This window comes from Chryseobacterium lathyri (assembly GCF_030812195.1).
Lineage (GTDB): Bacteria > Bacteroidota > Bacteroidia > Flavobacteriales > Weeksellaceae > Chryseobacterium > Chryseobacterium lathyri_A.
Window position 1 is genome coordinate 346,030 of the sequence record NZ_JAUSSF010000003.1, and the last position, 57,671, is coordinate 403,700.

Annotated in this window: 50 protein-coding genes and 1 pseudogene (2 of these 51 only partly in view); 21 read left to right on the forward strand and 30 right to left on the reverse strand. The window is 37.7% G+C overall.

Annotated elements, in window-relative coordinates; translation table 11 throughout:
* The 3 genes from J2T03_RS16755 to dnaK form a co-directional block, all read right to left on the reverse strand.
* Positions 1 to 793 carry the 5' portion of a RagB/SusD family nutrient uptake outer membrane protein gene (locus J2T03_RS16755; protein WP_307212829.1) on the reverse strand. It extends 746 nt beyond the left edge of the window, so only the first 793 of its 1,539 coding nucleotides appear in the window; it begins with the start codon at positions 791 to 793; its stop codon lies off the left edge, out of view.
* 12 nt (positions 794 to 805) lie between these two features.
* Positions 806 to 3,727: a SusC/RagA family TonB-linked outer membrane protein gene (locus J2T03_RS16760; protein ID WP_306843485.1), complete on the reverse strand. Its 2,922-nt coding sequence runs from the start codon at positions 3,725 to 3,727 to the stop codon at positions 806 to 808.
* Positions 3,728 to 4,004: 277 nt separating this feature from the next.
* Positions 4,005 to 5,903: a molecular chaperone DnaK gene (dnaK, locus tag J2T03_RS16765; RefSeq protein ID WP_306843484.1), complete on the reverse strand. Its 1,899-nt coding sequence runs from the start codon at positions 5,901 to 5,903 to the stop codon at positions 4,005 to 4,007.
* A 256-nt stretch (positions 5,904 to 6,159) separates the two neighbouring features.
* Here dnaK and ppk1 point away from each other — a divergent pair, with 256 nt between their 5' ends.
* The 6 genes from ppk1 to J2T03_RS16795 all read left to right on the forward strand — a co-directional run bounded on the left by ppk1 (position 6,160) and on the right by J2T03_RS16795 (position 13,721).
* Entirely contained in the window at positions 6,160 to 8,232 is a 2,073-nt protein-coding gene (gene ppk1 / locus J2T03_RS16770; protein WP_306843483.1) for a polyphosphate kinase 1, read from the forward strand.
* A complete protein-coding gene (locus J2T03_RS16775) occupies positions 8,229 to 9,113 on the forward strand; it encodes a Ppx/GppA phosphatase family protein (RefSeq protein WP_307212832.1) in 885 nt (294 codons plus the stop codon). Before ppk1 ends, J2T03_RS16775 begins: the two co-directional genes overlap by 4 nt.
* A gap of 199 nt (positions 9,114 to 9,312) precedes the next feature.
* Entirely contained in the window at positions 9,313 to 9,966 is a 654-nt protein-coding gene (locus tag J2T03_RS16780) for an NAD-dependent epimerase/dehydratase family protein (RefSeq protein ID WP_306843479.1), read from the forward strand.
* Positions 9,967 to 9,971: 5 nt separating this feature from the next.
* Positions 9,972 to 10,118 (forward strand): hypothetical protein, encoded by a 147-nt coding sequence (locus J2T03_RS16785; protein WP_307212835.1) that lies wholly within the window; start codon positions 9,972 to 9,974, stop codon positions 10,116 to 10,118.
* 191 nt (positions 10,119 to 10,309) lie between these two features.
* Positions 10,310 to 13,348 (forward strand): choice-of-anchor I family protein, encoded by a 3,039-nt coding sequence (locus J2T03_RS16790; protein WP_307212837.1) that lies wholly within the window; start codon positions 10,310 to 10,312, stop codon positions 13,346 to 13,348.
* A gap of 55 nt (positions 13,349 to 13,403) precedes the next feature.
* The gene (locus tag J2T03_RS16795; RefSeq protein WP_307212840.1) at positions 13,404 to 13,721 is read left to right on the forward strand and encodes a barstar family protein; all 318 of its coding nucleotides are present in this window, start codon (positions 13,404 to 13,406) and stop codon (positions 13,719 to 13,721) included.
* A gap of 124 nt (positions 13,722 to 13,845) precedes the next feature.
* On the opposite strand, the gene J2T03_RS16800 is transcribed toward J2T03_RS16795, so the two are convergent.
* The 4 genes from J2T03_RS16800 to J2T03_RS16815 all read right to left on the reverse strand — a co-directional run bounded on the left by J2T03_RS16800 (position 13,846) and on the right by J2T03_RS16815 (position 17,614).
* Positions 13,846 to 15,414, reverse strand: coding sequence for a flotillin family protein (locus tag J2T03_RS16800; protein WP_306843473.1), 1,569 nt, complete (start codon positions 15,412 to 15,414; stop codon positions 13,846 to 13,848).
* 29 nt (positions 15,415 to 15,443) lie between these two features.
* The gene (locus J2T03_RS16805; protein WP_307212844.1) at positions 15,444 to 16,010 is read right to left on the reverse strand and encodes an NfeD family protein; all 567 of its coding nucleotides are present in this window, start codon (positions 16,008 to 16,010) and stop codon (positions 15,444 to 15,446) included.
* Positions 16,011 to 16,210: 200 nt separating this feature from the next.
* Complete coding sequence (locus J2T03_RS16810) at positions 16,211 to 16,459, reverse strand: NifU family protein (RefSeq protein WP_002977212.1); 249 nt, start codon at positions 16,457 to 16,459, stop codon at positions 16,211 to 16,213.
* Positions 16,460 to 16,504: 45 nt separating this feature from the next.
* Positions 16,505 to 17,614, reverse strand: coding sequence for an Mrp/NBP35 family ATP-binding protein (locus J2T03_RS16815; protein ID WP_307212847.1), 1,110 nt, complete (start codon positions 17,612 to 17,614; stop codon positions 16,505 to 16,507).
* Positions 17,615 to 17,771: 157 nt separating this feature from the next.
* On the opposite strand from J2T03_RS16815, the gene J2T03_RS16820 reads away from it, so the two are divergent.
* Positions 17,772 to 18,227, forward strand: coding sequence for a hypothetical protein (locus tag J2T03_RS16820; protein ID WP_307212850.1), 456 nt, complete (start codon positions 17,772 to 17,774; stop codon positions 18,225 to 18,227).
* Between the two features lie 157 nt (positions 18,228 to 18,384).
* Positions 18,385 to 21,186 (forward strand): GH92 family glycosyl hydrolase, encoded by a 2,802-nt coding sequence (locus J2T03_RS16825; RefSeq protein ID WP_307212852.1) that lies wholly within the window; start codon positions 18,385 to 18,387, stop codon positions 21,184 to 21,186.
* Between the two features lie 215 nt (positions 21,187 to 21,401).
* On the opposite strand, the gene J2T03_RS16830 is transcribed toward J2T03_RS16825, so the two are convergent.
* Both J2T03_RS16830 and J2T03_RS16835 read right to left on the reverse strand, forming a co-directional pair.
* Positions 21,402 to 22,124, reverse strand: coding sequence for a phytanoyl-CoA dioxygenase family protein (locus tag J2T03_RS16830; protein WP_306843446.1), 723 nt, complete (start codon positions 22,122 to 22,124; stop codon positions 21,402 to 21,404).
* A gap of 6 nt (positions 22,125 to 22,130) precedes the next feature.
* Positions 22,131 to 23,381, reverse strand: a complete 1,251-nt coding sequence (locus J2T03_RS16835; RefSeq protein WP_306843444.1) for a dicarboxylate/amino acid:cation symporter — start codon at positions 23,379 to 23,381, stop codon at positions 22,131 to 22,133.
* 222 nt (positions 23,382 to 23,603) lie between these two features.
* Here J2T03_RS16835 and J2T03_RS16840 point away from each other — a divergent pair, with 222 nt between their 5' ends.
* The 3 genes from J2T03_RS16840 to J2T03_RS16850 all read left to right on the forward strand — a co-directional run bounded on the left by J2T03_RS16840 (position 23,604) and on the right by J2T03_RS16850 (position 26,568).
* The gene (locus J2T03_RS16840) at positions 23,604 to 24,092 is read left to right on the forward strand and encodes a BON domain-containing protein (protein WP_306843442.1); all 489 of its coding nucleotides are present in this window, start codon (positions 23,604 to 23,606) and stop codon (positions 24,090 to 24,092) included.
* 7 nt (positions 24,093 to 24,099) lie between these two features.
* Complete coding sequence (locus J2T03_RS16845; RefSeq protein ID WP_306843440.1) at positions 24,100 to 24,519, forward strand: SH3 domain-containing protein; 420 nt, start codon at positions 24,100 to 24,102, stop codon at positions 24,517 to 24,519.
* A gap of 189 nt (positions 24,520 to 24,708) precedes the next feature.
* Positions 24,709 to 26,568, forward strand: coding sequence for a CocE/NonD family hydrolase (locus tag J2T03_RS16850; RefSeq protein WP_307212855.1), 1,860 nt, complete (start codon positions 24,709 to 24,711; stop codon positions 26,566 to 26,568).
* Between the two features lie 160 nt (positions 26,569 to 26,728).
* On the opposite strand, the gene J2T03_RS16855 is transcribed toward J2T03_RS16850, so the two are convergent.
* From J2T03_RS16855 to J2T03_RS16870, 4 genes are all read right to left on the reverse strand, one after another.
* Positions 26,729 to 27,340, reverse strand: coding sequence for an alpha-ketoglutarate-dependent dioxygenase AlkB family protein (locus tag J2T03_RS16855; protein ID WP_306843437.1), 612 nt, complete (start codon positions 27,338 to 27,340; stop codon positions 26,729 to 26,731).
* Positions 27,341 to 27,605: 265 nt separating this feature from the next.
* Entirely contained in the window at positions 27,606 to 28,454 is an 849-nt protein-coding gene (locus J2T03_RS16860) for a bifunctional helix-turn-helix domain-containing protein/methylated-DNA--[protein]-cysteine S-methyltransferase (RefSeq protein WP_307212857.1), read from the reverse strand.
* A gap of 69 nt (positions 28,455 to 28,523) precedes the next feature.
* Complete coding sequence (gene speB, locus J2T03_RS16865) at positions 28,524 to 29,381, reverse strand: agmatinase (RefSeq protein ID WP_307212860.1); 858 nt, start codon at positions 29,379 to 29,381, stop codon at positions 28,524 to 28,526.
* A 69-nt stretch (positions 29,382 to 29,450) separates the two neighbouring features.
* A complete protein-coding gene (locus tag J2T03_RS16870) occupies positions 29,451 to 31,139 on the reverse strand; it encodes a T9SS type A sorting domain-containing protein (protein ID WP_307212861.1) in 1,689 nt (562 codons plus the stop codon).
* 135 nt (positions 31,140 to 31,274) lie between these two features.
* Between J2T03_RS16870 and J2T03_RS16875 the strand changes: the two genes are divergently transcribed.
* Entirely contained in the window at positions 31,275 to 31,934 is a 660-nt protein-coding gene (locus tag J2T03_RS16875) for an HAD family hydrolase (protein WP_307212864.1), read from the forward strand.
* Between the two features lie 162 nt (positions 31,935 to 32,096).
* Here the strand turns inward: J2T03_RS16875 and J2T03_RS16880 are convergent, their stop codons facing one another.
* The 5 genes from J2T03_RS16880 to J2T03_RS16900 form a co-directional block, all read right to left on the reverse strand.
* Positions 32,097 to 33,488, reverse strand: coding sequence for a decarboxylase (locus J2T03_RS16880; protein WP_034704591.1), 1,392 nt, complete (start codon positions 33,486 to 33,488; stop codon positions 32,097 to 32,099).
* A gap of 110 nt (positions 33,489 to 33,598) precedes the next feature.
* Positions 33,599 to 34,441, reverse strand: a complete 843-nt coding sequence (locus tag J2T03_RS16885) for a tyrosine-protein phosphatase (protein WP_307212866.1) — start codon at positions 34,439 to 34,441, stop codon at positions 33,599 to 33,601.
* 29 nt (positions 34,442 to 34,470) lie between these two features.
* Positions 34,471 to 35,118, reverse strand: a complete 648-nt coding sequence (locus J2T03_RS16890; protein ID WP_307212868.1) for a thiamine diphosphokinase — start codon at positions 35,116 to 35,118, stop codon at positions 34,471 to 34,473.
* On the reverse strand, positions 35,108 to 35,677 hold the full coding sequence (locus tag J2T03_RS16895) for a cob(I)yrinic acid a,c-diamide adenosyltransferase (RefSeq protein ID WP_116010911.1): 570 nt from the start codon (positions 35,675 to 35,677) through the stop codon (positions 35,108 to 35,110). The genes J2T03_RS16890 and J2T03_RS16895 overlap by 11 nt, the downstream gene beginning before the upstream one ends.
* Before the next feature lie 215 nt (positions 35,678 to 35,892).
* Positions 35,893 to 36,477 carry a hypothetical protein gene (locus J2T03_RS16900; protein WP_307212870.1) on the reverse strand — a complete coding sequence of 195 codons (585 nt, stop codon included), beginning with the start codon at positions 36,475 to 36,477 and terminating at the stop codon, positions 35,893 to 35,895.
* A 183-nt stretch (positions 36,478 to 36,660) separates the two neighbouring features.
* Between J2T03_RS16900 and J2T03_RS16905 the strand changes: the two genes are divergently transcribed.
* Positions 36,661 to 37,152 (forward strand): DinB family protein, encoded by a 492-nt coding sequence (locus J2T03_RS16905; protein ID WP_306843423.1) that lies wholly within the window; start codon positions 36,661 to 36,663, stop codon positions 37,150 to 37,152.
* Between the two features lie 234 nt (positions 37,153 to 37,386).
* On the opposite strand, the gene J2T03_RS16910 is transcribed toward J2T03_RS16905, so the two are convergent.
* The 3 genes and pseudogenes from J2T03_RS16910 to lptB all read right to left on the reverse strand — a co-directional run.
* Entirely contained in the window at positions 37,387 to 38,340 is a 954-nt protein-coding gene (locus tag J2T03_RS16910; protein WP_307212873.1) for a helix-turn-helix transcriptional regulator, read from the reverse strand.
* 125 nt (positions 38,341 to 38,465) lie between these two features.
* A complete protein-coding gene (locus J2T03_RS16915; RefSeq protein WP_307221113.1) occupies positions 38,466 to 40,193 on the reverse strand; it encodes an ABC transporter ATP-binding protein in 1,728 nt (575 codons plus the stop codon).
* A 510-nt stretch (positions 40,194 to 40,703) separates the two neighbouring features.
* Positions 40,704 to 41,429, reverse strand: a pseudogene (lptB, locus tag J2T03_RS16920) (LPS export ABC transporter ATP-binding protein); the annotation flags it as partial.
* Between the two features lie 233 nt (positions 41,430 to 41,662).
* Here lptB and J2T03_RS16925 point away from each other — a divergent pair.
* Genes J2T03_RS16925 through J2T03_RS16935 form a run of 3 tightly spaced genes read left to right on the forward strand, consistent with a single transcriptional unit; the run spans position 41,663 to position 42,965 of the window.
* The gene (locus J2T03_RS16925) at positions 41,663 to 41,956 is read left to right on the forward strand and encodes a TM2 domain-containing protein (protein ID WP_306843421.1); all 294 of its coding nucleotides are present in this window, start codon (positions 41,663 to 41,665) and stop codon (positions 41,954 to 41,956) included.
* 52 nt (positions 41,957 to 42,008) lie between these two features.
* A complete protein-coding gene (locus J2T03_RS16930) occupies positions 42,009 to 42,737 on the forward strand; it encodes a hypothetical protein (RefSeq protein WP_306843420.1) in 729 nt (242 codons plus the stop codon).
* Positions 42,738 to 42,782: 45 nt separating this feature from the next.
* Positions 42,783 to 42,965 (forward strand): bacteriocin, encoded by a 183-nt coding sequence (locus J2T03_RS16935; RefSeq protein WP_306843418.1) that lies wholly within the window; start codon positions 42,783 to 42,785, stop codon positions 42,963 to 42,965.
* Between the two features lie 46 nt (positions 42,966 to 43,011).
* Here the strand turns inward: J2T03_RS16935 and hemB are convergent, their stop codons facing one another.
* Complete coding sequence (hemB, locus tag J2T03_RS16940; RefSeq protein WP_306843416.1) at positions 43,012 to 44,001, reverse strand: porphobilinogen synthase; 990 nt, start codon at positions 43,999 to 44,001, stop codon at positions 43,012 to 43,014.
* Positions 44,002 to 44,119: 118 nt separating this feature from the next.
* Here hemB and J2T03_RS16945 point away from each other — a divergent pair, with 118 nt between their 5' ends.
* The 3 genes from J2T03_RS16945 (at position 44,120) to J2T03_RS16955 (ending at position 46,801) form a co-directional block, all read left to right on the forward strand.
* Positions 44,120 to 44,470 carry a T9SS type A sorting domain-containing protein gene (locus J2T03_RS16945; RefSeq protein ID WP_306843414.1) on the forward strand — a complete coding sequence of 117 codons (351 nt, stop codon included), beginning with the start codon at positions 44,120 to 44,122 and terminating at the stop codon, positions 44,468 to 44,470.
* A 104-nt stretch (positions 44,471 to 44,574) separates the two neighbouring features.
* Positions 44,575 to 45,486 (forward strand): ABC transporter ATP-binding protein, encoded by a 912-nt coding sequence (locus J2T03_RS16950; protein ID WP_307212875.1) that lies wholly within the window; start codon positions 44,575 to 44,577, stop codon positions 45,484 to 45,486.
* 4 nt (positions 45,487 to 45,490) lie between these two features.
* Positions 45,491 to 46,801, forward strand: a complete 1,311-nt coding sequence (locus J2T03_RS16955; protein ID WP_307212878.1) for an ABC transporter permease — start codon at positions 45,491 to 45,493, stop codon at positions 46,799 to 46,801.
* A gap of 296 nt (positions 46,802 to 47,097) precedes the next feature.
* Here the strand turns inward: J2T03_RS16955 and J2T03_RS16960 are convergent, their stop codons facing one another.
* From J2T03_RS16960 to J2T03_RS16995, 8 genes are all read right to left on the reverse strand, one after another.
* Positions 47,098 to 47,766, reverse strand: coding sequence for a porin family protein (locus J2T03_RS16960; protein ID WP_306843410.1), 669 nt, complete (start codon positions 47,764 to 47,766; stop codon positions 47,098 to 47,100).
* Between the two features lie 20 nt (positions 47,767 to 47,786).
* Entirely contained in the window at positions 47,787 to 48,659 is an 873-nt protein-coding gene (gene sucD, locus J2T03_RS16965; protein ID WP_111956630.1) for a succinate--CoA ligase subunit alpha, read from the reverse strand.
* Positions 48,660 to 48,750: 91 nt separating this feature from the next.
* The gene (locus tag J2T03_RS16970; RefSeq protein WP_307212884.1) at positions 48,751 to 49,653 is read right to left on the reverse strand and encodes a UDP-3-O-(3-hydroxymyristoyl)glucosamine N-acyltransferase; all 903 of its coding nucleotides are present in this window, start codon (positions 49,651 to 49,653) and stop codon (positions 48,751 to 48,753) included.
* Between the two features lie 70 nt (positions 49,654 to 49,723).
* Positions 49,724 to 50,287: an elongation factor P gene (efp, locus tag J2T03_RS16975; protein ID WP_040997887.1), complete on the reverse strand. Its 564-nt coding sequence runs from the start codon at positions 50,285 to 50,287 to the stop codon at positions 49,724 to 49,726.
* A gap of 60 nt (positions 50,288 to 50,347) precedes the next feature.
* Positions 50,348 to 51,142: an acyl-ACP--UDP-N-acetylglucosamine O-acyltransferase gene (gene lpxA / locus J2T03_RS16980; protein WP_111956625.1), complete on the reverse strand. Its 795-nt coding sequence runs from the start codon at positions 51,140 to 51,142 to the stop codon at positions 50,348 to 50,350.
* Positions 51,143 to 52,540, reverse strand: coding sequence for a bifunctional UDP-3-O-[3-hydroxymyristoyl] N-acetylglucosamine deacetylase/3-hydroxyacyl-ACP dehydratase (locus J2T03_RS16985; RefSeq protein WP_306843401.1), 1,398 nt, complete (start codon positions 52,538 to 52,540; stop codon positions 51,143 to 51,145).
* Positions 52,533 to 53,564: a UDP-3-O-(3-hydroxymyristoyl)glucosamine N-acyltransferase gene (gene lpxD, locus J2T03_RS16990; protein WP_306843399.1), complete on the reverse strand. Its 1,032-nt coding sequence runs from the start codon at positions 53,562 to 53,564 to the stop codon at positions 52,533 to 52,535. The genes J2T03_RS16985 and lpxD overlap by 8 nt, the downstream gene beginning before the upstream one ends.
* A gap of 72 nt (positions 53,565 to 53,636) precedes the next feature.
* Positions 53,637 to 54,863, reverse strand: coding sequence for an HD domain-containing protein (locus J2T03_RS16995; RefSeq protein WP_307221114.1), 1,227 nt, complete (start codon positions 54,861 to 54,863; stop codon positions 53,637 to 53,639).
* A 236-nt stretch (positions 54,864 to 55,099) separates the two neighbouring features.
* On the opposite strand from J2T03_RS16995, the gene J2T03_RS17000 reads away from it, so the two are divergent.
* On the forward strand, positions 55,100 to 56,743 hold the full coding sequence (locus J2T03_RS17000) for a S41 family peptidase (RefSeq protein WP_307212885.1): 1,644 nt from the start codon (positions 55,100 to 55,102) through the stop codon (positions 56,741 to 56,743).
* A 133-nt stretch (positions 56,744 to 56,876) separates the two neighbouring features.
* Positions 56,877 to 57,671: the 5' portion of a T9SS response regulator signal transducer PorX gene (gene porX, locus J2T03_RS17005; protein ID WP_111956614.1), read on the forward strand. Its footprint extends 750 nt past the window's final position; the window shows 795 of its 1,545 coding nt (coding positions 1–795); it begins with the start codon at positions 56,877 to 56,879; its stop codon lies off the right edge, out of view.

A 57,671-nucleotide genomic window follows, 5' to 3' on the forward strand; every position in this document is an offset into this window, starting at 1 on the left:
CAGTATATAAATGGTCTTTTGCCTTTTGCAAATAAGAGCTATTGTTGAGAGGATAACCATTTCCTGTAAGGTATATTCTGCCTAACATCGCATGAGCAGCCGATTTTGTGATCCTACCTTTATTTTTTGCGTCATACGTATTTTTTAAACCATCTACAGATGCCTCAATTTCTGAAGTGATAAAATTATAAAGTGTCGGTAAATCTGTTCTTTTGATAGAAGCCGCTTCTTCAGGACTCACGGGACGGTCCACTAAAGGAACTTTTCCGAAATTACGCATCAGCTCGAAATAAGCGTAAGCTCTTAAAAAACGGGTTTCGGAACGGTATTGCTCTTTTACAGCAGGATCTGCAAAAGGAACGGCATCGATTCTGGCTAAAATATAATTCGCATAGGAAATCAATTGATAGGCATCTTCCCAAAGAATTTCCACTTCTTCCGTTGAAGAAGTATCCTGAAAACGGTTGATTGCGTAATAATCTCTGTTTCCGTTTTGTGAGATTGCATTAAAATTATTAGAACGAACCTCTGATGCCAATAAATAAAAATTGACATCAAAACCTCCTCTGGAAGATGAATTTATCATGGCAGAATACACTCCTGAGAGCGCCTGACTGATTTGGAGTTCTGTCGTATAAAAAGAAGTTTGGGTGATATTGTTTTCAGGTTCCAACATTAAATCTTTTTCACAGCTAATCATTCCTAATGTTAATATTCCTCCAATTAATATCTTTTTAAAAGTTTTATTATTTAATGGTAAAAGAGATGTATTTCTTGTGTAAGTTGTTTTCATTTTTTTAAAATTTTAAAAGTTAAAGTTTAAGCCCATCATATACACCTTTGCATTAGGATAAGCTCCGTAATCAGTTCCGTCTGATTGTACGGATTCCGGGTTGTACCCTCCGTAATAATGATCTTTTCGCCAGACATTTTCTAAACTAACATAAATTCTAAGATTTGAAATTTTAAGCTTACTCGCCAGATCTTGAGAAAAATTATATCCCAGTGTTACATTTTTCAATTGGATATACGTTGCATCATATAACCATCTCGTATCCAGCAGACTTCCTGTAGTACCGTCCAATCTTGGGGTTTTCCCATCTCCGGGATTTTCATCGGAACGCCAGCGATTTGCCCAATTTCCCATTACATTTGTTGTCGTTCCCATACTGGTACGATCGATTGCACGACCTAATAATGCATAGCTGTAACCTCCTTTTTGCCCTTGGAAGAACACAGAAAGATCAAACCCTTTAAAAGAAAATGTATTGGTGAATCCCCAATAATAATCAGGAGTCGGACCTCCGATGATATGACGGTCTTTTTCGTTGATAACACCATCTCCATTTACATCCCTGTATTTAACGTCTCCGGCAATTGCTCCATTTGTTTTTGCAACACTTGTATTGTTGATATCTGCCGTAGATAATACACCTATCGCTTCATAAAGATAGAATGCGTTCAGTTCCTGTCCTACCTGTATAATATTGGTGCTTTCGCTATAACCTGTGGGAATCGGTTTGTTATTACTTCCTAACTGTAATACTTTATTATTATTAAATGCAATATTAGCAGAAGTATTCCATTTGAATTCTCCGATTAAATTTTTTGTGCTTAATTCTAATTCCAATCCTTTGTTTTGAACCGAACCAACGTTTTTCCACATTGTTTTATATCCTGATATAGAAGGAATCGGTTCTTCCAGAAGAAGATCATTGGTTTTTTTGATATAATAATCTGCTGTAAAGTCGATTCTGTTAAATAATCCTAATTCGAAACCAAAATCAGAGGATTGCGTTTTTTCCCAGGTAAGATTAGGATTTGCAATTGTGTTGGGGATTAAGCCATTTGATAAGTTTCCTCCAAAAGAATAATTTCCTCCTGCAAGTGTTCCAAATGCCCTATAATCACCAATAGAATTGTTTCCGTTTTCTCCCCAGCTGTATCTTAGCTTAAGATTATTCAGCCATTTTACATCTTTTAAGAAATCTTCCTTGTCTACCTTCCAACCAGCTCCGAATGCTGCAAATGTTCCCCAAAGATTATTCCATCCGAATCTCGAAGACCCGTCTCTACGGATACTTGCCGATAACATATATTTCTTTTTATAATCATAATTCACACGACCAAACATAGAAATCAACATCCATTCTGAAGCGGTGTATTCTGAATTAAGCACCGATGCAGATTGTGTAAAGTTGAATGTTTTTAAATCATCATTCGGAAAACCTTTGTTTCGGTTATACTGAGTGGTTGTCCTATAATTTTCTGCACTGTAACCTGCAATCGCATTTACGCTGTGAGATTCTCCAAAGGTTGTTTTATAACTTAACAAACCTTCACCCAAATATCTATTATAATTAACTGTTCTTCGGCTCGCAATACTTACCTGCCCGGGAATATTCGTGATTAAATCAAAGGTTGGAGTGTAGCCATTATTTATATTAAAATTATTTGTTGCACCTCCCGAAATTTTAAAATTCAAATTTGGTAAAATGTCATAAGACACATACAAACTGGACAGTAAACGAAATTCATTTGTATCGTTGGTCGTATTTTCCATGAGTCCGATCGGACTTTGCGTAGAACCGGCCCATCTGTACCTTGTATTTTTCCAGAAATTAGTGTAAAGACCTGCACTTAATTCAGCTACAGGAACCATTGATAGCATTTTATGGGCAAGATTGTCTTTTCCATCTACTGTGGCTCCGTAACTCTGTGAGTAACTTGGTCGCAACGCAATTCCGGCTTTCCATTTGTCTGAAATATTGACATCGATAACCGCATTTAAATTAAATCTGTTAAACCCTGTATTAATTGCCAAACCTTCCTGATCAAAATAGGCTCCTGAGATCATGTATTTCACATTTTTATTTCCGCCACGCACTGCCAATTGATAACTTTGAATTGCAGCTGGACGATAAAATTCATCCTGCCAATCAATATTAGCAACCTGATTAGTACCCCATCTTGGATCGATCATAAAATTGATATTGGCAAGATTATAATCTGTGGTATTGGCTAAACCAAAATAATTTGCCCTTACTGCATAACTATCCGATGCTGAATTACCCGGAGCTAAAGCAACCCATTTTTTATTAATAGCTTCAGTTGCATAATCGATCCACTCTGCACTGGTCATAATATCCAGTTTTTTCTCAATCGTCTGAACTCCATAATATTGGGAAAAACTAAATGAAGGTTTTCCCGTTGTCCCTTTCTTTGTTGTTATGATAACCACACCGTTGGAACCTCGGGATCCATACATTGCTGTAGATGCCGCATCTTTCAACACTTCAATCGATTGCACATCATCCGGCGAAATGTTTGCCATATCGTCTACCACCATTCCGTCCACAACGTAAACAGGTGAATTGCTTGCGGAAATTGAAGCTGTTCCACGTACCCGGATTTCCAACGATTCGCCTGGTTTTCCGGATGTTGCACGGGTTTTTACACCGGCAATCTGACCAGTTAATGCCTGATCAACCCTTGCGATGGGGCGATCTTTAAAACTTTCGGCGCTTACTCTGCCTACAGATCCCGTAACTTCGCCTCTTTTTTGTGTACCGTAAGCTATGATTACGACTTCTTCTATATCCTTCGTTTTATTATTCGGATTTGGCTGTATCGTATCGTTTGCCTTCGCAGCCGTTTTTTTTTCCTGCGCAAAGATAAATCCTGCAGTACCGACTAAAAGCCCCAGTGTTAATATTGTATTTCTCATAGACCGGTTATTAATTATTAAAAAAAAATTACCATTACTTTGTATACTTTCAATTTGTTCGTTTTATAAAAGTATAGTTATCGAAAAATACAGCTATCCTGTAGTTACCTGCTAATACTCTCATTGAAGAGAAATAATGAATCGTTATTAATTTTTGATTTAATAGTTTTATGGAATATTTAATTCATAAGATGAAAGAACTTTCTGAAACAAAAAATCGCTATAAACTTCGTTTATAGCGATTCTGAAATTATTTAATTTACTGTTTATCCAGTAATTATTTTACTTCTTCGAAGTCTGCATCCTGCACATCATCAGCACCTCCCGCATTACCTCCAGGGTTTTGAGCTCCTGCGTCTGCACCCTGCGCCTGCTGTCCTGCTGCATACAATTCTTCTGAAGCTGCCATCCATGCTGCATCTAAAGCTTCTGTTTTAGCTTTCACGTCATCTGCATTTTTAGCTTCAAAAGCTGTCTTCAATTCTCCGTGAGCTGCTTCAATAGCAGCTTTCTTATCAGCAGACAATTTTTCACCGAATTCTTTTAACTGCTTTTCAGTCTGGAAGATCAATCCGTCAGCTTTGTTGAAAATCTCAACTTCTTCTTTTTTCTTAGCATCTGCTGCAGAGTTTTCCTGAGCTTCTTTCTTCATCCTTTCAATTTCTTCGTCAGAAAGACCTGAAGAAGCCTGGATCTTGATCGTTTGCTCTTTTCCAGTTCCTTTATCCTTAGCAGAAACGCTTAGAATACCGTTGGCATCAATATCGAAAGTTACTTCGATCTGAGGAACTCCTCTTGGTGCCGGTGGAATATCTGCAAGATCAAATCTTCCAATCTCTTTATTATCGTTGAACATTGGTCTCTCTCCCTGTCCTACTCTGATGCTTACAGCCGGCTGATTGTCAGAAGCTGTAGAGAATACCTCAGATTTTTTAGTTGGGATCGTAGTGTTTGCTTCAATTAATTTCGTGAATACAGAACCCATTGTTTCAATACCTAGAGAAAGCGGTGTAACGTCAAGAAGCAATACATCTTTAACATCTCCTGTCAGTACCCCACCCTGAATTGCTGCTCCAACAGCTACTACCTCATCCGGGTTAACTCCTTTTGACGGTTTTTTACCAAAGAATTTTTCTACTTCTTCCTGGATGATCGGGATTCTTGTAGAACCTCCTACCAAAATTACCTCATCAATATCAGAAGTTGATAAGCCTGCATCTTTCAATGCTTTTGCTACCGGCTCCATTGATCTTCTTACTAAATCTGAAGCCAATTGCTCGAATTTAGCTTTAGTTAAAGTCTTTACCAAGTGCTTAGGACCTGTAGCCGTAGCTGTAATATATGGTAAGTTGATCTCTGTCTGAGCAGAAGAAGATAACTCGATTTTTGCTTTTTCAGCTGCTTCTTTTAATCTCTGAAGTGCGATAGCATCAGTTTTAAGATCTACTCCTTCTTCAGATTTGAATTCATCTGCCATCCAGTTGATGATCACATCATCAAAATCATCACCTCCTAGGTGTGTATCACCGTTAGTGGATAATACCTCGAATACACCATCACCTAGGTCTAGGATAGAGATATCGAAAGTACCCCCTCCAAGGTCGTATACAGCAATCTTTTGATCTTTATGGTTTTTATCCAAACCGTAAGCCAATGCAGCAGCCGTAGGCTCGTTGATGATTCTTTCTACTTTAAGACCTGCGATTTCTCCAGCTTCTTTAGTAGCCTGTCTCTGTGCATCGTTAAAGTATGCAGGAACCGTGATTACCGCTCTTGTAACTTCCTGTCCAAGATAATCTTCAGCAGTCTTCTTCATTTTTTGAAGCGTCATTGCAGAAATTTCCTGTGGTGTATATTCTCTGTCGTCAATTTTTACTTTTACAGTATCATTTGGTCCTGCTACTACTTCATAAGGCACTCTTGAAATTTCTTTAGCATCTTCCTTAAAATGAGTACCGATAAATCTTTTGATAGAGTATACAGTTTTCTTTGGATTCGTTACAGCCTGTCTTTTTGCAGGATCCCCTACTTTCCTTTCACCATCTTCCGTGAATGCCACAATAGATGGAGTCGTTCTTTTACCTTCTGCGTTAGGGATAACAACAGGGTCTTTACCCTCCATTACAGCAACACATGAGTTGGTTGTTCCTAAATCAATTCCAATTATTTTACTCATAATATTTATATTTTTTCTAATTTTTATATTTTAATTTACACTCTCAATTTCTCAATATCTGTACCATATCCTTTTTTGTGACAAAATGACAGAATCAAAAATAAACAAAGTAAACAATACCCGCCAGATTATGTTAAATTGTACTATTCAAGACAGTTTGAACATTGGAAATTTTAAAAAATTAATCAAAGTTTAACCTTAGAAATATCAATTAAACTCTACGAATTGTTATTTTTGATAAAATATAAACTTTAGAATGTCAGTACACTTTAATCCGCGAGATATTACATGGCTTGCTTTCAATGAAAGGGTTTTACAGGAAGCTATGGACGAAAATGTCCCCTTACATTTAAGAATACGTTTCCTGGGGATCTTCTCCAACAATTTAGATGAATTTTTCAGGGTACGTGTGGCAGGATTAAAACGGGCAATGGATTTTAAGGAAAAAGTGATCGCTGAATCTTTTTATCAGCCTCCTTCAAAAATTCTTCAGCGGATCAATGAAATTGTGATGAAACAACAGCAGAATTTTGATAAAACCTGGAAACATATCCAGGCTGAAATGGCTGATCTTAAGGTTTCTATCAAGACATCTAAAAATCTGACCACCAAACAGAAGGAATTTGTAAGACAGTATTTTGATGAAGTAGTAGAATCTAATGTTATCCCTATCCTGCTTCATGAAAATACGCCGATGCCCTATTTACGGGATAAAAGTCTCTATCTGGGTGTGGCCATGAGAAAGAAAGACTGGCAGTATTCCAGCAATTATGCGATTATTGAAATTCCATCACGTTTTGTAGGAAGATTTGTCCTGCTGCCTACGGAAGATCCGGAAGAAAAAAACGTTATGCTGCTTGAGGATGTTATTACATTCAACCTTCCGCATATATTCTCTTATTTTGGCTATGACGAATTTTCTGCCAATGCTTTTAAGGTAACAAAAGATGCTGAACTGGACCTTGATAATGACATTCGTACCAATTTTGCAGAAAAAATAGAAAAGGGACTCAAAAACAGAAGGAAAGGAAAGCCTACCCGGTTTGTTTTTGATAAGGATATGGACAAGGCCCTGCTGGAGCTTCTTATCCGAAAATTAAATTTAACGAAAAAGGACAGCATTATTCCGGGAGGAAAAATTCATAATTTCAAGCATTTTATGGATTTTCCTGATGTTTTTGAAACGTATGAAAGACCTGTAGAAAGATCTTCTTTTACCCATCAGGCTTTTGAAAACGGAGAAAGGGTGACAGATGTTATCTTAAAGAAAGATGTTCTGCTTACTTTCCCTTACCACAAATACAATCCGGTAATCGATCTTTTACGCGAAGCTGCTATGGACCCGGATGTAAAATCTATACAGATCACTGCTTACCGCCTGGCCAGTAACTCAAAGATCAGTAATGCCCTGATTTACGCCGCCAGAAATGGCAAGGAAGTAACAGTCATGCTGGAGCTTCAGGCAAGGTTTGATGAAGAATCCAACCTTAAGTGGAAAGAAATGTTTGAACCCGAAGGTATTACTGTACTTGTGGGCCTTCCGAATAAAAAAGTACACGCCAAACTCTGCGTAATAAAAAAAAGATCGCATAATAAGACGCTGCAATACGGCTTTGTAAGTACTGGAAACTTTAATGAAAAAACAGCAAGAATTTACGGGGACCATTTATTGATGACGTCGGACAGAGGTATCATGGCAGATATCAATAAAGTATTTAATGTCCTGAAAAAACCAAAAGATGATTTTCTTCCTGTTTTAAAAACGTGCAAAAACTTGATGATTTGTCCACAGTTCATGCGGGAAAAGATCGTTCACCATATTGATAAGGAAATCGAAGAAGCTAAAGCAGGAAGAAGAGCAGAAATCATCGTCAAGGCCAATTCTATGAGTGACAGAGCCCTTATTGAAAAACTTTATGAAGCCGCAAAAGCAGGAGTCGTTACAAAAACGATCGTAAGAGGAATCTACTGCGCTGTTAACCAAAAGGAGTTTAAAGAAAAGATAAAAGCAATAAGCATTGTCGATGAATATCTGGAACATGCCAGGGTCATGTATTTCTATAATAAAGGTGCAGAAGACCTTTACATCTCATCTGCCGACTGGATGACCCGAAACCTGGACTACAGAATTGAAGCAGCGGCAAAGATCACAGACAAGGAACTGAAGAAGGAATTAAAAGATATTCTCGACATTCAGTTGAGAGATAACGTAAAAGCTCGTATTTTAGACAAAAAATTGAGCAACGAGTATGTGAGGAATGATAAAAAGGAATGCCGTTCTCAAATAGAAACCTACAAATATTTAAAAGCTAAAACAAGCAAAGAATGAAGATTGCAGCGATAGATATAGGAAGCAACGCCGCCAGACTTCTGATCAATGAAGTAAAGGTCAGTAACAGAAAACCTGAATTTATAAAACTTAATCTTTTAAGAATTCCTTTGAGGCTGGGCATGGATGTGTTCACCATGGGGATGATCGGAGAAGAAAGAGAGAAAATGGTCATCGACTCTATGAAAATTTTCAGCGATCTTATGAAGATTTATAAAGTAGAGCATTACCGTGCCTGTGCTACCAGTGCTATGCGCGATGCCTCCAATGGGAATGAAATCATCAAGCAGGTAAAAGATACTTCAGGAATCAATATAGAGATCATTTCCGGTGACGAGGAAGCCACCCTTATCTATGAAAATCATGTTGCAGAAGGACTTGACAAAGAGTTTGCCTATCTGTACATTGACGTGGGAGGAGGTTCCACAGAACTTACTTTTTACGAAAACGGAAAAATGGTTTATGAAAAATCCTTCAATATCGGGACTATCCGCCTTCTGAACAATCTGGTAACTCCAGAAAACTGGCAGGAGATGAAGGATGAAATTCAAAAGAATATTGTCAGTAAAAGACCTGTTGTAGCTATCGGTTCTGGAGGAAATATCAATAAGGTTTTCTCAATGAGCAAGACTAAAGACGGAAAACCCATGACACTTTCCCATCTTAAAAAAGTTTATAAAGAATTTAATGAGCTTTCTGTAGAGGAAAGGATGACTAAGCACAACCTCAGAGAAGACAGAGCCGATGTTCTGGTTCACGCCTTGAGGATCTTTAATAACGTCATGTCATGGTCGGATATCAGCAGGATATTTGTTCCTAAAATTTCCGTGGCCGATGGTCTTATCCACAATATCTACAGTCAGCTGCACGAAAAAAAATAAATTTTCACTCTATAATCATTTGAAAACCAGCTATCTATTTTGGCTGGTTTTGTTTTATGTCATTGCGAACGAAATGACAGAAAACTTCATATCTATAAAGCTACTCTTCAGTATTATATTTCAAAATGTAGAATTTTTGCTGTAAATTTAAAGTAAAACCAAACGGTAGTACGTCATACATAATAACAACAGAAAAAGAATGAATCCGATCAAAATAATTCTTACGGGAGCAACCGGCATGGTAGGTGAAGGTGTTTTAATGGAATGCCTTGAAAATCCTAATGTTTCCGAAATATTAAGCGTAAGCAGAAAGCCTTCCGGAAAAACACATGCCAAGCTTAAGGAGTATCTGGTTCCGGACTTTTTATCTATCGACATGAACGATGAAAAACTTAAAGGCTATGATGCCTGCTTCTTCTGTGCAGGGATCAGCAGCATAGGAATGAGCGAGGAAGATTATACGAAGGTCACCTATGATACTACAGTTCATTTTGCCAAAGCAGTGCTGAACCAAAATCCGGAAATGGTCTTCAACTATGTATCAGGAACATCTACGGACAGTACAGAAAGCGGAAAGATGATGTGGGCAAGAGTAAAAGGCAGGACAGAAAATACTTTGAAAAAACTAGGCTTCAGGAATGCCTTCAATTTCCGTCCGGGATTCATGAAACCCGTTGAAGGTCAAATCAATGTAAAATGGTTCTTTAAACCATTTATTTGGTTTTTTCCTGTTTTATTACCTTCAAAATCATTAACTTTACATGAAGTGGGTAGAGCAATGATCAATGCCGTACATAGAGGCTATCCCACATCTACTTTGGAAATTAGGGATATTAAAAATTTAGCAATATGAGGGATATGTTAAAAAGAATAGTTCTTGTTATTTTTATACTTCTGGTTCTGTTGGCTATTTCAGGATTTTTATACATGCAGAAACATCCTTTGGAAGGAAAAAAATCGGCAGATAAAACATCAGATAGTCTTCGAAATATGATGACCAGGTAAAATAAAGGAACAGAGAAGCCGGATATGCTTATTTGTAAATTTGTTTTTCATTCCGTTATTTTACAATATATTTTGCTATTTTCCCTTTTCTCAGTAACTGTTACCTTTTTATTAAACATTTCTTAAGATTCCATTAAAATACTTGCAGTCTATAAAGTTCATTTTTGCATAAAATCTAATGCAAGTAAAAAATGATCAACAATTACCTATTAAAAGGATCTGTCATTGCCGCATTTTTCCTTCAGGGCGGACTTTTTGGACAAACACTTATCCATTACTGGAATTTCAACAATAATACATCTGCAGCATCCCTTACAGCTCCATCTTCCACTTTGGTGGGCGGATCTCTTGTTGCTCTAGCCGGGGGAACAAGCGAAATAGATTTTGCTGGCGGCACAGGACAAAACTTCAGTACCGATAATTTAAATGCCCGGAACGGAGATGCATCCGGAACTCATTTAAGATTCAACAATCCTATTGGAGGAGCATTAGTGTTCAATCTTCCTACGACAGGTTATCAAAATGCCGTTGTAAAATTTACAACGAGAAGGTCCGGACAGGGTGCAGGAACCCAATCCTGGTCTTATTCAACGGATGGAACTACTTTTGTTCCGTATCAGACCATTAATCCTCAGGATGCGAACCCGCAACTGATTACTTTTGATTTTTCTAGTGTTTCAGGAGCTTCCAATAACCCGAATTTTAAATTAAAAGTAGAATTTTCTGCCACAGGAGGCGGAACCGGTGGAAATAACCGTTTTGACAATTTTACAGTAGATGCCGCCACTGCCGGAGGAATAGATACTACACCTCCAACGACTGCCTATTTTCCCGCTCACAACACAAATAATGCTTCCATTTCGGTAAATCCAACTATTTCTTTCAATGAAAATGTAAGACTTACTGATAATTCCGCGATCAACGATTCTAATGCACAAAGCCTTGTAGAATTCCGTATTGGAAACGCTTCAGGCACTCAGGTTCCCTTCACTACAACTTTTAACAGTAATAAGATTACAGTAATTCCCACAACAGCACTTACTCCCGGACAGACCTATTATCTGGCTTTAAAACCCAATATGGTTGAAGATGTAAGTGACAATGGAGTGATAGCAATCACTTCAAGTACCTTTGCTACAGCGGGAACAACAGTTTCCCTGGATAAAAACTTCATTAAGGTTAACGAAAATGCAGGAACTCTGGCGTTCAAGATCAATGTAATCAATCCTTCCGCAGCTACAGTTAATCTTGTGGTAAAGCCGGCACCGTTCAGTACGGCAAACAGCAATGACTTCACTTTAGCCAACCAGACAATTAATATTACACCATCTACGACAAGCTATACTATAAATATTCCTATTCTTGATGATACGCTGGAAGAACAGCAGGCTGAATATTTCGTGGCAAGCCTTGAAAATCCGGTGGGGGCCACTATTTCAGGAGATAATACAGCAACCGTTTATATTGTTGATAATGATAAGCCTGCTCCGGTTGCTTCCGGACAGATTCAGCTAAATTATATCGGAAGCTTTGACCCTTCTGGAAACAACAACAGTTCTACGGAAATTGTAGTCCATGATCCTGCCAGCCAGAAATTATTTACCATCAGTTCAATCACGGGTGTTTTTGACATTATTGATTTTACTAATCCAAATGCTCTTTCCGTGGTTAAAACAGTAAATATGGGTCCATACGGAGGAATCACGAGCATTGCGGTGAAAAACGGTATCATTGCAACTGCTTCACCCAATGCAGATCCACAACAGAACGGCTCTGTGGTCTTTTTTGATATTAACGGAAACTTCCTGAAACAGGTAACCGTAGGTGCGCTTCCTGACATGATCACTTTCACTCCGGATGGAACAAAAGTAATCACGGCTAATGAGGGTGAGCCCAATGACGCCTACACCATAGATCCTGAAGGAACCATTAGCATCATTGATATCTCTGGTGGTATTGGAAGTCTTACGCAAAGTAATGTCACAACTCTTAATTTTAACAGTTTCGATTCTCAGACAGCCGCTTTAATGGCAACGGGACTGAGAAAAGTGAGAACAAACAATACCCTATCCCAGGATCTGGAACCTGAATATGTTACGGTAAGTTCAGACAGCCAGCAAGCATGGATAACACTTCAGGAAAACAATGCCATCGCTGAAATTAATTTAGTCACAAAAACAATTTCCGGAATCTGGGGATTGGGTAAGAAAGATATGAATCTTCCTGGTAATGGTTTTGATGCTTCGGATAATAATGGTGAGGTACTGATCGCCAATTGGCCTGTAAAAGCCTATTATATTCCTGATGCAGTGCAGAACTACAAAATAGGAACTACCAATTATATTGTCACAGCCAACGAAGGGGATGAAAAAGATCTTTCCGGATACAGCGAAAGAACAACAGTAGGGGCCAATACTTATACATTGGATCCTGTGCTTTTTCCTCAGGCATCTGTTTTAAAAGCTTCTCATAATTTAGGAAGATTCAGGGTTTCCAGCGCGACGGGGAATACGGATCCAGACTCAGAATTTGAAGAAATTGCAGCTTTGGGGGCACGTTCATTCTCAATTTTCAATGCAGATACAAAACAGTTGGTGTATGACAGTGGTGACCGATTTGAAAGATACATTTTCGCAAAGCATCCACTTATCTTTAATGCTGATAATGAGAGCAATGGTTCCAAAAACCGAAGCCGTGCCAAAGGTCCTGAACCTGAAGGGGTTGTTTTGGGTACTATCAACGGGCAAACTTACGCTTTCATCACTTTAGAAAGAACCGGAGGGGTAATGGTTTATAATATTACGGATCCAAATAATCCTGTATTCACAGATTATAAGCATTCCCGTTCTACTTCAGCTTACGGCGGTGATAACGGGCCTGAAGGTATCACCTACATTGCTCCGGGGAATACAACAACCGCAAAAGGCTATATTATTATCGCCAACGAAATCAGCGGAACATTATCAATATATGAAGTTGCTTCTCCTCCAACGTTAGGAACCGGAGAAATAAAAACAGAGAAAATGACCTTCAATGTATTCCCTAATCCTGTAACAAAAGGAAATACATTATATTTCAACAGGGCACAGGATTATGAGCTGTACGATATGTCAGGAAAGATGCTCGGAAAGGAGAAAAATGCTTTAACTATAGATACTTCAAGGCTTACTGCAGGAGTTTATCTTGTGAAAACTTCTGAAGGACACATCAAGAGGGTTATTGTAAAATAGAATATTTGATTGAGTTGATTGAAGGCCCCGGAAATCCGGGGCTTTTTTTAGGTGTATGTATCTTAATCAGGAAATCAATGAAAAATATTTGTGGAAAAAGTTCAGACGAAAAGAATTGCATGGATGGCTTGGATTTGCATTTTTAACACAATCTGATGAAATGGACAGAGAAAATGTCAAAGTATTTCTTGATGGTAATTTGTTTGATTGTTTTGAAGGGTTTTATTGTACTCTTGGAGAAGAGGTAAACGGACCGGGAGGTTATTTCGGAAGAAATGGCAATGCTCTGGATGATTGTTTTTATAGAGGTTTTGGTGTAAAATCTATGTCTGAAGTGACATGGAAAAATCATGAAAGGAGTAAAAATTATTAAAAGATCACTTTGATATAATTCTTAAAACCTTTGCAGATCATCGTGTAAAAGTTATTTTAGAATAAAAAAGCCCCGGGCGGAAAGCTTCGCTTTCCGCCCGGGGCTTATCTCCAATATTTTAATATTATGCTTGCGGAGTTTCAGGTTCCGGACTCATATCATCAAAATTCTTTTTCTCTTTCTTTTCCGGAACGGTTACAATTTCTGTTTTAACCTCATCCGGTTTTCCTTTTAAATATTCAGGTAAATTAAGACCAGCCATATTAAACAGATCGTTCAGAGGTGGTACCGTTTTCATCATTCCTGAAACAAAATTAGCGGTAGAACCATTTCCGTCCTGTCCGTTTCCACTGTCCCAAACTGTAATTTTATCAATTTTAATATTCTTAACGGCTTCCACCTGGGTTTTAACCAATTCAGGAAGTTTCTCAATTAACAGCAACTGGAAGGCACTGTTGGTATCACCTCCCGCAGCCTGTACTATTTTATCATAACCCTGAGCCTGCTTGGTCAGGATCTCGTAAAGACCTTTTGCTTCTGCTTCCATCTTTGCGAAAATAGCATCAGCCTCTCCTTTTGCCTGTAGCCGGATTTTTTCTGCTTCGGCCTGCGCATCGATAATAGCTTTCTGTTTTGCAATTTCTGCGTGAACTACAATATTGGCCTGCTGGGTAGAACGTTCTCTTTCTGCTCTTGCGGCTTCCGCTTTCTGTTCAGCAAGGTAAGATTCTTCCAAAGACCGTGCAGCCTGCACTTTTTCGGCAGCAGTGGCAATTCTCAATGCTTCCGCTTCTTTTTCTCTTCTTTCAGCATCAGAGTTGGCGATCGTAATTTTTGCTTCGTTCTCCCCTTTTACAGCAATAGAATTTGCCAATGAAGTGGCAATCCTGGACTCTTTTTCCGCTTCTGCCTTACCGATAGACTCATCTTTTACGGCGGCTGCAATACTGATCTCTTTATCTTTTTGTGTGATTGCAATTTTTACATCTCTGTCTCTCTGTGTTTCTGCGATCTGCGTATCTTTTTCCCTGTCTGCAATTGCTTTTCCGGTTTCCCCGATCTTCGTTTGCTCAGCAACACTGATAATCGCTTCGTTAATAGCTTTTGCTGCAGCTTCTTTACCCAAAGCTTCAATATATCCGGATTCATCTCTGATATCCGTTACGTTCACGTTGATCAGTTTTAAACCGATTTTCTTTAATTCAGTATCTACGTTTTTAGAAATATTGTCTAAGAATTTATCCCTGTCTGAGTTGATTTCTTCAATTGTCATCGTAGCAATCACCAGACGAAGCTGACCGAACAGGATATCTTTGGAAAGTTCCTGAATCTGCTCCTGAGCCAATCCTAGTAATCTTTCCGCTGCATTTCCCATAGAATCCGGTTCTGTAGAAATAGCAATGGTAAATCTACACGGTACATCCACACGGATATTTTGCCTGGATAAGGCATTGGTAAGATTGGCCTCTATAGAAATCGGTTTCAGGTCAAGGTACGCAAAATCCTGAATGACAGGCCATACAAACGCACCACCTCCGTGGATACATTTTGCTGAGCTGCCTCCCGTTTTCCCGTAAATAACCAAAATTTTATCCGAAGGACATCTTTTGTACCTCGAAATAAGGGCTAAAAATGTGACGAATAGTACAAGTACAATAACTAATGTTAAAATAAGACTTCCTGGTATTGCCATAAATAGTTTTTATAATGGTTGATAATGAATTAAATTTTTGAAACAACAAGGATCTTGTCATAGATATAAGCGACCCTCACAGAATCACCGGACGGAATATTTTCTTTTTCTTCCGTCATCGCAGGAAGTTCGTGGCTGGTTCCGTTTACAGAAATTGTGATCTTGCCTTTTCCGCCCATATCTGCTGGAATGGTAAGATAAACTTCTCCTGCCCTTCCAATCAGGTTTTCCATTTTAAACGTATTGTCTTCTGTAAGTTTAAGGATCTGCATGATCAGGATAAAGAACAGAAATATAAATCCTGCTCCTACAAGCACGGCAACAAAAATCAACAGCGACTTGCTGCCTATTGAGTCGTAGAACGCTACACCACTCCATCCGAATCCTAAAAGGAAATTGATCAGGTTTCTGAAAGAAAATAACTGAAAAGGACTGTCAGCATGGCTGTCTCCACTAAAATCAGCATGAATTGTATCTCCATGACTGCCTCCGACAAAAGTAAGAACCGTTTGAATTAAAAAGATAAAGCTGGCTGCTATGGCTGTATACCAGAACCCTTGATGAAGCGGTTCTAAGTTTTGCAGAAATTCAAACATAAGATGCGTTTTTAACAAATATAATTAAAAAAAATCAATAAAGCCAATAAAAATAAGTATAAAAGACCGCTTTAAAGTGTAAATGGTAAGACTTTAAAATGATCTCTTCAAACATAATTCTCTCAGAATATGATCAAGAATTCAGCACAAAAAAAGACAGGCTGAAAAAACCTGTCTTTAAAAAATATTTCGTGTACTTTTTACTCTACATTGATTACTTTTTCAATCTCCGGGGCATGTTGCTTGATGGTATTTTCTACGCCCAGTTTCAGGGTTGAAAAATTCAGCGAACACCCGGAACAGTTACCCAAAAGTTTTACAAAAACCTGGTTATCCTTCACGTCAATAAGCTCGATATCACCTCCATCCTTATTCAGGAACGGCCTGATGCTTTCCAGAGCTTCCATTACTCTCGTTACTGTATCTTCGTGTGTTATATTTGTTTCCATATTTCTTTAGTTCAATTCGGCTTTTTCAAACTCAATTGAAAATAATTATTTTTTAGCTTTCGGTGAGCATCCTGCCATTGTTGTAATTTTTACAGCTTCCGTAGGCGGAAGGTTTTTATTTCTTTCTACAAGACTTTCTACCATATTTCTTGCCGTTTCTGTATAGATCTCTGCAATTTTAGACCCTTCCTGAAGCGCGGCCGGTCTTCCGACATCTCCTGCTTCTCTGATACTCTGGATCAATGGAATCTCTCCCAATACCGGAATCCCCAGATCTTCAGCAAGATACTGAGCTCCCTGCTGCCCAAAGATGTAATACTTATTATCAGGAAGTTCTGCCGGCGTAAAATACGCCATATTTTCGATTAATCCAAGAACCGGAATGTTAATACTTTCCATCTGGAACATTGCAATCCCCTTTCTTACGTCTGCCAATGCTACATGCTGAGGTGTGCTCACGATCACAGCACCCGTTACAGGTACTTCCTGGATGATAGATAAGTGGATATCTCCCGTTCCCGGAGGAAGGTCGATCAATAAAAAGTCAAGTTCTCCCCATGCAGCATCTCTGATCATCTGGTTCAAAGCTTTGGAAGCCATAGGACCTCTCCAAACTACAGCCTGGTTGGCTCCTGAAAAATATCCTATAGACAACATTTTCACCCCGTAATTTTCTACAGGCTTCATCATACTTTTCCCGTTAACTTCTACAGAAATCGGTTTTTCGCCCTCTGTATCGAACATCGTAGGAACAGACGGTCCATAGATATCGGCATCCAGTAATCCTACTTTGAAACCCATTTTAGCTAAAGTAACCGCCATATTTGCAGCCACTGTAGATTTTCCTACACCTCCTTTTCCAGAAGCAATAGCTATAATATTCTGGATTCCTGCAATCTGCTTACCTTTAATCTGGCTCTGCTGAATCTCGCTGGGCTCCGGAGAAACAATTTTCAATTTCAGATTAATATCTTCTCCGAACTCACTGGCAAAGGCCTGCTTCATAGCCGCCTCCAGCTTTTTCTTTTCGTGCATTGCCGGTGAATGGGCTGTCATGTCTATATAAACATCATTACCCATGATTTGAAAGTTACTTACCAAATCGTCTACTTCTATCTCTTTAAGGAAATCCTGAACCTTTTCTTTCGTCAACATACTAAATATAAATTGTTCACAAATTTACGGATTTTTTCGACAATTTAGAATCAATAAAATCTATAACCTGATGTGATAAATAAGATTATAAAAATTCTGACGTTATATTTATTATCCTCATTCTTACAATACAGTTTTATCACCCTATAAATAAACTATGAATACCAACAGCTATCCTTCTAAACACGCATCTTCCAAAGGTATTTTTGTACTAGGAAAGACCAGATTCAAATGGTATAATCTGGCTGAAGATCCCTCTACGGTTTCTGCTCAAGATATTATCAATGCTAAAACCTGTATAAAAAATGCTGAGGAAAGTTTTCAGAATAAAGATGACCTGGGCTTTGTCATTATGCACAGATGCGGTGAACATTATCTGTTATTGGTCTGCACCTGGAGAAGCGAAAACGAATTATGGGAAAGCGTTTACTATGACGGTTCAGGAAAATTTGAAGTCTGGGACAGGGACAAAATTCATCTTCCCACGTACTGTGTCTGGGAAATGGGAATTGTATACCACGAATCCATATCCTGGAAAAAATTTCTGGGAACCGACCGAACAGAAACTCAGCAGCAAAATTATTTAGATGATCTTTTTGAAGGAGAAGTTTAGAATTTTAAGGTTAAAGATTGAATAATCCGTATAAATTCAATGGGCAGACATCTGACCAGGTTTTATTTAGCTTGCCCTGCTTTCTCCCAATTCTGTCTTTTTTATTACATTCCGTTCTACTGTTTTTTTAATATATTCGTTGGTGTAAAATTATGATATGAAAAATAGACTGGCGGTTTTCTCATTATTTATTGTCCAGATTATATATTCCCAGAATTATTCCCAATATGTAAATCCTTTTATAGGAACGGGAGGTCATGGCCACACTTTTCCCGGAGCCACTGCTCCGTTTGGAATGGTACAGCTTTCACCTGATACAAGGATAGACGGGAGTTGGGACGGATGCAGCGGCTATCATTATTCGGATTCTGTGATCTATGGCTTTTCCCATACGCATCTCAATGGAACAGGAGTTTCGGATTACGGGGATATCATGCTGATGCCAACGATGGGAAATTCGAGCCTGAATTACAAAGATTATTCTTCTAAGTTTTCGCATAAAAATGAAAAAGCTTCTGCAGGATTTTATTCTGTCAAATTAGATAAAAACAATATTGATGTCCGTCTGACCACTACCAAAAGAGTCGGCTACCACGAATACACCTTTAACAATTCCGGAAAGGCCAATATCATTCTGGACCTCAACCACCGGGATAAGCTTCTGGAAGGTGAAGTAAAGATTATTGATGATAAAACCATTGAAGTTTTCAGAAGAAGTGAAGCCTGGGCAGCCAATCAGTATATCTACGCCAGAATTGAATTTTCAAAACCCATGAAAATCTCCAAAAAAGAGGTTAACGGAAAGCAGGAGGACAAACTTTTCACAGGAACAAAACTGGCTCTGGCATTTTCAGCAGATGTAAAGAAAGGAGAGAAGATCAATGTAAAAGTAGCCATTTCTCCGACAGGTTATGAAGGAACAGGAAAAAACATGCTGGCGGAAGGAAAATCCAATGATTTTGAAACCGTAAGAAAACAGGCCGAAACTGATTGGAACAACGAGCTTTCAAAAATTGAGGTTAAATCTGATGATAAGGATAAACTTTCAATCTTCTACACAGCTCTTTACCATGTTTTTACCCAACCGAATATCAATATGGATGTGGATGGAAAATACAGAGGCCGCGATAACAAACTCTACACTACTAATGGACCTGATTATTACTCCGTCTTCTCACTCTGGGATACATTCAGAGCTGCCCATCCGCTGATGACGCTGATCGACAGAAAGAGAACAGCAGATTTCATCAATACGTTCATCAAACAGTACGAGCAGGGCGGAAAGCTTCCCGTTTGGGAGTTGGCTTCCAATGAAACGGAATGTATGATCGGCTACCATTCTGTTTCTGTAATTGCAGATGCAATGGCGAAAGGTATCCAGGGATTTGATTATGAAAAAGCATTCCAAGCATCTAAAAATTCTGCCATGCTGGATATTTTCGGTTTAAATGCTTATAAACAGAACAATTACATCAGTATTGATGATGAGCATGAAAGTGTTTCGAAAACGGTAGAATACGCCTATGATGATTGGTGCATTGCCCAAATGGCTAAAATTTTAGGCAAAAAAGAAGATTATCAGCATTTCATGAAACGTTCGCAGAACTGGAAAAACCTTTACAATCCTAACAACGGTTTTATACAGCCCAGAAAGAATGGAAACTGGTATGAGCCTTTTGACCCAAGGGAAGTGAACAATAATTATACAGAAGGAAATTCATGGCATTACTCTTATTCTGTGCAGCAGGATATTCCGGGGCTGATTGCTGTACACGGCGGAAAAGAAAAATTTGAGCAGTTCATTGATGCTATTTTCGCAGCACCAGAAAAAACAACGGGAAGAGAGCAGGCAGACATCACAGGACTGATGGGACAATATGCTCAGGGGAATGAACCGAGCCATCATATTGCTTATTTATACAATTATGTAGGGAAACCGGAAAAGACAGATGCCAAGATCAAATATATCCTTGATCATTTTTATAAAAATACTCCGGACGGCCTTATCGGAAATGAAGACTGCGGCCAGATGAGTGCATGGTACATCTTAAGCTCACTGGGCATTTATTCTGTAACGCCGGGATTACCTGAATGGCAGACGACAACGCCGTATTTCGATGAGGTTAAAATTCATCTGGAAGACGGTACCACGAAAGTGATCACGAAGAATACCAGTAAATCCGAGCTTCAAAAATTAGGGTTTGAAAACAGTAAACCGTCAAAGGATTTTAAATATACACAGCTGACTCCGGCACCGGTTATTGCCTCCGACAGAATCTTCGATTTTTCTGCAAAAGTACAGATCACTCCTCTGAATCCGGCTGATAAAGTATATTATATGACCTTAAGTGATAGTGATGCCAATGTAAGAAAGACCTTCACTACCTATAAAGGGCCTTTCACTATCAGCAAGACCACTCAGGTCCTCGCCTATTCGGAAAGAAATGGTGAAAAAAGCTCAGTTACGGTAGCCAATTTCAACAGAAGGCCTAACTATTGGGATATTACCATCAATTCAAAAGTTAATCCACAATATACCGCCACTGGAAAACTGGCATTGATTGACGGTATCAACGGTGATGTGAACTGGAGAAAAGGTGAATGGCATGGCTATCAGGGACAGGATTTTGAAGCGGTAATTGATTTAAAGTCACCTCAGCAGATTACAAAATTATCATCCACTTATCTTCAGGACAGCAAAGCCTGGATCTTAATGCCTGAAAAAGTAGAATATTATGCTTCCATGAACGGGAAAGACTTTGTCCTTCTGAAAACTTTAGATAATACCATAGATCCTAAAGATGAAAAAGTACAGATCAAGGATTTCGGAACAGAAATTCTTCCGACGGAAACCCGATACATCAAAGTAAAAGCGTACTACTACGGAAAACTTCCGGAGTGGCACCAAGGGGCCGGCGGTGAGGCTTATATCTTTATTGATGAGATTTCTGTGAAATAGTTGGGAGGGAAGTCTGAGGATTTCTGAATCTTGGTTTTATTATCACCGGATTAAACATCTATACAATAACGATCAGAAGTAGATTAACAAACAGCAACTTCTATCTTCCTAAATAAAAAGAAAGCCCTTTGAAAAATTCAAAGGGCTTTCTTTTATAAAGATTCTTCACATTTGAGATCCTGAAATCTATATTCTGCCTCTGGCCGATGCATGTTTTAATTCATCCTCTCAGACCATTGCAATTCTTCAGGCAGTTCCATATCAGAAAATTCTATATGAATCACTCTTCTCCTCCTCCCATCTGTTGTTCTGTTCGAACCGTGAAGCGTAAGGGGTTTCATAATCATAATACCGCCCTTCTGTACATCACAGATTTTTTCCGTTTCCGTACTCCAGTCTATGGTTTCCGGTCTGTAGATTCCTTTGGTGTGAGATCCCGGGATGACTTTCAATGCTCCGTTATATTCATCCGTATCATCCAGGTGAATCCTGATGGTACATATATTTTCAAGAAACGGAAGAGGTGGCTGTACAGCAAACTGATCGTTCTTGGTTGTCCATGGCCCGAAGCCCTGCATTTCCAGCTTTTTATCCACAGAAATCGTCAGATCCTGATGATAGGCCACATACCAGTTTGAGGTTTCCGGTTTGTCAAAATAAATACTTTTTACGGCAAAATATTTTTCTCCGAAGAGTTTTCTTACAATGGTTTTAATGGTATCGTTAAATATGAGGTCTTTAACTTCCGGAACTTCCTTCAGGAACTGTCTTACAGCAAAAAGGTCATCAGATTTTCTAAAATTCTTTCTCGAGTTATCAGCATTCTGAATGCTCTTTGCGATCTTTTCAATCTCATCATCAGAAAAGACCGAATTGATTACGGTAAGGCCTTTTTCAAAGAAATATTGTTTATGATTCTCTATATATTGTTTTGTCATGTGCGATTATACTTCCTGAGGTGTATTTTCAAGCTGTCCTTCCCATTTGGAAACAGCAGAAGTTGCCAATGCATTTCCTAATACATTCGTCATACTTCTTCCCATATCACAGAAATGGTCGATTGGCAGGATCAAGGCGATACCTTCCGGCGGAATTCCAAACATAGAACAGGTTGCCACAATGATTACCAAAGAAGCTCTCGGAACTCCGGCAATTCCTTTTGAGGTAAGCATTAAAACTAAAAGCATTGTGATCTGCTGCCCAATTTCCATTTCAATGCCATAGATTTGGGCTATGAAGATGGAAGCAAAGGTCATATACATCATACTTCCGTCAAGGTTAAATGAATATCCTAAAGGCAGGATGAAGGATACTACTCTGTTATTACATCCGAATTTTTCCAGCTCTTCCACCAATTTAGGGAAAACAGCTTCTGAACTCGTTGTTGAAAAAGCAATCAGTAACGGAGCTTTTATTCTTTTGAGCAATTCGAAAAGACGGTTTCCTAAGATCAAATAGCCTACCAATAAAAGAACAAGCCAAAGTACCCCCAATGCAAAGAAAAAGTCTCTCAGGTAAATTGCATAAACTTTGAATATTTCGAACCCGTTCATGGCCACTACTGCAGCAATGGCTCCCAAAACCCCAAGTGGTGCAAACCACATGATATAACCTACCATTTTAAGGATGGCATGGGCAATAATATCAAAAAGCTTAACCACAGGCTTTGAATATTCTTCTCCCAGATTAGCAAGAGCTACCCCAAACATAATGGAAAAAACAACAATCTGCAGTACCTCATTGGTGGCAAAAGCTTCAAATAAACTTTTAGGGATCATATGTTTTACAAAGTCTTCCAATGAAAAACCTTTACTGCTTTTTAAAAGATCTTCTGCAGCTGCTGCATCCTGGATAGGCAGTTTTGTTACATGTCCCGGCTCAAGCCAGTTAACCAATATCAGCCCTATAAAAAGAGAAACCAATGAAGCACTAATAAACCACAACATTGCTTTCGTTCCTACCCTTCCAATCATTTTGATATCGCTCATTTTGGCAATTCCCACGACAAGCGTGGTAAAAACCAGCGGTGCGATAATCATCTGTACCAGCCTGATAAAAACAGTTCCCAGCAATTTGATATTTTTGGAAAAGGGTTCTGCACTTTCGGGATACTGTACATGTACAAGACCTCCGATTCCTACTCCCAGGATAAGTGCAATGATAATGGCAATAAAAAGTTTATTTTGTCCTTTCATATATGTAGTTCAATTCCCGCAAATATAATAGTTTTTCAATTGGTATAAGATTTTGTCTGAATTCAGTTAAGATTTAGTTAAATTTATAATACATTAAAATTAAATCGCTGATTCCTAAAATATTGTAAAAAATTTAAGAAACATTTATTGAGCTTTTATTATTTTGGTACAAATTTTATTATTACATTTGATTGTATTAACAACATTAATAAATATACAACTATGAAAAAAACTATCGCAATGGCTGCATTAGCTGTAGCTATATCTTTTGGAGCGGTGTCTTGCAAAAAGAAAATTTCTGACGCCGATCTTCAAACTCAGGCTACAACTGTGGTAACTTCTAATCCCAATGCTTCTGTAGAAGTAAAAGAAGGAGTGGCTCATTTAAGCGGAACTTTCGCAGACCAGCAGTCTAAGGATGCCATGATTGCAAAATTAAAAGCTATCACAGGAGTCAAAGAAGTGATGGATATGTCTACTATAGCTGCACCGGTTACAACTGCACCAGTGGAGACAGCATCTGCTGTAGATCCAGCAGTTCAGAAAAAAGTTCAGGATGCTGTGAAGGATTTCCCATCTGTGAAGGTAGAGGTTGTGAACGGACAACTTACACTTACAGGAAATGTTTCAGGCCTTCAGGCGAGAAAAATCAAAGAATCTGTAGATGCTTTGAAAATCGGAAAGTATAACAATAACCTAGTGGTAAAATAATTTTAAGATGAGCACATTACAAGATAAATATTCAAGCGTAGTTTCAGCAGCACAGTCTGCAGGAATTTCTAATCTTCAGGTTCAGGAACAGGATGGTATTCTTTATGTTACTGGGAATGCTTCCAATACAGCAGCAAAAGATGCAGTATGGAATGCTTTAGGAACTATTGATTCTACCTATTCAGCTTCAGATATCAATATTGATGTACAAGTGGCAGGATTAACTTCAGGTGCTTCTTTAACAGTAGCTACAGAGGATTCTAATCTTAACATCAGACAGGAGCCTTCTACTGAGGCTGCCGTAGTAGGAAAAGCTGCAAAAGGTTCATCGGTAACTTTGATCGAGCAGACTTCTGATGACTGGTGGAAAGTGAAAACTGATGACGGCCAAGAAGGTTATGCTTATTCAAGATATTTAAGAGCTTAATTTTTTCAAAATATCAAACTTTTGAAAAAAATCAATACAGACATCCCCAATTGGGGATGTTTTTTTATAATATCCCTCAGTCAGTCAGATCCAGCAGGTGTTTTTGCTTTGGTCTTATCCTCTTCTATTTTCCATTGAAAGATGTATATGGGAGCCATTTTATTTCTAAATTAGCAGTAAATTTTATTTATGAAGATCCATATTTCAATTTTATTTGTTTTCTTTTTTATCCTTGGAATTTCACAGAGTACAGACCAGAAGGATACTTTCGTAAAAGATAATTTCACCAAAAAGGAATTTTACATTCCGATGCGTGACGGTGTAAAGCTTTTCACAGCAGTATATGTTCCGAAAGATATTTCAAATAAGAACAAATATCCTTTCCTGATGCAGAGAACCTGCTACAGCATTGCTCCCTATGGTGAAAATGAATACAAAACCAAGCTGGGTCCTAACCAGTTCCTGATGAAGGATAAGTATATTTTTGTATTCCAGGATGTACGCGGAAGGTATATGAGTGAAGGAACTTTCACCAATATGACTCCTCAGATAGACCGCAAAACCAAAAAGGATGTGGATGAAAGTACAGATACATATGACACGATAGAATGGCTTTTGAAAAACATCAAGGATAATAACGGAAAGGCCGGTCAGTATGGAACTTCATATCCAGGATTTTATACTGCGGTAGGAATACTGGCACAGCATCCTGCTTTGGTAGCTTCGTCGCCTCAGGCTCCTATTTCGGATTTCTGGAATGATGATTTTCTTCATAACGGCAGATTTATGCTGGGGTATTTCAGAACTTTCCCGGTTTTCGGGATTCAGAAAACAAAACCAGAAAACAAAGCCTGGTATATGGATAGCTTCGTAAAGCAGACTTCTGAAGATGGCCTTAAGTTTTACAGGGATATGGGAACTTTAAAGGATGGTTATGAAAAATATTATAAAAACAATTTCTTCATGACGGAGATCATGAATCATCCTAATTATGATGAATACTGGCAGAAAAGAAATCTTCTTCCCCATTTAAAGAATGTAAACCATGCAGTAATGACCGTTGGGGGTTGGTTTGATGCAGAAGATCTTTCAGGACCGCTGAATATTTACAAAACCATAGAAAAAACAAGTCCGAAAGCTAAAAATACCATCGTAATGGGTCCTTTCTCTCACGGAGCATGGGCGCAGGAGCAGGGAAAACATTTCCACAACCAGATCTATTTCGGAGATAGCATTGCAACCTATTACCAGAAGAATATTGAAACTAAATTTTTTAATCATTATTTAAAGGGAAACACGAAAGAAGATGCCGGGCTTCCGGAAGCTCTGATGTATGATACAGGATCTAAAGAATGGAGAGAATTCTCCTCTTATCCTCCGAAGAATGCCCAGAAAATAAGTTTTTATTTAACTGACGGAGCATTGAAAAGAACAGCAGGACAGGGTTTTTCAGAATACTACAGCGACCCAAACAATCCTGTTTTAAGTTCCGACAATCTGAAAGATTTCAATGGTTTTACTCCTAAAAATTATATGTCAGAAGACCAGAGATTTGCAGTAGGCAGACCGGACGTTTTGACATTTACAACGGATATTTTGACGGAAGATATCAGTTTTGCAGGAGAGATCATGGCTAAGCTGAATATTGCTACCTCTTCTACAGATGCAGATTTTGCAGTAAAACTGATCGATGTTTATCCTGAAGACTTTAAACCTGCAGAAAAGAAAGATGGTGTGATCTATCCAAACTATCATCAAATGGTAAGAAGTGAAATTATGCCAGCCAGATTCAGAAATTCCAGAGAAAAAGGAGAAGCGCTGGTACCTAACGAGAAAACTGCAGTGAATTTCAGACTGCAGGATGTGATGCATACTTTCAAAAAAGGACATAAGATCCAGATTCAGATCAGCAGCACATGGTGGCCGCTTTTTGCAATAAATCCTCAGAAATTCATGGAGAATCCAAATTTCGCTACGAAAGAAGATTATACGAAAGCTTTTATCAAAGTGTATAATGACAGTTCTATCGAAGCTGAAGTTTTGAAATAAAAGCAAAATCCCGGTGACTTTGAGAACCTCAGTCATCAGGATTCATATTCATCTCTGCTTCTTAAAACGTAAAAGCCGATCGCTTCGAGAATCTTAGCGACCGACTTTTTTTATATTTTGTAAGCTTTGGTGGCCGAGTCCCTCAAAGTCACCAGAGTTTTTACTCTTCAATTGTCCTGAAAGTAAGATTTACCCTTGGTGTTTTTACTTTTGTTGTTGGAGGAAGCCTGTGCAGCCAGTTTTCCTGTGTTGTTCCTTTCATAATCAGCAAACTTCCGTTTTCCAAGAATATTTCCACTTTTTCCTTGGTCGTTTTATGTTTAAATAAAAACTTTCTTTCGGCGCCGAAAGTGAGGGAGGCAATTGCACCATGTTTTTTAAGATCGGTTTCGCCATCACTGTGGTAGGCCATTCCCTCACTTCCGTCGTGATATAGATTGAGAAGACAGGAATTGTAGGTTTCTCCGGAGACCTCTTCGCATTTTTTCTTTAATTCTAATAATTCCGGAGTCCATAATTTTGCCAATTTTGTCCGTTTTGAATAGGTATATTCAAAGGCTTTTTCTCCGAACCATGCCACTTTTCTTTTCGTTAAAATTAATTTTCCGAAGATCACTGCTTCATCACTCTCCCAAGGAATCTGATTCAGCAAATAATCATAAAAAAAGTCGGATTTATCTTTACTGAAAACCGTTCCGTAATAGTGGACCGTTCCGTCATGCGGAAGGATATTCAAAGGATATTCTGATATTTCTTCAAACAGGCTGTTCATGATTTTGATTTGTAAAAAATATAATGTATTGATGATTTTTAATAATTTTTCAACCACAAAAGTCGCAAAAGTCTTTAACACTTTAGTTTTTTAAATTATTATTAAAACATTGAATAAAATGCACTTAAGATTTTTATTCTGTAATAATATCTAAAATATGATTTGCAATATTTACATCAATAGGAACGGACTTCAGTCCGTTTTATAAATAAAAAACACAATCTGGCTTTAGCCAAAACTTAAATCAGATTAAGGTAAACAAAATCTAATTTCCAGCATAAACCTTTGAACTTTCCCAACCCACGATCAGCTGCTTTCTTCCGCTTCCCCATCGGTAACCCCCAATATTTCCGGTAGATTGAATCACACGGTGGCATGGAATAAGAAAAGCCACAGGATTGCTGCCAATCGCTGTTCCGACAGCTCTGGATGCCTTCGGATTTCCTATTTTTTCAGCGAGATTTCCGTAGGTGGAAAGTTTTCCCATTGGAATAGAAAGTAAACTTTCCCAGACTTTAAGCTGGAAATCGGTACCTTTTAAATGTAATTTAATCGTGTTGAGCTTCGTCCAGTCTTTATCAAATATGGACAGGGCATTTTTCTGCAGGGCATCCTGTGTTTCAAAAAAAGAAGCATTGGGGAATTTCAGTTTCAAATTTCCCAATGCTGTTTCTTTATCGTCTTCAAAAGCCATATAGCAGATCCCTTTTTCTGTAGATGCTGCCATTACATATCCAAAAGGGCTTTTGGAAAAACTGTAATTGATGTTCAGGCTTTTTCCGCCGTTTTTATATTCTGCCGGAGACATTCCTTCTATGTTCACAAAGAGGTCATGAAGCCTGCTTGTGCTGGATAGCCCCGTCTCATAGGCGGTATCAAATAAAGTCGCTTTCTCTTCCTTCAGTAAATTTTTAGCGTGTTCAAGGCTGATGAACTGCAAAAATTTCTTAGGACTTGTTCCTGCCCATTCTGTAAATATCTTCTGAAAATGAGCCGGACTCAAGTGAATATTCTCTGCCACTTCCTCCAAACTTGGCTGAAGCCTGAAATTGCTCTGGATATATTCTATCGCTTTGGCAATTCTGTTATAATCTATCTGATTTTGTGCGGACATATTATTTCTTTTTTACCTCACAAATTTCCAAAGAATATAGGGCAGAAAAAATCTGATTCTTGCGGAATTTTAGTTGTTGTTATAAATATGGTTATAAGCAAGCATTTTGTAATATAACTTAGCTGCAAGGAAAGCTGTTGGCTTAGCCATCGGAGAATCCATTAATTCTACAATATCGAAAGCTACCACATTACATTTTTCAAATACTTTTCTCAACAATTCCAAAGTTGGGTACCACTGAAGTCCACCTGGTTCCGGAGTTCCTGTAGAAGGAGCAATTGACGGATCAAAAGCATCAAGGTCGATGGTGATATATACGTTTCCTGAAACTTTTTCTAAAACATCATTGATCCAGTTATCGTTATTCGCAATTTCATGGGCAAAAAACACTCTTCCTTCCGGCAGATACTGGGCTTCTTCCACGTCCATAGAACGGATTCCCACCTGAACCAGATTATGCTTCTGATTGGCTTCAAAAACTGCACATGCATGGTTAGAAGTAGAACCGTGAAATTCCGGGCGTAAATCTGTATGGGCATCCAGCTGAAGAACGGTAAGGTTTTCAAACTTTTCTCCTACCGCACGGATAGAACCGATAGAAACCGAGTGCTCACCACCGAAAAGGGTAAATACTTTTCCTTCGTTATTCAAAAGCTCTTTGGTTTTTTGGTAAACGGCTTCTGTCATGGTTTCAGGCGTAGAATTTTCAGAAATTTCTCCAGCCAGATATACTCCGTCAAGATAAGGTTCAGTTCCTGTTTCAATGTCGTAAAGCTCCATGTTTTCGGAAGCATCAAGGAATAATTCAGGGCCTTTGTCAGCTCCTTTTCCCCATGTTGAAGTCCCATCATAAGGAACGGTTACCAGCATTACTTTAGAGTTCTCTAACGTTGCATTTTCTTCAGGAATTCCTGCGTATGTTCTCATGTTTTATTTAAAAAATTAAATGATATAAAGATTAATTTAGCAAAGATAAGAAGAATTTTTCTCTAGATTTTACTCTCTGGTAATTGTTTTATTAGAAACTGAATTGTCTGAAAATATTATTTGTAGTATATAGCCTCCCTTAGAAAGGTCTCTTAAATCAATTTTATTATTTTCCCACTTAAACTCAAGCAATTTTTTTCCGGAAAAATCAACAAGATTTACATTTTTTATTTTCTTTTTTGAATGTACATTAATAAAATCTTTTGTTGGATTCGGATAGATAAGTATATTATCATTATCCTTCTGTATTTCTGAAGTGCTTAACACCCCAGGGGTAGTAAAAAATACGCCGTAGCAATTATTAAATTGTTCAGTTTGATAATTATATCCGGATGCACTATAAAAATAATTTGTATCAGGCTCTAAAGAACTGGTTAATTGATAATTAGTTACATACCCAACATCCAGATTATCTAAAACATCACTTGTACTATTTGAACCAATATATTTTCCTAAACTCAATCTAAATCCCCCTGTTGGAGCAACAAAATCTTTAGTCCCCCAGCTTAATTTTGGGGTAAGTGATGATACTACGTTACCATTTGGTGAATGAAAAGCAAGTGGTGCACATGGTATTTGAGTCTTAAAACTTTTTGTAGCACATCCAAAAGATTCACCAGACGCATTGTATGTTTTAACAGTGAAATAATATTGAGTATTAAATAAAAGTGGAGCTGAAGGATGAAATGTAGTTACATTACCTACATCAACATTGTTTAAAATATCGTTACCTTGTGGTGTTGTACCTACAGTTATTTTATAACCTGCAGCATCTGAAACAGGATCCCATTTAAATCCATTGATTGTTGAAGCAATATTACCACTAGGTAGTAAATTTTCTGGACAAAGTAATTTATCAGTTATAAAATCAGAAGTTAATGTACAAGAAGCATTTCCAAAGGAGTTATACGGAGTGATTGTTACAAAATATTGTATGGAATGTTGTAAGGTAGATATAAAATGATGGGTCGTATTTCCGATATCTAAATTGTTTATGACATCAGTCCCTCCTGGAGTAGTTCCTAAACTAATATAATATCCTGTTGCACCTTTTGCTGGATACCATTGAATATCTGTTTTTAATGGATTTTTAGGATTAGTAAAATATACCTGTGTATTCAAGCATGATGGAATTCCTGTAGGGATTTGCTCAAGCTTAATATCATCAATACCAACCGTCTGATATGGATATGCAGGATTATTTGCTACAACAGTATTTTTTACCATGAATCTAAATTTAAATGTAGACCCCGTAGGAATATTACCTGCTGGTATTGTTCCTGAAACTAAAGTACAAGGTATGGCTGCCCCTGCGATTGGTACTAAAAATGTTATGGGACTTCCCAAATCAGTCCAGCTAGTTCCTCCATCTAAAGAGTAACTTGTAGTAATATTACCTCCTGAACTATAATTGGCCATTGATTCAACAAAATATTTAAATGAATATTTTAATTCAGCACCATTAGAATGATTTGTTGTGTATATTAAAGTAGTAGTTTGCCCTCCAAAAGTATTAAGAAAACTTTTATAGGCCCTTGTCCCCGTACAAGATGTAGAACCAATACGTAAAGGTGTCCATCCATATATGGATATAGCATCTCCTAGTAAACCTGGTCGTTCAAAATCTTCAAATATTGTAATCTGAGCTGAACAAAAAGCATGACACATTAGTATACAAGTAAATAGCATTTTTTTCATAGTTGTAAGTTTTTTTATTTTTCATATGCTATAAATTTAATTATTTTTCCATAGAAATGTATATTTATTGATTATAAAAATACAATATTATTAAATAGAACTATTTGTTAGTATCTTTGTTTAAATTTTAATTTTATGTCCTTAAAAGCTGTTCTTTTCGATATGGACGGGGTTATTGTAGATACGGAACCACTGCACAGAAAAGCTTATTTTGCCACCTTTGACGAACTGGAAATTGCCGTTTCCGAAGACCTGTACACCTCTTTTACAGGAGCCTCCACAAAAAGAGTCTGTGAGACACTGATCCAGAAATACAATTTAGCCCATACCCACGAAACCATTGCCGGTATTAAAAGATCATACTTCAAAGATTATTTTGATAATGACGAAGAATTTGATCTGATTCCGGGAGTAAGGGAGCTAATCAAGCATTACCATGAGAATGGTATCAAACTTATCCTTGCCTCTTCGGCTACAATGACGACCATCAATATGGTTTTTGAAAAATTCGGGCTTGAACAATATTTCAGCGGGAAAATAAGCGGCGCCGCGCTAAAGGAATCCAAACCTCATCCTGAGGTATTTCTTCTTGCAGCACAGATGGCAGAAGAATCAGCAGGGAACTGCATGGTGATTGAAGATTCGACTAACGGAATCCTTGCCGCCAACAGGGCGAAAATTTTCTGCGCTGCCTACAGAAGCCCGCATTCAAAAAATCAGGATTATACTCTAGCGGATATCGTAGTTACAGATTATGAAGAACTGGAGCTGGATAAGCTTACAAAATATTTTTAAAGGAAAAAGCTCTCAAATTTTGAGAGCTTTATTTTTTATGTTTTTCTAGGGAAGTGTAGATTCTTAATAAAAGCCTTAATGATTTAAAATTGAAACATTAATAATTAAGTTGTTAAGATTATTAAGATGAGATTGCTTCGTCACTTCCGTTCCTCGCAATGACTAGTAACCCAAAATTTTCAGAATATCTTCAGGTTCCTGTTTTTCACGGAAAATTTCATACTGAAGCTCACCGTTTTCATCTTTCTGGATCAGAACATGTCTTGGCTGAGGCATCAAACAGTGGTGAACACCGCCATATCCTCCAATTGTTTCCTGATACGCTCCTGTATGGAAAAACCCTATGTACAGAGGTTTTGTATCACTGAAAACAGGCAGGTAAATTGCGTTCGTATGCTGTTCAGAATTGTAATAATCATCCGAATCACAGGTTAATCCTCCCAGGAATACTCTTTCATAAGTATCTTCCCATCTGTTTAATGGAAGCATGATAAAGTGTCTTGAAATAGCCCATGTATCCGGAAGTGTGGTCATGAATGAAGAATCTATCATATTCCACTTCTCTCTGTCGTTCTGGCGTTTCTGAGAGATAATTTTATAGAGGTTTGCTCCGCTTTCCCCTACTGTAAAGCTTCCGAATTCCGTATAAATATTAGGTTCTTCCACGCCTTCCTCTTCACAGAACTTTTTGATCTGAGAAACGATTTCCTCTACCATATACTGATAGTCGTACTCGAAGTTTAAAGAAGTTTTGATCGGGAAACCGCCACCAATATTCAAGGAATCAACTTCCGGGGCAATCTTCTTCAAACGTGCATATACACGAAGGCATTTATATAATTCGTTCCAGTAATAAGCAGTGTCCTTGATCCCTGTATTAATGAAGAAGTGAAGCATTTTCAGCCTTGCATTCGGATGCTCGGCAATTTTCTGGCTGTAATAAGGAATAATATCCCTATATCCGATCCCCAGTCTTGAGGTATAAAATTCGAATTTCGGCTCTTCTTCTGAAGCAATTCTGATCCCGATGTCGAAAGTGGTATCAATACTTTCAGTAAGCTTATCCAGCTCACGGTAGTTATCCAGGATCGGGGTAATATTTTCAAAGCCACTGTTGATCATTTCTGAAATTTTCACCAGATAATCATCAGTTTTGAATCCATTACAAATGACTTCAATATTTTTATCTACTTTTCCCTTCTCATAAAGAGATTTTACAATGTCCATATCATATGCTGAAGAAGTTTCGATAGAGATATCGTTCTTAAGAGCTTCTTCAAGCACAAAATTGAAATGACTGGATTTTGTACAGTAGCAGTAGGTATAATTCTTTTTATATTCGGCTTTCTCAAAAGCTTCCCTGAACCAGCTTTTCGCCTTCTGGATGTTTTGAGAAATTCTTGGCAGGTAGCTAATTTTTAGCGGGGTGCCAAATTTTTCAACGACTTCCATTAAAGGAACATCGTGAAATAACAAATTGTTCTCAGAAACATTAAATTCTTCCGTAGGAAAATATAATGTCTGATCAATAAGTTCCGAGTACTTTATTTTCATTTCTTGACAAGTGAATTACGAAATGCAAAATTGCTAAAAAAGTTTGATTTTTAAGCGTTAAATTTATTATAAATTTCAAAACAGGATCAGGCAAAAACCGAAACAGATTATTAATTTGTAAACTTCTTAATATATTCTTCTCTCTTATCCGTTGAAATTCCCAATACCTTTTGAATATAAGTGTCGGTGGAGCCATATTTCTTATTGATTTCATCAAAAGCTGCATCGAGATAAGCGATTTCCACCCAACTCAGCTTTTCAAGAACCTTTACATCCATTTTGGGATATAGAAAATGTAAGTTGTCAGCCAGACTTAGCCTTTTCATGACTAATTTTTTCCTGTAATTATTGGATAAGAGATAATCATTGTAAATTGTTTCCTTATCAAACTTTAGAATAGCCAGAATTAAAGCAGTTATTATTCCTGTCCTGTCTTTCCCTGCGGTACAGTGATAGAGGACCGGCTGTTCGGATTCCAGAATTTCAGTGATGATTTTTCTGATCACTTCCGGATTTTCTGTTACATATTCTCTGTAGAAATCAATCATTCTTTTATCAGCATCGGAACTGTTAACCTTTCCTTTCAGAACCAGTTTTCTGGCCTGAGTCAACTGGTCTCCTTCATCTGCAAAGGCTGAATATTTTTTATAAATGATGCCATCGGGAAGTTGGTCCGGTTTATCAGAAATTTCTTTTGAATTCCTAAGATCAATGACTTCTTTTATTCCCAGGCTTTGAATTTCTTTGAATGATCTTTTCTTCAGTTTGTGAAGATGACCGCTTCTGTAAAGTTTTCCTGCTTTTAAAGTTCTGCCTTCAGTATTTTTAATGTCCCCGACCGTCCTGAAATTGTATACTTTTTTAACTTCAATAAGATGATCCGTTTCATTTTTACCATATTCGGGCCGGGCAAAATTCTGTGTTTTACAGGATAAAACACAAAATATCACCATGAACAGGATTGATATTTTTATGAATGATTTCAATACATTCCGGGGTTTTCTATTTCATTAACTCCTACAAAAAACAGAAGGTCACCAGATTGATACTGAATGGTAACCTCATCTTCAACCGCAAAATTTCTTGTCCCTATTCTTGAAGTGATGTTTAGCTTTCCATTGGTCAATGGCCAGTTTAATCCTGTTGTTGTTATATTTTCAACTGAAGGAAAAGGATACAATGAGATCATTCTATTCTTAACCCCTCTCATTTTAAAATTTTTCGGGACAAAATAATATTCAGAAAAATCATCATAAAACTTTATTTTCAACTGGTCTTTAAATGCATAAGCGACGGTAAGGTTTCCTAAAAAATGGTCCTGCTCGCCACCGCTTCCTCCAAAGACATCTACAGAAATGCATCCTCTTTCTAAAACAATTTCCAAAGCTTTATGAAAATCTGTTTTATCCTGATCCAGGGTAAGGATAAATTTTTCTTGATAAACGTCCTCGTCTGCCCCTGAATGGGAATCGAAATCACCGGAAATAAAGTCCAACTTCCCTAAGGGAAAACCTAACTGCTTTAAATAATGAAATGCACCGTCTGTACAGGCAATTAAGCCATACTGATCCGGATCTGGAAAGTTTTTCGGATGGTCTCCGTTAATGAAAAGTAATGCTTTATCTTTCATTCGGATTCCAATATTCTTCCGGTTCGTTATTGATTTTTGAAATATATCTTGCCAGAACAAAAAGATAATCAGAAAGTCTGTTCAGATACTTGATCAGCTCAGGACGTACTTCTTCAGATTCATTCAGGAAAACCAGAGAACGTTCTGCTCTTCTGCAGATGGTTCTTGCAGCATGTAAAAATGTTGCCGATTTTCCGCCACCGGGAAGAATAAAGTATTGCAGAGGCTCCAGCTTTTCTTCAAAAGCATCCATCCACTGTTCCAGCTCTTCAATTTCAGTGTCTGAAATGATTAATGGCAGACGTGATTTTCCATTGGCCAACATTAATTTATCAACCGGCGTCGCAGCTTCCGAACCAACAGTAAAGAGATCAAACTGAATTTTTTTCAACTGCTTCAAAACTTCTTCATCCTCAATATGACTTTTGGAAATACCAATGAATGAATTAAGCTCGTCTATATTTCCGTAGCTGTCCACTCTTGCACTGGCTTTGGAAACTCTTGTGCCGCCATATAAAGCGGTCTGTCCTTTATCTCCTGTTTTCGTATAAATTTTCATAGCACTAAATTACTTTATTTTGTACAATGTAAAAAGCAAAATGTATTCATGATCCTGGAACATGGAAATGCAATATTCCCGCAGAGATAAATATGAATGTAGGTTTGGCTAAAGCCGGATTAATGGTGAATAATCGTTTAAATGGGCTTTAGCCCATTCCTATTGAATATATTCGGTGTAATAAAAATGACCGGACAAATCCGGTCACTTACAAATTATTTATTTACCTCTACATATTGTATGATGGTCTGGTTTTTGGGGTTATAGATTATTGTACTGTTGTGGGGAAACCTTTTCAGCTTATAATATTCTATATTCTTATCATTTTTAATATCTTCTAAGAAACTGGTGTCAAAAGTATTCTCGGGAAGAAATTTTGAAACAAAACTTATTTTGTCGATGATGCTTTGGCCGTCTATTTTACGGGCTGTTTTATCTGATTTGTTTTCATCGGAAGAAGGCTGCTTTTCCAGAAAAGGAAGCAGTATTGTGATATCTGATTTATATTTGAAAATATAGCCTTCGGAACCGTTAGGAAATTTAAATTTCTTTCCGGTGTCCTCTGAAACTATATGTTTTCCTCCATCAGGAAATACCTGGTTGAACTTTATATCCTGAGAATTCGTTAAAGAATTAATTGATTCACTGACTGTTTTCTTCACTGTTTCTTCAACCGCCTGCTGGGTTTTCTGCTGTACCGCTTCAGTAGTCTTCTGAACGGTCTGGTCTATCTTTTCTTCAATTTTATTACATGATATTAATAAAAGAGCGGGAATAACAGGCAAAATATACTTCTTCATTTTAAAATTCTAATAAGGATCCAATTCTTTTTTATCCATACACTTCCCTTCTAACGGAAAACAGCTACAGATATTTCAGTAAAGAAATAAAATATTTTTTAATATCAAAAATCCTACTGACAAACTGTTGTCATAACTCTGCCATACCTTTGTATCAACAATAACAAACTAAACAATACAATTATGACAACTACAGCAACAGCCACAAAACAATTCATGACTTCTGACCAATTATTAGAGCACTGGCAGGGACACAGAAATCTGACAAGAAGAGTAATAGAAGCTTTTCCTGAGAAAGAATTATTTGAATTTTCTGTAGGAGGAATGAGACCTTTCGCAAAACTGGCGACAGAACTGATCAGCATCGGAGGGCCTGCTTTGAAAGGAATTGTTGGTAAAAACATGGAAGCTTACAATGAGGAAGGATTCAATCCGAAAACAAAAGAAGATCTTCTGAAAAAATGGGATGAAGAAACGGATGTTATTAACCAGTACTTCGGCCAGATTACAGAAGAACGTTTCCAGGAAACTTTTAATCTATTCGGTCAGTATGAATTTCCGGTGTACCAGAATATTCTTTACTTCGTAGATAATGAAATTCACCACAGAGGCCAGGGATATGTCTATCTGAGAGCTTTAGGAATTGAGCCCCCTTTTTTTTGGGAGAGATTCTAGGATCATTAATGCCTTTGCTTAGACTGAAAATGATGATTCAACTCAGACAAAAAGAGGAAACTTCAGAATCACAAAACAAATCATACAGATTCTCCATTCATTAAATATAGACACTACAGATTTTGTTGTTTTTGATTTTTTGTCTTTTAGTTTAAGTAAAAGTTTTTCCTTATTCAGATGATATAAATTTCTAAAAATCCGGCTTCACGAATGTGAAGCCGGATTTTATATTCTCTATTCCATTTTTTTTGAAATATCCGAAGCCAGATTTCTGAGCTTTATTTTTAAAGATTCCGGCTCCAAAATGGTCGCATAATCTGCAAATGTAATCAGCCACCTGGGAAAACCTTCGTTTATCCATTCCGTATCAAAGATCATTTCAATTCCATGTTCTGTTTCCGTTTCTTCGATAAATCCATAATATCTTCTGGAATTAACGATATGTCCTATTATTTTTTTCTCAACTAAAAGTCTTACTCTGGTTTTTTCCCCTTTCGAATACCTTCTGTAATCATTGATCTGTCCGTATTCCTGTGAAAAGGGATTTTGGGTTTTGAGAATCTGCAGAATCCTGTCGACACGGAACTGTCTGAAATCTTTTCTCATGGTACAGAAGGCCATAATATACCAGTAATTGAACTCAAAGAAAATACCGACCGCTTCAATAGTTCTTTTCGTTATCCGGGAATCAACTGTTTTGTATTCAATGAACAGCTGTGTTTTATCTGCAATACTTTCCAGAATGGTAGGTATCACATTTTTGATCGTGTCATCTGCCTGTGGATGATGATTATAAACATCAATCTGCTTTTCAATATTCAGGATCAGGTTTTTATCTGAATTCCGAAGCACAGAGCGAACTTTTTCCATGGCCATCTGGTAATGATTCCCAAGGCTTTGGTGAGAAAATTTCTGCATCAGTTTTTCCGCGGTGATAAAACTCAATACCTCTTCTTTTGTAAACATGATGGGCGGAAGCTTATAGCCATCCATCAGGGAATAGCCGTTTCCTGCCTCTCCTATAATAGGAATCCCGGCATTTTCCAACGTTTTGACATCCCGGTAGATCGTGCGGATACTGACATCAAATTTTGCTGCAAGGTCCTGTGCCCTTACGGTCGGTTTTGACTGTAATTGTGTCAGAATAGCCGTTACTCTGTCGAGTTTTTTAAGATAATGGTCGTTCATATTGATACAGCAAATCTATCAATCTTTTTTGGTCCGGAAAATATAAATCAGGATTCTCTCTCGGATTAAGCAGGTCCATAATGCATAAAAATCTGTGAAATCAGTATGATCTGCGGGAAAAAAGATCAATTATCCTTAAAAGAATTCACCAGTTTATCCAGATTCAAACTTCTGGCAGATGCATCAAAGATCTCCCGGTAAGTTCCGTTAAGCTGAACCAGCTCGTCATGAGCTCCACTTTCCACTACCCTTCCTTTTTTCATCACATAAATGGTATCCGCGTCCAGAATCTGTGACAGTGAATGGGAAATAATGACCACAGTACGGCCTTCTTTGATGGCATCCAGTGAGTTTTTTATCTGCTCGGTGGCAATAGCGTCCAGACTGGCAGTAGGTTCATCCAGGAAAATAATAGGTGGATCTTTCAGGAATAGCCTCGCAATGGCAATTCTCTGCTGCTGACCACCGGAAAGCTGGGTTGCATCGTGATTGTAACCATCAGGAAGATCAAGGATCTGATCATGAAGATATGCTTTTTTTGAAGCTTCCTGAATTTCATCAAAACTGGCATTCATATCGCCATACCGGATATTGTCTTCAATGCTTCCTTGAAAAATATGGTTTTTCTGCAATACCAGGCCAAGCTCGTCCCTCAGAAAGGTATTATCATAATTATTTAGATCCACTCCGTCCAATAAAATCTCTCCGGAATTCGGAAGGTAAAACTTACAGAGAAGATTGATCACTGTTGATTTTCCAGCTCCACTCAATCCTACTAATGCTGTTGTTTTCCCATTCTCTATCTTCATGGAAACATTGTGCAGGGCTTTTGTTCCGTTGGGATAGCTGAAATCTACATTTTTCAGTTCAAAATTACCTTTGATCTCCTTTTCTATAAAACTTCCGTTCGGTTCTTTTTCATCTTCTGCATTAAGGATTTCAAAATAACCTTCAGCGTAGATCATAGCATCATTCATATCGTCATAAATCCTGTGCAGCTGGCGTATAGGCGCTGATATATTATTGAACAGCATAATATGAAGCATAATAGCCCCAATAGTCATCTGCTGATCCAGCACCAGATAAACGGTCAGAAGAATAATTAAAACCACTCCGAACTGTTCAATAAAGGTTTTTAAACCGTCATAAATAAAGTTGGTTTTTCTGGTGAACATCTGGCTTTCCATCAGCTCCATCTGCAGATCATACTGCTTTTTGCCTTCAAATTTTTCCCGGACAAAGCTTTTGATCACCATAATAGAGTTGATCAGGTTCAAAAGTCCTGACGTTTTTCTCTCCCTTTGGTTTCTGAGCTGACGGCGCACTCCCCCAAGCTTTTTTGCCTGTAATGAGCTTATATAAAAATAGATTGGAATAATGATCGTAGAAACCATCCCTACATACACATTCTGCATATACATAATGATCAGGGCAATAATAGCATTGGAAAAAAGTGGCAGTATATCGATGAAAAAATTCTGTACCAGCCTTGTTAAACTTTCGATTCCACGGTCTATCCTGATCTGCAGTTTTCCGGATTCATGATTCTCATCATTGAAATACGCCACCCGGTACATCAGTATTTTATCAATGGCAGACTGTGCCAGAACAGAGCTTACATTGATCCTTATTTTTTCGCCGTAAAATTTCTGTCCGAAGTTGATAAAAATATTAAGCAGTTCTTTTCCCAGTAAAATAATGGAGATCACTACCAGGATGTGAATCCCTTCAGACATCGGATGCGGAAGATGGGTAAGCTTTGTCACCTCATCTACCGTATATTTTAATACAATAGGATTGACCTGCGCTGCCAGAGCTCCTAAAAAAGTAAGAAAGAGCGTCCCGTAAATCATTAAACGGTAAGGCTTTATAAATGGAACGAGCTGTTTGTAGATCCCGAATAAAGTAACTGTTCTGTTAAAGGGTTTTGCCATAGAATTATTTTAACTAAAAAACGTACCGTTTCCGAAAGAAAAGGTACGTTTTATTCTATTTTTCAGCAAATACTTTTACAATATATCCAGTTTTTATCCTTCGTAGAAATAGGTTGTAAGATAATGCAGCTCTGGCTTGCTGGCCGCTTTGGATTCAGCCTGTGCCTGTTCCAGAGGATATTGTGAAGTCAGTTCTTTCTTTTGGAAAACGAATGAATTATTAGCATTTTTATCTACTACATCATTGAAAATATGTTCAATCTCAGAATTGGCAAGGGATGCAAAGCTGATATCTTCAAAGCCATACATCAGTCTCAGATCATCATATTGTCCAAAGTTTTCATCTACAAATCCCTGCAGCTGGGTTTTTGAATCAAAGTTACCTGCCCAGATATTGTAAATGTACTTTTTCTTTTTCGGTTTGTCTAAAATACTCTGATACACAAAGTTTTCCCCAAGATAAGCTTCTCTTACCTGCGGATCGTTGGCAAGATCTTCCGGAAGTCCTTCTTTCAGGATTTTCCCTTCAAACATGATGTATGTTTTGTTGGTGATGGCTAAAGTCTGCTGTACATTGTGGTCCGTGATCAGGATTCCGATATTTTTATCTACCAGGCTTCTTACAATTTTCTGGATATCTTCTACTGCAATCGGGTCTACTCCGGCAAAGGGCTCATCAAGAAGAATAAAGTTCGGGCTTGTGGCAAGGCAACGTGCAATCTCTGTTCTACGTCTTTCCCCCCCCGAAAGAAGGTCACCTCTGTTTTTACGTACGTGCTGCAGTGAAAACTCTTCTATCAGCTCATCACATTTAATCTGCTGCTCACGTCTTGAAAGCTTGGTAAGCTGCAGGACACCCATAATATTTTCTTCTACGGACAGCTTTCTAAAAACTGAAGCTTCCTGTGCCAGATAACCGATGCCCTTTTGAGCACGGCGATACATAGCATCGGTGGTAATCTCCTGTTTATCCAGGAAAATTTTTCCTGAAGTAGGCTTAACCAGTCCTACGATCATGTAAAACGAAGTGGTTTTTCCTGCTCCGTTGGGACCAAGCAAACCAACAATTTCTCCCTGTTGAACCTGTACAGAAACGCCTTTTACTACTTTTTTAGGACCGTATTCTTTGATTAAGTTTTCTCCTCGTAAAATCATAGGAGCAAAGATAAAGTTTTTTTGAATTCAAATTTTAGATTATGAAATGTACCTGCAGTTTTTTAAGCGGCAGACTTTTTTTGTATTTTTTTAGATAGGTTCTGATAAAGATTCAACTTCGTCCAGTATAAACGTGCTACAGAAAGTCATTATTTAAACTGCTATCCTGTAACTCTTAGGGATTTTATTCGACATATTGAAAAATCATTTTACTCATCACAAAGAAATTAACAATGGAAAATTACGGTTATACAAAAACAGAAGGCACCCAAAATCAGCAGAATAATGTTCCTTACCGTTCGGAAAAGAAAATTCCTGCAGCAATATTAGGAATTCTTGTAGGCTGGCTGGCTTTAAATAAATTCTATCTTGGCTATACGAAAGAAGGTGTGATTCAGCTTGTCCTTAATATTGTCACTTTAGGAGCAGCTTCTATCATTCCTTTTATTGAAGGGATTTTATACCTGTTCATGAGCGATAAGCAGTTTGATGACACTTATGTTTACGGAAGAAAAGGTTGGTTGTAAGAATTATTTTATTTCCATAATTTTATACCACCAAATCAAGAATTAAAATAATATGGAAAATAATCAAGACCTGACAGATCTTCTTGCCTTGGATCTGGGTATTAATATTGTTGACAGAAGGCCTTATGCCAAGGAAGTTTTCAAATGGCAGGATATGGACCTTCTTCCCCATTCGTCCGTAGATACGCTGCTTTGCGAGATTTTCGAATGGAATGGAAGAAACTGGAGAACTACCGGAAATAATCTTATAGGATTCCTGTTTTCAGGAGATGTTCTTAATACGGTAAAGGAGCAGCTAATCAATACACCTAAACATCCTGCACTGATCCCTGATTTTGAATTCACAAAAGAGAGCATGGTTGAATATGGCCTGTCGCTCCCTTCTTTATTCAATATCGGAGTAAACGGCAACATTAAAAATGCCAAAAGCTTTTCAGTGAGGGTAAACGGCGTAACCAAATCCAGGGTAACAAACATTGATTCTCCAGGAATTGAAATTCTTAAAAATTATTCTCTGTTTACACAAAGTAAATCTAAGACCTACAGAAAGAACATTAAGTTCAATTATTTGAGCACTTCCCTCTTTTATGCTGAAAGTGTAGAGATTTTTCTTGAAAAAGAGTCGGGAGTTGGATTAGACGTGAGCTTTCAGACACAGAATGTAGATGTGGATGCTAAAATAGATACGGATACCAAGAAGCATTTTGTCTTAAAATACTCCGGAAACCAAGCTCCTTTTGCAGCAAAATTCACTAAAGGAAAAGATTTCAATATTATGTGACAAATTTTTATTATCTTAGTTTTACTAACCTATAAAATATTTGTCATGAAAAAATTAACGAAAAAACAACTCAAGAACATCAACGGTGGAAATATCAGATTTCCTGATGCAAACGGTAATTGTCCCTCAGGATGGTACCTTTGCCCAACCAATGTCTGTGTCAATGACAACGGTGGAGAAAATCCCATAACACCTTCAAGTCCTTATTATACAGCTTGTTTCGGATAAAAAATAAAAACACCTCAAATTGAGGTGTTTTATTTTTAACAATTTTCTATTTATTTAAAATCATTGCAGCTTCTTTCGCAAAATACGTAAAGATCATATCTGCTCCAGCTCTCTTGAAGCAGGTAAGGCTTTCAATAATTGTTTTATCATTATCCAGCCATCCATTCTGTGCAGCTGCTTTTACCATGGCATATTCTCCACTCACATTGTAAACTGCTATCGGAAGATCAATAGCTTCACGAACTTTAGAAACGATGTCCAGATAAGGAAGGCCTGGTTTGATCATAATGATATCAGCTCCTTCATCAATATCTTTGAATACCTCATTCAAAGCTTCACGGGAATTGTGAAAATCCATCTGATAGGTCTTTTTATCTTTCGGAATTTCCATATTGTCTTTCGGTGCACTGTCCAGAGCACTTCTGAAAGGTCCATAGAAAGAACTTGCATATTTTGCAGAATAACTCAGGATTCCTACATCGGCAAATCCGCTTTCCTCTAAAGCTTCACGAATTGCCAGTACTCTTCCGTCCATCATGTCGCTTGGCGCCACAATATCTGCTCCGGCTTCAGCATGGGATACAGACATTCTTGCCAGTGCATCATTGGTAGCATCGTTCACGATCTTTCCGTTTTCAATGATCCCGTCATGACCGTAGATCGAATAAGGGTCTAAAGCTACATCAGGCATCACAATCATTTCCGGAACTGCATCTTTGATCGCTTTGATCGTCTGCTGCATCAGTCCGTCTTTGTTCCATGCTTCTTTTCCTGTATTGTCTTTCAAATGTTCTGATACTTTCATATACAGATTGACAGATTTTACACCCAAAGAAAATAACTCCTTACATTCCTTTACCGTTAAATCTATACTCCTCCTGAAAATCCCAGGCATCGACGGTATCGCTTCTTGTTGATTTCCGCCCTCCATTACGAAAATCGGCATTACAAAATCATCAGTTGTAAGGGTATTTTCTCTTACTAAACTTCTGATAGATTCATTAACTCTAAGTCTTCTATTTCTTGAATGTATCATTTTGGAATACTTTTTGAATAAGTTTCTACAAATTTACTACAACTTATATAAAAAACTATTGTATAGAATTGTAGAATTGTTTATTTTTGTTTTAATACATTCGAGAAATTATAATTTGATGAAAAAACTTTTACTTTTATTTTTATTTATAGGCGCTTTCGTTGGGTTTTCCAATAATATACAGGCACAGTTGCGAGAGCCGGGTTCCATCACACAGAAGTCTGATGACGGCGTATTGGTTGCCTACCCAAATCCTGCAAAAGATTTCCTTCTGATCAAAGCAAAAGATTCTGCCTTAAAGATCAAAAGTGTAACCTTTTATTCAATTTTAGGAACACAGGTAGCTAACTATTCTGTCAACATGAATTCCGGAGAAATCAATATTGAAAAACTGAAACCCGGGAAATATCTGATCCGCTATATTTTAAGCGATAATACCCAAAAGGTTACTCAAATTGTAAAACAATAAAATTAAATCCTGATAATCATCAGGATTTTTTCTTTTGCATCAGTTCTGCCTTAATATTTCCGTAACTTTAAGGACTTTTTATACTCATTGTTAAAAACAATTTAATGCTTAAAGCTGAACATATCAGAAAGACCTATAGTGCCGGGAAGAAAGTAGCATTGGATGATTTCAGCATCCATGTACCACAGGGCAGTATTTACGGTCTTCTAGGCCCGAACGGAGCCGGAAAAACTTCCTTTATCCGTATCATCAACCAAATTACCCAGGCGGATTCCGGAGATGTATTCATTAATGGAAACAAGCTTAATCCCAGCCATATCAGAGACATCGGTTATATGCCCGAAGAAAGAGGGTTATATAAAAACATGAGCGTGGGTGATCAGATCCTTTATTTCGGGGAACTGAAAGGGATGAGCAAAAGTGATGCTCTGAACGAAGCCAAGAAGTGGTTTGAAAAACTGAATATCGATCAGTGGTGGAAAAAGAAACTTTCAGAACTTTCAAAAGGGATGGCACAGAAGATCCAGTTTGTGGTAACAGTTCTTCACCGTCCGCATCTTCTGATTCTTGATGAACCCTTTTCAGGTTTTGATCCGGTAAATGCCAATTTAATTAAAGATCAGATCATTGATCTCAAAAATAACGGAACGACGATCATTCTTTCTACACACAGAATGGAAAGTGTTGAGGAAATGTGTGATTATGTGGCGCTGATCAACAATTCTAAAAAAATTATCGATGGAAGGGTCTTTGATGTAAGAGAAAAATTTAAAAAAAATATTTTCGGAGTCACTCTTTCTGAAGTAGATGAAACCAAGTTTGAGAATTTTAAAAACAGCCATAATATTTTTAATTTTTCTAATGAAAATAACCTGGTTTCTTTTGATCTGAAAAATGAAAGCGGGCAGAACGATATCCTTCTGGATCTTGTGAATGTAGGAAAAGTAAGGTCATTCGACGAAAGAATTCCAAGCATGAATGAAGTGTTTATTAATGCCGTAAGTAATCATTCTTAATTTTATGAACAATATTTTTTTAATTACAAAAAGAGAGTTTCTTACACAGGTTAAGAAAAGGTCCTTCATTATATTAACGCTACTCGCACCTATTTTACTGATTGGCTTTGGAGCAGTGATCGGATTAATGTTTAAAGCCAACGAATCTCACAGCATTATTGAAGTTGTGGATAGAAGCGGACTTTTTAAAGATCAACTGAAATCTAATGATAAACTGAATTACATATTTGTTTCTGCAGCGGATGAGAAAGCGAAGATCAATAACCTGAAAGACAATGAATCCCTGGATGGTATTCTGATCCTTCCTGAGCTGAAAGATCATGACTATACCGGACTTGAAAACGGTACAAGACTTATCGTAAATGCCAAAATGGGCTTTGATACGAAACAAAAGATCGTTTCTGATATTACAGATGTGATCAAAAAGGAAAAAATCAAGCAGCTTGGTATTGAAGAAAGCCAGCTGAACAGTCTTGACAAAGGCTTTACTTTAAAAACCATTAATGTTTCTGATAACAATAAGGAAGATTCTGATCTTGCTTTCGGTGTAAAAAGTGGCTTAAGCATCCTTTTGATGTATGTCACTTTTATGTTCATCATTATTTACGGTGTAAGAGTTATGAGAAGCGTTCTTGAAGAGAAAAACAACCGTGTGGTTGAGATTATTATTTCATCTGTCAAGCCGTTTGAACTGATGATGGGTAAGATATTAGGAGTAACTCTGGTCGCTTTGACACAGTTTCTGATCTGGATCTCTATGTCTGTTATAGGTGCATTGGTTTTAAATACAGGATTTTCTTCTTTCCAAAAGAACATTCCGGGAGGCAATGAAGAGATTGCCAACAAGCTGGATATTGCCCAGATTGCAACACAGGTTTCACACAGTTTACTGGAATTAAATTTTCCGTTGATTATTTTTGTATTTATCGTATTTTTCCTTTTGGGATATATTTTCTACAGTTCAATCTATGCAGCCATCGGTTCTGCAGTAGATAATGAAACGGAGACTCAGCAGTTCACTTTATTTGCTATTTTACCGCTTACGTTGGGAATGTATGGAAGCTTCTCCCTGATGAACAATCCTGACGGTCCATTAGGCTTTTGGCTGTCTATTATCCCGTTTACTTCGCCAGTTGCGATGATCGCAAGAATACCGTTCGGGGTTCCTGCATGGCAGATTGCTTTGTCTATTGTATTATTGCTGGGAACTACCATCCTTATGATATTCCTTGCTGGAAAAATCTACCGTGTAGGGATTTTGATGTATGGAAACAAAGCAACTTTAAAGGAGATCTGGAAGTGGATCAGAGGATAAGCCTAAAAAGTTTCTTTTGTCTTGAAATGAACCAAAAATTCAAAGCTGGAATCTTCCACTAAAAATTAAAACTTGCTTCTAAAATTCCCAAAACCCGTGTGGACCTACTGCTGCTTTGTCTCAGTATTTTACCCGCAATCAAACAGTGGAAATTTTTAACAGATCTGGATTTAATTTTTTTAATGCTACAGCTTCCCAGGTCATAATGAGTTCAGCGACAACTTTTAGTGATAAAAAACAAAAATCCCGGAAATTTAAATTTTCGGGATTTTTTTATCATTGAATAACTCGTTATTCTATTTGAAAATATAGCTTAAGCTTAAGCTGATCACTTGCTCAGACTTGCCTTTAGTAGTACCTCCTTTTTCTTTTGCAAGATCAGGATAAGTATCTGAAAGACCAAGGTCATATTTAAGAGCCAGTTCCAGCTGTCTCTTATAACTGTATCCTACACCTAATCCCAAAGCAAAGTTAAAGCTTGATGCTTTTCCGCTTACTGACGGATATAAAGGATCGGTAACATCCGGGTCATAATATGGTCTGCTTACCGGAGGATTTTTAACATTCTGGCTCATCAAAAAGTTAAATCTTGGCCCTATCATTCCAAAGAATTCAGATTCTGCTTCAGAAAAATATCCTTTAAAATAAACAGGTACGCTCAGATAATTGTTACCATATACTGCATCATAACCATCTTTTCCTTTAGACTCTTTATCTTTACCGGTTTCTCCTGCACCGTAATACACGACTTCCGGCTGTAAAAAGAACTGGTTTGCCTTCCCGATCGGGATAAGAGCCAAAGCTCCACCTTGGAATGCGAATCTCGGACCAGAAGGGTTATGGGCATTTCTTACTCTGGAGTAGTTACCTCCTGCCGTGACACCAAATCTTGTATTTGCAAAGTCGATCTGGGCAAACGACAGAGTTGAAAGGGTCAATGCTGAGGTTAATAAAAATTTTTTCATATGTTTTGTTTTTGTATGTTTTATCCTAGAACTTTTGCAACAGTAACACCAATATCTGCAGGAGAGTCTACAACGTTGATTCCGTTTTCTCTCATGATCTGCATTTTTGCCTGAGCAGTATCTTCATCACCTCCTACGATAGCACCAGCGTGTCCCATAGTTCTTCCTTTAGGAGCAGTCTGTCCGGCAATAAATCCTACAACCGGTTTAGTAGATCCGCTTGCTTTATACCATCTTGCAGCTTCAGCTTCTAATCCACCACCGATCTCACCAATCATTACTACCGCTTCAGTTTCAGGGTCGTTGATGAATAATTCCAAAGCTTCTCTTGTCGTAGTTCCAATGATTGGGTCACCACCAATACCGATTGCTGTAGAAACACCGTAACCAGCTTTTACAACCTGATCAGCAGCTTCATAAGTAAGAGTTCCTGATTTTGAAACGATACCTACTTTACCTTTTTTGAAAACGAATCCTGGCATGATACCAATTTTAGCTTCTTCAGAAGTAATGATTCCCGGACAGTTTGGACCGATTAATCTGCAATCTCTGTCAGCGATGTAAGATTTTACTTTCACCATATCTGCTACAGGAATACCTTCAGTAATACATACGATAACTTTGATCCCTGCCTCAGCAGCCTCCATAATCGCATCAGCAGCGAATGCAGGTGGTACGAAAATAATACTTACATTGGCGCCAGCTTTTTGAACGGCATCAGCTACTGTATTGAACACAGGCTTTCCTAAGTGCTCAGATCCTCCTTTTCCTGGAGTAACCCCTCCTACTACGTTGGTTCCGTATTCAATCATCTGGCCCGCGTGGAAAGTACCTTCGTTCCCTGTAAATCCTTGTACAATTACTTTAGAATCTTTGTTTACTAAAATTGACATTTTATTGATGTTTTAATTTATTTAAATATTTTATTAATGCTCACAAATTTACTTATTTTTCTTTGATTTTGGACAAAACCAAGTGAATAGTTTATTTGAGATTTCTCAGCTTTACTTCTTTTTTCAAATAGCCTTTGAAATCTTCTGCAAACATCCCAATGTACGTTCCTTTTTTAAGATCTCTGTTCACTCCTGTTTTACCAAGAATAACGGATCCGCTTTCAATTTTATTACCGGAAGCGATACCAACCTGTCCCCAAAGTGTCACTTCATCTCCTATGACACAACATCCGGCAATTCCAACCTGTGATGCAATAAGGCATTTTTTCCCGATAACGGTATCATGACCTATTTGAATCTGGTTATCCAAAACTGAACCCTCCCCAATTACGGTAGAATCTGTAACACCTCTGTCGATCGTACAGTTATTTCCGATCTCTACATTGTTTTCAATAATGACATTTCCTACGGAGATCAAACGGTCAAAATTTCCGTTCAGTTTTCTGTAATAGAAAGCATCCCCGCCCAATACGGTTCCGGATTGGATAATAACATTATCCCCAATCTCGATTCTGTCTCCGATCACCACGTTAGGGAAGATAAGGCTGTTTTTCCCAATCTTTACATTGTTTCCAATGACTGCTGAAGAGTGAATTCTGGTTCCTTCTCCTATTTCAACATCGTGAAGCTCTTCGGTGAAGTTGTATATTCTTGTAAAATGAGTATTAATCTTATTGAAGTCTCTGAAAGGATCATCAGAAACCAGAAGTGCTTTTCCTTCCGGACATTCTACCTTTTTGTCGATCAGAATAATTGTCGCTGCAGAATTCAGTGCTTTATCGTAATATTTCGGGTGGTTGACAAAAACAATGTCACCCGGTTTAACCATGTGGATCTCATTGGTTCCCAGAATTTCAAAGTCTTCAGGACCAACAAATTCTGAGCCTATTAAATCGGCAATAGTTTTGAGCTTTTGTGGAGAATGGAATCTCATAACAATTGATTTTCTTATAAAAACAAAATTCGGACTGCTAATGCAAACCGAATTTATGTAAATTTAATGATTATTTTACTCTTTCTAAGTAGCTGCCGTCTTCTGTACTTACTTTAATTTTGTCTCCCGGCTCGATGAATAAAGGAACCATTACTCTAGCTCCCGTTTCAACAATTGCATTCTTAAGAGCATTGGTTGCTGTATTCCCTTTTACTCCCGGATCAGCTTCCACTACTTCAAGATAAACAGATTGAGGAAGTTCGGCAGAAAGCGGCGTTTCATCAGCTTCTTTTAAAATGATCGTCACTTCTTCTCCTGCTTTCATGAACTGTGAGTTTTCAATCATTTCTTTGTTCAGATATAATTGAGAGAAATCATCGTTATTCATAAAGTGGAATCCGTTCTCATCATCATAAAGATACTGGAACTTTCTTGTGATCACTTTAACTTCGTCAATTTTATGTCCTGCAGAAAAAGTATTATCAATCACTTTCCCATTAGTTACTGACTTTAATTTTGTTCTTACGAAAGCAGGTCCTTTCCCTGGTTTTACGTGAAGAAATTCTATTACTTTAAAAATATCGTTACTGTACTCAATGCAAAGTCCCTTTCTGATATCGTTGCTTGTTGCCATTAATTTATGTTATCTTTTTATTTTTAGTTTTTTGACTCAGGTAAAGTTGCCCTTTAGCTGCTAATTACTTTCCTTGGTTGTTCCGTATCCTTTTACAATACCTCTTGGAGAATTTTGGATAAACTGAAGGATCTCATCTCTTTCAGCGGTTGGAAGCATTTCTTTTTCAATATAAGTTACGGCTTGCGAAACGTTCATTTTCATTTGGAAAATAGTTCTGTAGATCTTTTGGATCTCAAAAATTTTCTCATTAGTAAATCCTCTTCTTCTCAAACCTACAGAGTTGATTCCTGCATAAGACATAGGTTCTCTTGCAACCTTTACATAAGGCGGAATATCTTTTCTTACCAAAGTTCCTCCGGAAATCATTACATGCTTCCCTATTTTACCGAACTGATGCACAGCACTAAGACCTCCCATTACAGTATAGTCTCCGATTTCTACGTGCCCTGCAATACCGCAACCGTTTACAATGATAACGTGATCTCCGATAACACAATCGTGTGCAATATGGGACGTTGCCATGATAAGGCAGTTTTTACCTATTTTAGTAAATCCAAGAGCTTTTGTCCCTCTGTTTACAGTAACACACTCTCTGATCGTAGTTTCATCACCAATAATTACCTGAGTATCTTCACCATCAAACTTTAAATCCTGGGGAATCGCAGAAATTACCGTTCCGGGAAAAATTCTGCAATTTTTACCTATTCTTGCTCCATCCATGATGGTAACATTAGGACCAATCCAAGTTCCTTCTCCGATTTCCACGTCCCCTGCAATTGTAGTAAAAGGTTCTACAATAACATTTTTGCTGATTTTCGCGCGTTTATCTACGGCTGCTAATTGATGAATCATTTAATCAACTTTATTTTTTGCAACTTGAGCCATTAATTCTGCTTCTACTGCTACAGTATCTCCCACATATCCGTATCCCTGCATATGAACAATTCCCCTTCTTATAGGCTCTATCAATTCTATTTTGAAAATCATAGTATCCCCGGGAACTACTTTTCTTTTGAATTTTACTTTATCAATTTTAATGAAATAAGTAGAGTAATTTTCAGGATCCGGAACGCTGGCCAGTACAAGGATACCTCCTGTCTGTGCCAAAGCTTCCACTTGTAATACTCCAGGCATTACAGGCTCTTTAGGAAAATGGCCTACAAAGAAAGGCTCATTCATGGTAACATTTTTCAGACCTACCACGTGGGAATCTGAAAGTTCAAGAATTTTATCGATCAATAAGAACGGAGGTCTGTGCGGCATAAGACGCATAATTCCATTGATATCAAAAACCGGCTCTTTGGTTAAATCAAAATCCGGAACATTTTTTTTCTTCTGCAATTTCCACTGGCGGTTCAGTTTTTTCGCAAATTGAGTGTTCACAAAGTGTCCAGGCTTATTTGCAATTACTTTACCTTTTATTTTTACTCCTGCCAATGCCAAATCACCAATTACATCGAGTAATTTGTGTCTTGCGGCTTCGTTAGGATAGTTTAACGTAAGATTATCAAGAATACCGTTCGGTCTGATAGAAACATTATCTTTTCCGAATGCTTTTTTCAATTTTTCTGTAGTGTCGGGTGTAAGATCCTTATCCACATACACAATAGCGTTTGATATATCCCCTCCCCTGATCAATCCGTGATCCAAAAGCATTTCCAGTTCATGCAAAAAGCTGAATGTTCTGGCAGATGAGATCTCGTCTTTAAATTCTGAAATATTTTTAAGAGTAGCATTTTGAGTACCCAAAACTTTGGTTCCAAAATCTACCATGGTAGTCACTTCGTAGGTATCTGAAGGAATAATGGTAATTTCTGATCCTGACGCAGGGTCTGCATAGCTCAGTACTTCTTTGATTACCAAGTATTCTCTGGCAATATTCTGTTCTGCTATTCCTACACTTTCGATAGCTTCAACAAAGAATTTTGAAGATCCATCTAAAATTGGAGGCTCGGAGGCATCCATTTCAAGAATGGCATTATCAATATCACATCCCACCAACGCAGCCAAAAGGTGCTCGCAGGTAGTAATTTTTACACCTAATTTCTCTAATGTTGTTCCTCTTTCTGTTGCTACTACATAATTAACATCAGCTTCTACTTGAGGATGTCCCTCTAGATCTGTTCTTACGAACACAAAACCTGTATTTTCTTTAGCTGGTTTAATGGTAAGTTTTACTTCTTTACCAGTATGAAGGCCAATTCCAGAAAGTGTTACTTCTTTCTGGAGTGTTTTTTGCATATCACTCATTAGTTTTATCTTTTGAGATATCCTCAAGATTATTTATTCTCTTTACAATTTCAGTGAAATTTCTGAAATGGACATAATTTCTAAGATAGTCATTGTAGCTTATCGCCGGGGAACCATACAATGTTTCTTTATCATTAACACTGGAATTCACACCACTCTGGGCCTGAATTTTCACCTGATTCCCAATTTTGATATGGCCAACCACTCCTACCTGTCCACCGATCTGGTTCCAGTCTCCAATTGTAGTAGACCCTGCAATTCCGGCCTGTGCCGCAATCACATTATTTTGCCCGATCTTCACATTATGGGCAATTTGGATCAGGTTATCGATTTTTGTTCCTTTTCCTATAATAGTGGAACCAATAGTTGCTCTGTCGATACTACAGTTGGAACCGATCTCCACATCATCTTCGATAATAACGTTTCCTAGCTGAGGAATTTTTTTGAATCCTTCAGCAGTAGGCTGAAAACCGAATCCGTCACCGCCTACAACCGTATTGGAATGGATCACACAGTTGTCCCCGATAATACAGTAGTCATAGATTCTGGCTCCGCTGTCGATCTTACAGTTTTTACCGATCTTAACTCCTTTACCGATATAGACCTGCGGATAAATCTGCGAACCTTCTCCAATCTTAGCTTTCTCTGAAACATAGGTAAATGCTCCGATATAGGCCTTTTCTCCGATCACGGCAGTCTCATGAATAGAAGAACCGGTTTCGATTCCCTCTTTTCTTCCCTGCATTTCCTGATACAGATTCATTAAAACCTGAAAAGAAAGGTAGGCATCCTTTACAACAATTAAGGTAGGATTATAATTAACTTTATCTATAAGTTTTTCCGAAACAATAATTACGGAGCATTTTGAGGTATTTAAAAAATGGGAAAATCGATCCTGTGCTATAAAAGAAAGATGTCCTGATTCACCATTCTCAATTGGTGAAACCCCTGTAATAACCGTACTTTCGTCGCCTATTATTTGTCCGTCAATAAAACTTGCAATTTGCGAAGCTGTAAATTCCATATTCTGCAAAGATAAGAAATTCTGTAATTCGCAAACATTTTTTGATTTTAGGAACGTGAATTTTAAGATTATTTAAGATATTATGTGGGAAATATCTCTTGGAAATGTAAGAATATACCGGGCAGTCTTGTGTACCATAAGCCCGGACAATAACTGGTCCTGTGACTCTTCCAATCTAATCTTTTTACCGTTTTTCTGGAGTAAATAAATCGGCTGCTTTTTAGTGTCATAAGGCAGTAATTTTCTTTTAATCTCGTGTACAAGCTCTTTTCCGTTATTGATTCCGAAAAATTCATTGGTATTTTTTATTTTTTCCTCAATAAACTTCCGTTTGAAAGGATGTGTCGAGATAACCGTTTTCGGAAGGTTTCTCTGGATCACGCATTTGCACCAATAGGAAAGAATAAAGTCCTCCGAATCCTGCCAGGATTTCATCGCATGAATTATATCATTGTCATCAAGTTGCGTAAATCTATAAATATCTTCATCGGTAGCAGAACTTTTCCCGCGGTTTAGAAAATACTTCAGATTGTCTCCTGCAGGGAGATCCATTCCTTCAGAGATCAGATATTTTGCTCTTTCCAGGATTTTAACCAGAAGAAACTCTGCCAATGCTGAAGTTTTATGATAATATACCTGCCAGTACATAAACATTCTGGCAGTCAGGAAATTTTCAATGGAGTAAACCCCTTTGGCATCGATAACCAATTCGCCTTCGCTGCAGACATTCATCATGGAAATAATCCTTTGGGTATTGATATTTCCTTCAGAAACACCTGTGAAAAAGCTGTCTCTGTTCAGGTAATCAAGTCTGTCCACATCAAGCTGGGAAGAAATGAGCTGATTGAAAAATTTCCTGTGATATTTCCCCTGAAACATTTCGATGGCTACAGAAAGCTGACCTTCAAATTCTTCATTTAACTTATTCATCAGTAATAAGGAAAGTTTCTCATGGTGCCAGTCGTCCATCAGCATATTTTCCAATGCGTGAGAGAAAGGTCCGTGCCCAATATCATGCATAAGGATCGCAAGCATGGCTCCTTTTTCTTCTTCCTCGGTAATTTTAACGCCTTTCTGACGCAGGGTTTCCAATGCGGTAAACATCAAATGCATCGCTCCCAAAGCGTGATGAAATCTTGTATGGGTAGCTCCCGGGAATATCAGATTGAGAAGCCCGGTCTGACCAATCCTGCGCAACCTCTGAAAATAAGGGTGTTCTATAACGTCAAATAAAATTTCGTGTGGGATTCTGATGAAACCATGAACGGGGTCGTTGATGATCTTAAGCTTATTCTGCATTGAAACTTTGGTATTAGTAAACAAAGTTAGGGATTTTAAATTTTAAGCATAATTAAATTCCTATTAAAGAATTCGAACGTTCCAAAACATACTATACACCTTGTCTCTGAAATAATTAATTGCGGTATTTGGGTCTTAGCTTTTTCAACTACAGATCCATTAATTTTACGCAGATGTTTTCGCCATATTCTGTTTTAAAAATATATCTTTGATAGCATAAATAACCATTCCATTTAATGAGAAAGATTTCTCTTTTCGTCTTATTTTTTTTCTGTTTATCTTTTTCTGCACGGTCTTTATCAGAAACCCAAAAGCTGGAATCGCTCTGTAAGGTCTGGGGATTTTTAAAATATTACCATCCTCATGTTGCAAAAGGGGATTTTGATTGGGACAAACAGCTTTTTGAGAAAATTGATGAACTTGACCATATTCAAGATAAGGCTCAGCTTAACGAATTATATTCCAAATGGATCAGCAGTCTGGGAAAAGTTGATGAATGTAAAAAATGTTCGAAGGAAGATAAAGAGAAGGTATATTTTCTGAGAAATTTTGACCTGAGCTGGGTTGGTAATCGGAAAATATTCACTCAAGAGGTAAGCCAACAGCTGCTTTTTATTCAAAAGAACAGGAATTCAGGCAGCAGCCATTATTTTGGAAAAGGTGGAAAAAAGGTTTATTTTAAGAATGAAAATTCATATGGTTCAAAATTTACCTCAAAAAAGACCAGTCTTTTAGAACTTTTCAGATATTGGAATTTTGTAGAATATTTTTTTCCGTACAAATATCAGACAGACGAAAACTGGAATGATGTTTTAACTGAGATGATCCCTAAATTCCTGACGGTCGATAATGATGAAGATTATCATGTGACCCTCGCAGAGCTTGTCGCAAAAACTGATGACTCTCATGCCTTTTTACATTCACCATTGATCAATGCCAGTCAGTATGGGATGAGAAAAGTTCCGGCAGAATATGTCTATGCGGAAGGAAAGCTGGTCGTAATGAGGGTCAGTAAAAATAAATTCAACGAAGAAATACCTCTGAAAACCGGTGATGTAATTTACGATATTGATGACCGGACAATTCCTCAGATGGTCAACAGTTTTGGAAAATATGTTCCTGCTTCCAATTCCTGGGGAAAGATTTTAAAGGTAAAAAACCTTTTTCTTTTCAGTAATAGGGATTCTACTACCTTAAAAATAGAGCGTGACGGGCAAAATCTGGTTGTTAGAGCAAAAACTTATCTTCTCAAAGATATTATCCGGGAAGCACCACCTGTTCAGCAGAAATGGAAGTTTCTGGATAATGACAAAAAGACAGGTTATGTAAATATGGGCAGTATTGAGAAAAGTGACCTGGACACTATGTATAAGGATTTAAAATCTGCAGAGTCTATCATTTTTGATCTCAGGAATTACCCTAAACAGACCATTTTTCCTTTAAGCAGGATGATTCTTCCGGAAAAATCAATTTATTATCAATTTAATTTCCCGGAGACCAATTATTTGAGTAAATTTTATAGCGCAAAAAACAGCATCGGCAGAAAGAATCCGGATTATTATAAAGGGAACGTGGTTGTTTTGGCAGATGAAAACACACAGAGTCAGGCTGAAACGACCGTCATGATGCTTAAACAGCATCCAAAGGCTAAGATAATAGGGAGCCATACTTCAGGAGCTAATGGTGATATTATCAGATTTAAAATTGCGGATCTGGATACCTGCTTTACAGGACTTGGAGCGTATTATCCTGATGGAAGGGAAACACAGCGGATAGGAATTATCCCTGACATTATCATAAAACCCACTGTGAAGGGTGTACAAGAAGGAAAAGACGAGGTTCTGGAAAGAGCTTTGGATTATATAAAGACCGGTTTCTAAACAAATTGAGTATCAGTATTAATGAGCCTAATTTTCATTTAACTAATATTTAACTTTTGTTGTCTCTAATTTGTGAGAATTTAAAAGGAATTGGTCAACATTTTGATGCTATAACCATGTAAAAAAATAAATTATGTCGGAAAAGATATTATGGATAGATGATGAAATAGATTTACTCAAACCCCATATCGTATTTTTAGAAAAAAAAGGTTACCAGGTAACCCCTGTTAACAATGTAAATGAAGCTCTGGAACTAATGGATTCGGAGAAATTTGCATTAACACTTATTGATGAAAACATGCCCGGTATTTCGGGATTGGAAGCCATTCCCATGATCAAGGAGAAGGATAATTCTTTAAAGATCGTGATGGTGACAAAAAGTGAGGAGGAACATATTATGGAAGAAGCCATCGGATCTCAGATTGCGGACTACATTCTAAAACCGGTAAATCCCAACCAGATTTTATTGTCATTGAAAAAGAATCTCCAGGAGGATAATCTTGTAGAGCAGAAAACAATTCTTCAGTACCAGCAGGAATTCAGAAACCTGTCTATGGAACTTTCTTATATCAGAACTTACCAGGAATGGGCAGAATATTATAAGAAAATCCTGAGCTGGGAAATTAAATTTGATAAGGTAGCGGATAACGAATTTTCCGATCTTCTGCAATCACAGAAAGAGGAAGCCAACATTCAATTTGCCAAATTCATTGAAAAAAATTACGAAAGCTGGCTTACAGATCCAGATAAGCCATTAATGAGCCACACGCTTTTTAAAGAAAAAGTAAAGCCTGAAGTAGAGAAAGAAAAAGTTCTTCTTCTTATGGTGGATAATCTCCGCTTTGACCAATGGAGGGTTATTGAGCCATTATTCACAAAATACTACAATAAAATATCGGAAGATTATTATTACAGTATTCTTCCTACA

Coding starts and splice junctions, on each gene's coding strand:
- J2T03_RS16895 (WP_116010911.1), bottom strand. CDS start 35,677: ATGAAAATTTATACGAAAACAGGAGATAAAGGACAGACCGCTTTATAT.
- J2T03_RS16760 (WP_306843485.1), bottom strand. CDS start 3,727: ATGAGAAATACAATATTAACACTGGGGCTTTTAGTCGGTACTGCAGGA.
- J2T03_RS16780 (WP_306843479.1), top strand. CDS start 9,313: ATGAATCCGATCAAAATAATTCTTACGGGAGCAACCGGCATGGTAGGT.
- J2T03_RS16855 (WP_306843437.1), bottom strand. CDS start 27,340: ATGAACAGCCTGTTTGAAGAAATATCAGAATATCCTTTGAATATCCTT.
- J2T03_RS16960 (WP_306843410.1), bottom strand. CDS start 47,766: ATGAAAAAATTTTTATTAACCTCAGCATTGACCCTTTCAACTCTGTCG.
- J2T03_RS16805 (WP_307212844.1), bottom strand. CDS start 16,010: ATGTTTGAATTTCTGCAAAACTTAGAACCGCTTCATCAAGGGTTCTGG.
- lpxD (WP_306843399.1), bottom strand. CDS start 53,564: ATGGAATTTACAGCTTCGCAAATTGCAAGTTTTATTGACGGACAAATA.
- J2T03_RS16945 (WP_306843414.1), top strand. CDS start 44,120: ATGAAAAAACTTTTACTTTTATTTTTATTTATAGGCGCTTTCGTTGGG.
- J2T03_RS16910 (WP_307212873.1), bottom strand. CDS start 38,340: ATGAACGACCATTATCTTAAAAAACTCGACAGAGTAACGGCTATTCTG.
- J2T03_RS16970 (WP_307212884.1), bottom strand. CDS start 49,653: ATGAGATTCCATTCTCCACAAAAGCTCAAAACTATTGCCGATTTAATA.
- J2T03_RS16810 (WP_002977212.1), bottom strand. CDS start 16,459: ATGGAAACAAATATAACACACGAAGATACAGTAACGAGAGTAATGGAA.
- J2T03_RS16820 (WP_307212850.1), top strand. CDS start 17,772: ATGAATACCAACAGCTATCCTTCTAAACACGCATCTTCCAAAGGTATT.
- J2T03_RS16825 (WP_307212852.1), top strand. CDS start 18,385: ATGAAAAATAGACTGGCGGTTTTCTCATTATTTATTGTCCAGATTATA.
- J2T03_RS16845 (WP_306843440.1), top strand. CDS start 24,100: ATGAGCACATTACAAGATAAATATTCAAGCGTAGTTTCAGCAGCACAG.
- J2T03_RS16800 (WP_306843473.1), bottom strand. CDS start 15,414: ATGGCAATACCAGGAAGTCTTATTTTAACATTAGTTATTGTACTTGTA.
- J2T03_RS16955 (WP_307212878.1), top strand. CDS start 45,491: ATGAACAATATTTTTTTAATTACAAAAAGAGAGTTTCTTACACAGGTT.
- dnaK (WP_306843484.1), bottom strand. CDS start 5,903: ATGAGTAAAATAATTGGAATTGATTTAGGAACAACCAACTCATGTGTT.
- J2T03_RS16850 (WP_307212855.1), top strand. CDS start 24,709: ATGAAGATCCATATTTCAATTTTATTTGTTTTCTTTTTTATCCTTGGA.
- hemB (WP_306843416.1), bottom strand. CDS start 44,001: ATGATACATTCAAGAAATAGAAGACTTAGAGTTAATGAATCTATCAGA.
- J2T03_RS16930 (WP_306843420.1), top strand. CDS start 42,009: ATGGAAAATAATCAAGACCTGACAGATCTTCTTGCCTTGGATCTGGGT.
- J2T03_RS17000 (WP_307212885.1), top strand. CDS start 55,100: ATGAGAAAGATTTCTCTTTTCGTCTTATTTTTTTTCTGTTTATCTTTT.
- J2T03_RS16935 (WP_306843418.1), top strand. CDS start 42,783: ATGAAAAAATTAACGAAAAAACAACTCAAGAACATCAACGGTGGAAAT.
- J2T03_RS16775 (WP_307212832.1), top strand. CDS start 8,229: ATGAAGATTGCAGCGATAGATATAGGAAGCAACGCCGCCAGACTTCTG.
- J2T03_RS16815 (WP_307212847.1), bottom strand. CDS start 17,614: ATGTTGACGAAAGAAAAGGTTCAGGATTTCCTTAAAGAGATAGAAGTA.
- speB (WP_307212860.1), bottom strand. CDS start 29,381: ATGAGAACATACGCAGGAATTCCTGAAGAAAATGCAACGTTAGAGAAC.
- sucD (WP_111956630.1), bottom strand. CDS start 48,659: ATGTCAATTTTAGTAAACAAAGATTCTAAAGTAATTGTACAAGGATTT.
- J2T03_RS16900 (WP_307212870.1), bottom strand. CDS start 36,477: ATGAAGAAGTATATTTTGCCTGTTATTCCCGCTCTTTTATTAATATCA.
- J2T03_RS16785 (WP_307212835.1), top strand. CDS start 9,972: ATGTTAAAAAGAATAGTTCTTGTTATTTTTATACTTCTGGTTCTGTTG.
- J2T03_RS16835 (WP_306843444.1), bottom strand. CDS start 23,381: ATGAAAGGACAAAATAAACTTTTTATTGCCATTATCATTGCACTTATC.
- ppk1 (WP_306843483.1), top strand. CDS start 6,160: ATGTCAGTACACTTTAATCCGCGAGATATTACATGGCTTGCTTTCAAT.
- J2T03_RS16915 (WP_307221113.1), bottom strand. CDS start 40,193: ATGATTTACGGGACGCTCTTTCTTACTTTTTTAGGAGCTCTGGCAGCG.
- J2T03_RS16875 (WP_307212864.1), top strand. CDS start 31,275: ATGTCCTTAAAAGCTGTTCTTTTCGATATGGACGGGGTTATTGTAGAT.
- J2T03_RS16925 (WP_306843421.1), top strand. CDS start 41,663: ATGGAAAATTACGGTTATACAAAAACAGAAGGCACCCAAAATCAGCAG.
- J2T03_RS16860 (WP_307212857.1), bottom strand. CDS start 28,454: ATGTCCGCACAAAATCAGATAGATTATAACAGAATTGCCAAAGCGATA.
- J2T03_RS16950 (WP_307212875.1), top strand. CDS start 44,575: ATGCTTAAAGCTGAACATATCAGAAAGACCTATAGTGCCGGGAAGAAA.
- J2T03_RS16840 (WP_306843442.1), top strand. CDS start 23,604: ATGAAAAAAACTATCGCAATGGCTGCATTAGCTGTAGCTATATCTTTT.
- lpxA (WP_111956625.1), bottom strand. CDS start 51,142: ATGATTCATCAATTAGCAGCCGTAGATAAACGCGCGAAAATCAGCAAA.
- J2T03_RS16995 (WP_307221114.1), bottom strand. CDS start 54,863: ATGCAGAATAAGCTTAAGATCATCAACGACCCCGTTCATGGTTTCATC.
- J2T03_RS16790 (WP_307212837.1), top strand. CDS start 10,310: ATGATCAACAATTACCTATTAAAAGGATCTGTCATTGCCGCATTTTTC.
- J2T03_RS16890 (WP_307212868.1), bottom strand. CDS start 35,118: ATGAAAGATAAAGCATTACTTTTCATTAACGGAGACCATCCGAAAAAC.
- efp (WP_040997887.1), bottom strand. CDS start 50,287: ATGGCAACAAGCAACGATATCAGAAAGGGACTTTGCATTGAGTACAGT.
- J2T03_RS16830 (WP_306843446.1), bottom strand. CDS start 22,124: ATGACAAAACAATATATAGAGAATCATAAACAATATTTCTTTGAAAAA.
- J2T03_RS16795 (WP_307212840.1), top strand. CDS start 13,404: ATGTATCTTAATCAGGAAATCAATGAAAAATATTTGTGGAAAAAGTTC.
- J2T03_RS16880 (WP_034704591.1), bottom strand. CDS start 33,488: ATGAAAATAAAGTACTCGGAACTTATTGATCAGACATTATATTTTCCT.
- J2T03_RS16985 (WP_306843401.1), bottom strand. CDS start 52,540: ATGAGTGATATGCAAAAAACACTCCAGAAAGAAGTAACACTTTCTGGA.
- J2T03_RS16870 (WP_307212861.1), bottom strand. CDS start 31,139: ATGAAAAAAATGCTATTTACTTGTATACTAATGTGTCATGCTTTTTGT.
- J2T03_RS16885 (WP_307212866.1), bottom strand. CDS start 34,441: ATGGTGATATTTTGTGTTTTATCCTGTAAAACACAGAATTTTGCCCGG.
- J2T03_RS16905 (WP_306843423.1), top strand. CDS start 36,661: ATGACAACTACAGCAACAGCCACAAAACAATTCATGACTTCTGACCAA.